General features: G+C 43.0%; 59 protein-coding genes (1 of these 59 cut by a window edge). 26 read left to right on the forward strand and 33 right to left on the reverse strand.

Annotated elements, in window-relative coordinates:
• Nucleotides 1-54: 54 nt before the first annotated feature.
• Nucleotides 55-975, forward strand: coding sequence for a universal stress protein (locus ACVBIK_RS04730; protein WP_447160279.1), 921 nt, complete (start codon nt 55-57; stop codon nt 973-975).
• 50 nt (nt 976-1,025) lie between these two features.
• Here ACVBIK_RS04730 and ACVBIK_RS04735 read toward each other — a convergent pair whose 3' ends face one another.
• A complete protein-coding gene (locus tag ACVBIK_RS04735; RefSeq protein WP_447163224.1) occupies nt 1,026-1,361 on the reverse strand; it encodes a DUF1971 domain-containing protein in 336 nt (111 codons plus the stop codon).
• Nucleotides 1,362-1,496: 135 nt separating this feature from the next.
• Here ACVBIK_RS04735 and ACVBIK_RS04740 point away from each other — a divergent pair, with 135 nt between their 5' ends.
• On the forward strand, nt 1,497-2,006 hold the full coding sequence (locus ACVBIK_RS04740; RefSeq protein WP_447160277.1) for a YcxB family protein: 510 nt from the start codon (nt 1,497-1,499) through the stop codon (nt 2,004-2,006).
• Here the strand turns inward: ACVBIK_RS04740 and ACVBIK_RS04745 are convergent.
• Complete coding sequence (locus ACVBIK_RS04745; RefSeq protein ID WP_447163223.1) at nt 2,003-2,539, reverse strand: GNAT family N-acetyltransferase; 537 nt, start codon at nt 2,537-2,539, stop codon at nt 2,003-2,005. The two genes, ACVBIK_RS04740 and ACVBIK_RS04745, sit on opposite strands and share 4 nt — an antisense overlap.
• 250 nt (nt 2,540-2,789) lie before the next feature.
• Here ACVBIK_RS04745 and ACVBIK_RS04750 point away from each other — a divergent pair, with 250 nt between their 5' ends.
• From ACVBIK_RS04750 to ACVBIK_RS04765, 4 genes are read left to right on the forward strand one after another with little or no spacing between them, the layout of a single operon-like run.
• Nucleotides 2,790-3,662: a MipA/OmpV family protein gene (locus tag ACVBIK_RS04750; protein ID WP_447160275.1), complete on the forward strand. Its 873-nt coding sequence runs from the start codon at nt 2,790-2,792 to the stop codon at nt 3,660-3,662.
• A gap of 56 nt (nt 3,663-3,718) precedes the next feature.
• Entirely contained in the window at nt 3,719-4,084 is a 366-nt protein-coding gene (locus ACVBIK_RS04755) for a DUF3019 domain-containing protein (protein WP_447160274.1), read from the forward strand.
• Nucleotides 4,084-4,797, forward strand: coding sequence for a response regulator (locus ACVBIK_RS04760; protein ID WP_447160273.1), 714 nt, complete (start codon nt 4,084-4,086; stop codon nt 4,795-4,797). Before ACVBIK_RS04755 ends, ACVBIK_RS04760 begins: the two co-directional genes overlap by 1 nt.
• 18 nt (nt 4,798-4,815) lie before the next feature.
• Nucleotides 4,816-6,087 (forward strand): ATP-binding protein, encoded by a 1,272-nt coding sequence (locus ACVBIK_RS04765; RefSeq protein ID WP_447169206.1) that lies wholly within the window; start codon nt 4,816-4,818, stop codon nt 6,085-6,087.
• Between the two features lie 37 nt (nt 6,088-6,124).
• On the opposite strand, the gene ACVBIK_RS04770 is transcribed toward ACVBIK_RS04765, so the two are convergent.
• Nucleotides 6,125-6,397 carry a DUF1289 domain-containing protein gene (locus ACVBIK_RS04770; RefSeq protein WP_447163222.1) on the reverse strand — a complete coding sequence of 91 codons (273 nt, stop codon included), beginning with the start codon at nt 6,395-6,397 and terminating at the stop codon, nt 6,125-6,127.
• A gap of 129 nt (nt 6,398-6,526) precedes the next feature.
• Between ACVBIK_RS04770 and ACVBIK_RS04775 the strand changes: the two genes are divergently transcribed.
• The gene (locus ACVBIK_RS04775; RefSeq protein ID WP_447160270.1) at nt 6,527-7,081 is read left to right on the forward strand and encodes a DUF4136 domain-containing protein; all 555 of its coding nucleotides are present in this window, start codon (nt 6,527-6,529) and stop codon (nt 7,079-7,081) included.
• Between the two features lie 83 nt (nt 7,082-7,164).
• On the opposite strand, the gene ACVBIK_RS04780 is transcribed toward ACVBIK_RS04775, so the two are convergent.
• The 3 genes from ACVBIK_RS04780 to ACVBIK_RS04790 all read right to left on the reverse strand — a co-directional run bounded on the left by ACVBIK_RS04780 (nt 7,165) and on the right by ACVBIK_RS04790 (nt 10,328).
• Nucleotides 7,165-8,634, reverse strand: a complete 1,470-nt coding sequence (locus ACVBIK_RS04780) for an AAA family ATPase (protein WP_447160269.1) — start codon at nt 8,632-8,634, stop codon at nt 7,165-7,167.
• A 121-nt stretch (nt 8,635-8,755) separates the two neighbouring features.
• Nucleotides 8,756-9,892 (reverse strand): HlyD family secretion protein, encoded by a 1,137-nt coding sequence (locus tag ACVBIK_RS04785; RefSeq protein ID WP_447160268.1) that lies wholly within the window; start codon nt 9,890-9,892, stop codon nt 8,756-8,758.
• A 1-nt stretch (nt 9,893) separates the two neighbouring features.
• Complete coding sequence (locus ACVBIK_RS04790) at nt 9,894-10,328, reverse strand: DUF3302 domain-containing protein (protein ID WP_447160267.1); 435 nt, start codon at nt 10,326-10,328, stop codon at nt 9,894-9,896.
• 311 nt (nt 10,329-10,639) lie between these two features.
• On the opposite strand from ACVBIK_RS04790, the gene purT reads away from it, so the two are divergent.
• A complete protein-coding gene (purT, locus tag ACVBIK_RS04795) occupies nt 10,640-11,815 on the forward strand; it encodes a formate-dependent phosphoribosylglycinamide formyltransferase (protein ID WP_447163220.1) in 1,176 nt (391 codons plus the stop codon).
• Nucleotides 11,816-12,046: 231 nt separating this feature from the next.
• On the opposite strand, the gene ACVBIK_RS04800 is transcribed toward purT, so the two are convergent.
• From ACVBIK_RS04800 to ACVBIK_RS04820, 5 genes are all read right to left on the reverse strand, one after another.
• Nucleotides 12,047-13,000 (reverse strand): D-2-hydroxyacid dehydrogenase, encoded by a 954-nt coding sequence (locus ACVBIK_RS04800; protein WP_447160265.1) that lies wholly within the window; start codon nt 12,998-13,000, stop codon nt 12,047-12,049.
• 98 nt (nt 13,001-13,098) lie between these two features.
• The gene (locus ACVBIK_RS04805; RefSeq protein WP_447169207.1) at nt 13,099-13,710 is read right to left on the reverse strand and encodes an outer membrane beta-barrel protein; all 612 of its coding nucleotides are present in this window, start codon (nt 13,708-13,710) and stop codon (nt 13,099-13,101) included.
• A 33-nt stretch (nt 13,711-13,743) separates the two neighbouring features.
• Nucleotides 13,744-14,523, reverse strand: a complete 780-nt coding sequence (djlA, locus tag ACVBIK_RS04810; RefSeq protein WP_447160263.1) for a co-chaperone DjlA — start codon at nt 14,521-14,523, stop codon at nt 13,744-13,746.
• On the reverse strand, nt 14,523-15,191 hold the full coding sequence (murU, locus tag ACVBIK_RS04815) for an N-acetylmuramate alpha-1-phosphate uridylyltransferase MurU (protein WP_447169208.1): 669 nt from the start codon (nt 15,189-15,191) through the stop codon (nt 14,523-14,525). Before murU ends, djlA begins: the two co-directional genes overlap by 1 nt.
• A 25-nt stretch (nt 15,192-15,216) precedes the next feature.
• Nucleotides 15,217-16,218 (reverse strand): aminoglycoside phosphotransferase family protein, encoded by a 1,002-nt coding sequence (locus ACVBIK_RS04820; RefSeq protein ID WP_447169209.1) that lies wholly within the window; start codon nt 16,216-16,218, stop codon nt 15,217-15,219.
• 156 nt (nt 16,219-16,374) lie between these two features.
• On the opposite strand from ACVBIK_RS04820, the gene lptD reads away from it, so the two are divergent.
• The 7 genes from lptD (at nt 16,375) to ACVBIK_RS04855 (ending at nt 25,474) form a co-directional block, all read left to right on the forward strand.
• Complete coding sequence (gene lptD, locus ACVBIK_RS04825; protein ID WP_447169210.1) at nt 16,375-18,699, forward strand: LPS assembly protein LptD; 2,325 nt, start codon at nt 16,375-16,377, stop codon at nt 18,697-18,699.
• Nucleotides 18,700-18,826: 127 nt separating this feature from the next.
• On the forward strand, nt 18,827-20,131 hold the full coding sequence (gene surA, locus ACVBIK_RS04830) for a peptidylprolyl isomerase SurA (RefSeq protein WP_447169211.1): 1,305 nt from the start codon (nt 18,827-18,829) through the stop codon (nt 20,129-20,131).
• Between the two features lie 5 nt (nt 20,132-20,136).
• Nucleotides 20,137-21,120 (forward strand): 4-hydroxythreonine-4-phosphate dehydrogenase PdxA, encoded by a 984-nt coding sequence (gene pdxA / locus ACVBIK_RS04835; RefSeq protein ID WP_447160258.1) that lies wholly within the window; start codon nt 20,137-20,139, stop codon nt 21,118-21,120.
• 16 nt (nt 21,121-21,136) lie between these two features.
• Nucleotides 21,137-21,940: a 16S rRNA (adenine(1518)-N(6)/adenine(1519)-N(6))-dimethyltransferase RsmA gene (gene rsmA / locus ACVBIK_RS04840; protein ID WP_447160257.1), complete on the forward strand. Its 804-nt coding sequence runs from the start codon at nt 21,137-21,139 to the stop codon at nt 21,938-21,940.
• 153 nt (nt 21,941-22,093) lie between these two features.
• Nucleotides 22,094-22,474 (forward strand): Co2+/Mg2+ efflux protein ApaG, encoded by a 381-nt coding sequence (gene apaG, locus ACVBIK_RS04845; RefSeq protein ID WP_447160256.1) that lies wholly within the window; start codon nt 22,094-22,096, stop codon nt 22,472-22,474.
• Between the two features lie 44 nt (nt 22,475-22,518).
• Complete coding sequence (locus tag ACVBIK_RS04850) at nt 22,519-23,352, forward strand: symmetrical bis(5'-nucleosyl)-tetraphosphatase (RefSeq protein WP_447160255.1); 834 nt, start codon at nt 22,519-22,521, stop codon at nt 23,350-23,352.
• Nucleotides 23,353-23,452: 100 nt separating this feature from the next.
• Nucleotides 23,453-25,474, forward strand: coding sequence for a methyl-accepting chemotaxis protein (locus tag ACVBIK_RS04855; RefSeq protein WP_447160254.1), 2,022 nt, complete (start codon nt 23,453-23,455; stop codon nt 25,472-25,474).
• Nucleotides 25,475-25,705: 231 nt separating this feature from the next.
• Here the strand turns inward: ACVBIK_RS04855 and ACVBIK_RS04860 are convergent, their stop codons facing one another.
• The 7 genes from ACVBIK_RS04860 to rplU all read right to left on the reverse strand — a co-directional run bounded on the left by ACVBIK_RS04860 (nt 25,706) and on the right by rplU (nt 29,942).
• Entirely contained in the window at nt 25,706-26,101 is a 396-nt protein-coding gene (locus ACVBIK_RS04860; RefSeq protein ID WP_447160253.1) for a DUF3718 domain-containing protein, read from the reverse strand.
• 101 nt (nt 26,102-26,202) lie between these two features.
• Nucleotides 26,203-26,685: a type 3 dihydrofolate reductase gene (folA, locus tag ACVBIK_RS04865; RefSeq protein WP_447169212.1), complete on the reverse strand. Its 483-nt coding sequence runs from the start codon at nt 26,683-26,685 to the stop codon at nt 26,203-26,205.
• 113 nt (nt 26,686-26,798) lie between these two features.
• On the reverse strand, nt 26,799-27,272 hold the full coding sequence (locus ACVBIK_RS04870; protein ID WP_447160251.1) for a threonine/serine exporter family protein: 474 nt from the start codon (nt 27,270-27,272) through the stop codon (nt 26,799-26,801).
• Nucleotides 27,269-28,030, reverse strand: coding sequence for a threonine/serine exporter family protein (locus tag ACVBIK_RS04875; RefSeq protein ID WP_447160250.1), 762 nt, complete (start codon nt 28,028-28,030; stop codon nt 27,269-27,271). Before ACVBIK_RS04875 ends, ACVBIK_RS04870 begins: the two co-directional genes overlap by 4 nt.
• Nucleotides 28,031-28,059: 29 nt before the next feature.
• Nucleotides 28,060-29,223: an Obg family GTPase CgtA gene (gene cgtA / locus ACVBIK_RS04880; RefSeq protein ID WP_447160249.1), complete on the reverse strand. Its 1,164-nt coding sequence runs from the start codon at nt 29,221-29,223 to the stop codon at nt 28,060-28,062.
• A gap of 137 nt (nt 29,224-29,360) precedes the next feature.
• A complete protein-coding gene (rpmA, locus tag ACVBIK_RS04885; RefSeq protein ID WP_012154114.1) occupies nt 29,361-29,615 on the reverse strand; it encodes a 50S ribosomal protein L27 in 255 nt (84 codons plus the stop codon).
• 15 nt (nt 29,616-29,630) lie between these two features.
• Entirely contained in the window at nt 29,631-29,942 is a 312-nt protein-coding gene (gene rplU, locus ACVBIK_RS04890; RefSeq protein WP_028765847.1) for a 50S ribosomal protein L21, read from the reverse strand.
• A gap of 282 nt (nt 29,943-30,224) precedes the next feature.
• On the opposite strand from rplU, the gene ispB reads away from it, so the two are divergent.
• A complete protein-coding gene (gene ispB, locus ACVBIK_RS04895; RefSeq protein ID WP_447160248.1) occupies nt 30,225-31,196 on the forward strand; it encodes an octaprenyl diphosphate synthase in 972 nt (323 codons plus the stop codon).
• A 111-nt stretch (nt 31,197-31,307) separates the two neighbouring features.
• On the opposite strand, the gene mdh is transcribed toward ispB, so the two are convergent.
• Nucleotides 31,308-32,243, reverse strand: coding sequence for a malate dehydrogenase (gene mdh, locus ACVBIK_RS04900; RefSeq protein WP_447163214.1), 936 nt, complete (start codon nt 32,241-32,243; stop codon nt 31,308-31,310).
• A gap of 352 nt (nt 32,244-32,595) precedes the next feature.
• Here mdh and argR point away from each other — a divergent pair, with 352 nt between their 5' ends.
• Together argR and ACVBIK_RS04910 are read left to right on the forward strand one after the other, a co-directional pair.
• The gene (gene argR, locus ACVBIK_RS04905; RefSeq protein WP_439267726.1) at nt 32,596-33,066 is read left to right on the forward strand and encodes a transcriptional regulator ArgR; all 471 of its coding nucleotides are present in this window, start codon (nt 32,596-32,598) and stop codon (nt 33,064-33,066) included.
• A 253-nt stretch (nt 33,067-33,319) separates the two neighbouring features.
• Entirely contained in the window at nt 33,320-33,781 is a 462-nt protein-coding gene (locus tag ACVBIK_RS04910) for a cupin domain-containing protein (RefSeq protein WP_447160246.1), read from the forward strand.
• 80 nt (nt 33,782-33,861) lie between these two features.
• Here the strand turns inward: ACVBIK_RS04910 and ACVBIK_RS04915 are convergent, their stop codons facing one another.
• The 5 genes from ACVBIK_RS04915 to ACVBIK_RS04935 all read right to left on the reverse strand — a co-directional run bounded on the left by ACVBIK_RS04915 (nt 33,862) and on the right by ACVBIK_RS04935 (nt 39,993).
• Nucleotides 33,862-34,794 (reverse strand): Dyp-type peroxidase, encoded by a 933-nt coding sequence (locus tag ACVBIK_RS04915; RefSeq protein ID WP_447160245.1) that lies wholly within the window; start codon nt 34,792-34,794, stop codon nt 33,862-33,864.
• Nucleotides 34,795-35,040: 246 nt separating this feature from the next.
• Nucleotides 35,041-36,069, reverse strand: coding sequence for an ABC transporter ATP-binding protein (locus tag ACVBIK_RS04920; RefSeq protein ID WP_447160244.1), 1,029 nt, complete (start codon nt 36,067-36,069; stop codon nt 35,041-35,043).
• A gap of 1 nt (nt 36,070) precedes the next feature.
• Nucleotides 36,071-37,702, reverse strand: coding sequence for an ABC transporter permease (locus ACVBIK_RS04925; RefSeq protein WP_447160243.1), 1,632 nt, complete (start codon nt 37,700-37,702; stop codon nt 36,071-36,073).
• A gap of 307 nt (nt 37,703-38,009) precedes the next feature.
• The gene (locus tag ACVBIK_RS04930) at nt 38,010-39,017 is read right to left on the reverse strand and encodes a Fe(3+) ABC transporter substrate-binding protein (protein WP_447160242.1); all 1,008 of its coding nucleotides are present in this window, start codon (nt 39,015-39,017) and stop codon (nt 38,010-38,012) included.
• 226 nt (nt 39,018-39,243) lie between these two features.
• Nucleotides 39,244-39,993, reverse strand: coding sequence for a ferredoxin--NADP reductase (locus tag ACVBIK_RS04935; RefSeq protein WP_447160241.1), 750 nt, complete (start codon nt 39,991-39,993; stop codon nt 39,244-39,246).
• Nucleotides 39,994-40,163: 170 nt separating this feature from the next.
• On the opposite strand from ACVBIK_RS04935, the gene ACVBIK_RS04940 reads away from it, so the two are divergent.
• Nucleotides 40,164-40,730 (forward strand): histidine phosphatase family protein, encoded by a 567-nt coding sequence (locus ACVBIK_RS04940; protein ID WP_447169213.1) that lies wholly within the window; start codon nt 40,164-40,166, stop codon nt 40,728-40,730.
• 669 nt (nt 40,731-41,399) lie between these two features.
• Here ACVBIK_RS04940 and ACVBIK_RS04945 read toward each other — a convergent pair.
• Nucleotides 41,400-41,663, reverse strand: coding sequence for a hypothetical protein (locus ACVBIK_RS04945; protein ID WP_447160239.1), 264 nt, complete (start codon nt 41,661-41,663; stop codon nt 41,400-41,402).
• A 103-nt stretch (nt 41,664-41,766) separates the two neighbouring features.
• Nucleotides 41,767-43,548, reverse strand: a complete 1,782-nt coding sequence (locus ACVBIK_RS04950) for an ABCB family ABC transporter ATP-binding protein/permease (protein WP_447169214.1) — start codon at nt 43,546-43,548, stop codon at nt 41,767-41,769.
• A gap of 343 nt (nt 43,549-43,891) precedes the next feature.
• On the opposite strand from ACVBIK_RS04950, the gene ACVBIK_RS04955 reads away from it, so the two are divergent.
• Nucleotides 43,892-44,068, forward strand: a complete 177-nt coding sequence (locus ACVBIK_RS04955) for a hypothetical protein (protein ID WP_447160237.1) — start codon at nt 43,892-43,894, stop codon at nt 44,066-44,068.
• 73 nt (nt 44,069-44,141) lie between these two features.
• Here the strand turns inward: ACVBIK_RS04955 and aroG are convergent, their stop codons facing one another.
• The 4 genes from aroG to ACVBIK_RS04975 all read right to left on the reverse strand — a co-directional run bounded on the left by aroG (nt 44,142) and on the right by ACVBIK_RS04975 (nt 47,863).
• Nucleotides 44,142-45,197, reverse strand: coding sequence for a 3-deoxy-7-phosphoheptulonate synthase AroG (gene aroG / locus ACVBIK_RS04960; protein ID WP_447160236.1), 1,056 nt, complete (start codon nt 45,195-45,197; stop codon nt 44,142-44,144).
• Between the two features lie 564 nt (nt 45,198-45,761).
• A complete protein-coding gene (locus tag ACVBIK_RS04965; protein WP_447169215.1) occupies nt 45,762-46,100 on the reverse strand; it encodes a hypothetical protein in 339 nt (112 codons plus the stop codon).
• Between the two features lie 162 nt (nt 46,101-46,262).
• Nucleotides 46,263-47,513 (reverse strand): ammonium transporter, encoded by a 1,251-nt coding sequence (locus tag ACVBIK_RS04970; protein WP_447160234.1) that lies wholly within the window; start codon nt 47,511-47,513, stop codon nt 46,263-46,265.
• 11 nt (nt 47,514-47,524) lie between these two features.
• Entirely contained in the window at nt 47,525-47,863 is a 339-nt protein-coding gene (locus ACVBIK_RS04975) for a P-II family nitrogen regulator (RefSeq protein WP_447160233.1), read from the reverse strand.
• Between the two features lie 266 nt (nt 47,864-48,129).
• On the opposite strand from ACVBIK_RS04975, the gene ACVBIK_RS04980 reads away from it, so the two are divergent.
• Nucleotides 48,130-48,672 carry an isochorismatase family protein gene (locus ACVBIK_RS04980; RefSeq protein WP_447169216.1) on the forward strand — a complete coding sequence of 181 codons (543 nt, stop codon included), beginning with the start codon at nt 48,130-48,132 and terminating at the stop codon, nt 48,670-48,672.
• A 95-nt stretch (nt 48,673-48,767) separates the two neighbouring features.
• On the opposite strand, the gene nrfA is transcribed toward ACVBIK_RS04980, so the two are convergent.
• Nucleotides 48,768-50,171 carry an ammonia-forming nitrite reductase cytochrome c552 subunit gene (gene nrfA / locus ACVBIK_RS04985; protein WP_447160231.1) on the reverse strand — a complete coding sequence of 468 codons (1,404 nt, stop codon included), beginning with the start codon at nt 50,169-50,171 and terminating at the stop codon, nt 48,768-48,770.
• 243 nt (nt 50,172-50,414) lie between these two features.
• Here nrfA and narQ point away from each other — a divergent pair, with 243 nt between their 5' ends.
• Both narQ and ACVBIK_RS04995 read left to right on the forward strand, forming a co-directional pair.
• Nucleotides 50,415-52,127, forward strand: coding sequence for a nitrate/nitrite two-component system sensor histidine kinase NarQ (narQ, locus tag ACVBIK_RS04990; protein WP_447163209.1), 1,713 nt, complete (start codon nt 50,415-50,417; stop codon nt 52,125-52,127).
• A 95-nt stretch (nt 52,128-52,222) separates the two neighbouring features.
• Nucleotides 52,223-52,852: a response regulator gene (locus tag ACVBIK_RS04995; protein ID WP_447160229.1), complete on the forward strand. Its 630-nt coding sequence runs from the start codon at nt 52,223-52,225 to the stop codon at nt 52,850-52,852.
• Between the two features lie 111 nt (nt 52,853-52,963).
• Here ACVBIK_RS04995 and ACVBIK_RS05000 read toward each other — a convergent pair whose 3' ends face one another.
• Both ACVBIK_RS05000 and fkpA read right to left on the reverse strand, forming a co-directional pair.
• Nucleotides 52,964-53,335: a YacL family protein gene (locus tag ACVBIK_RS05000; RefSeq protein ID WP_447160228.1), complete on the reverse strand. Its 372-nt coding sequence runs from the start codon at nt 53,333-53,335 to the stop codon at nt 52,964-52,966.
• Nucleotides 53,336-53,602: 267 nt separating this feature from the next.
• Nucleotides 53,603-54,358 carry an FKBP-type peptidyl-prolyl cis-trans isomerase gene (fkpA, locus tag ACVBIK_RS05005; RefSeq protein ID WP_447160227.1) on the reverse strand — a complete coding sequence of 252 codons (756 nt, stop codon included), beginning with the start codon at nt 54,356-54,358 and terminating at the stop codon, nt 53,603-53,605.
• Between the two features lie 424 nt (nt 54,359-54,782).
• On the opposite strand from fkpA, the gene ACVBIK_RS05010 reads away from it, so the two are divergent.
• The 3 genes from ACVBIK_RS05010 to lpoB all read left to right on the forward strand — a co-directional run.
• Nucleotides 54,783-55,025, forward strand: a complete 243-nt coding sequence (locus ACVBIK_RS05010) for a SlyX family protein (RefSeq protein WP_447169217.1) — start codon at nt 54,783-54,785, stop codon at nt 55,023-55,025.
• Between the two features lie 298 nt (nt 55,026-55,323).
• Nucleotides 55,324-56,691 carry a COG3014 family protein gene (locus ACVBIK_RS05015; protein ID WP_447160225.1) on the forward strand — a complete coding sequence of 456 codons (1,368 nt, stop codon included), beginning with the start codon at nt 55,324-55,326 and terminating at the stop codon, nt 56,689-56,691.
• 23 nt (nt 56,692-56,714) lie between these two features.
• On the forward strand, nt 56,715-57,294 hold the 5' portion of the coding sequence (gene lpoB / locus ACVBIK_RS05020) for a penicillin-binding protein activator LpoB (protein WP_174208590.1). The gene runs 14 nt beyond the window's last position; only the first 580 of its 594 coding nucleotides appear in the window; it begins with the start codon at nt 56,715-56,717; its stop codon lies off the right edge, out of view.

Below are 57,294 nucleotides of genomic sequence, written 5' to 3' on the forward strand. Positions count from 1 at the left end.
CCCGTGTGTTTACTGGGTTATCGACTAGATTTACAGAATTATGGACCTGTGTTAATGGCAAGGGAATGCAAGGCTGACGGAGTATTTGCCATGATTTCCTACCACCATACATTAACGGTAATCGATAATGATTCGCCGGTACAACTTGCACTCAACAAGGCGTTACAACTCGCTAAAAAAACTCATGCGAAAGTCACTGTATTGAAGATTGAGCGCCCCTACAATAATGTATTAAGTCGCCTTGGATTACTCTCCAAGCAAGCACTCGACCCCATGCTAGTTGTCAAAAAGCTATTGGCTAAGTATCAACGGCTGGGGGTTGAAGTTGAGATAAAAGCCATTAAGAACCTCCAAGACCATGTTGCGATATTGAACGAAGCCAATAAGGGTAACTACGATTTAATCGTGGTCAATAACAAACACCACAACCCAGTTATCAACGAGTTCATCCCTAGCTGTGAAGCTCACCTACTTAGAGAGTGTGAGCAACCCGTCATGATAGTGGGTAATAAGACTTGGCAGCAACATGGGCATATCCTCACCGCGCTTGAAACCGCAGACCCAGATATTGAACACAGTAAGTTAAATCAATGCTTACTCGATGATACTTTGCAACTGGCGACACTGTTAGACAGCGATATTCATCTGCTTAACTGTTATCAAACAGAAAATTGGAGCATGTCTGTTGAAAAAGAAACTAACCACCTTTCAGATAAGGAGCAAAAACAGCAGCATTGGGCACGCTTACTCAGTAACGCTAAAAACTACCATATAACAAACGAACATTTACACCTTGAGCAAGGCCTACCGGATCATATTATTCCCACTATCGCTCACCAATGTAACGCTAACTTGTTGGTCATTGGCGCAGGTGAGCACCATGGCTTAATAAGTGAACTCAAGGGGCACACCTCTTCTGTGATCGTCAATCAACTCAAATGCGATATCTTGGCTATCAAGCCGCAAATCCACTAAGTCACTAATGCCCCTAATATGAGTCATTATCATGAATGACCATATGAACGCTAATCTCGTTCCGACTGGGTCTGCGCCACTATGTCAGAATCTGCTTGTGCCCAAAAGTCGACTCTAAAACAGGTATCATCCGAAAGAAGCTCAACTTTATGCCAATACTGAGGCGGCGATACCCCGACCTCACCGACTTTAATCACGATCTCTTGCTCCACCTCGCCCCGTCTATCAGTAAAACCATAGAACTTGAGTTCGCCGCTCAACACATGAATTTGTCCATAGACGCCCGCCTTAGTATTGTGCAGGTGTAAAAACATCTTTGGCACGGTCTGCTTGTCAAATACCGGACTCGATTTATAGTTCACATAATCAGTTGGGATCGTGGGCATATTCGTAGAACCTCATTTTATAACGTGTTATTAATGCCAATTAAGCTCAAGTTAAGCGACGATAAGCAAACTACGCACTATAATCGCAACATCCCCATACCAGCTAGCATGCACTTGCTGTAATAATGAGACAAAATGAACAATCAATATAGCTACACTACACAATACACGCTAGATAAAAGCCACTTTAGCGAGTGTTATGACGAATCAGTCATTGTCGATACTTCTGTGCGTGCATATCGTAAGGCCATCATTTTTGGCTTAGTGGGTACCGCCCTAATGCTAACCAATATTAATGGTTACGCTTCATGGTTTTTAATCGCCTTAGGCGCACTTGAAGCATTGAGTGTACGATTTAGAAAACCTTGGTGGCTAATGCGTCAAATGATGAGTAAAGCCGCCAATAATGAAGTGACCTTAACGGTAGATGAATCTGGGATCACTAATGACTCTTTCTACGTGCAGGGCACTATTTTATGGCAAGATGTCACCGAGATAACGGAAACTACTCAGGGCTTTCTATTAAAGCATCTAAAAGGCACCAGCTACCTCTCAAAGCGCAGCCTAGATCAACAGGCCACGCAATTTGTTGTGAGTAAAGCGGCTGAAAAAAGTCAAAAGCTGCAACAAAGCGAAGCGGATTAATCTCTCACATTCGCCATTAGAAATGCGTCAATATACTCGCCACTGCGAAAAGCATATTCACGCATTTCCCCCTCTATCACAAAGCCATGTTTTTTATATAAGCTAATGGCTAAGTGGTTATCAGTGTAGACCTCAAGCTCAATTCTCCTCACTGCAAGCCAATTTTGTGCAAGTGATACCATGGCGTCAAGCAACGCAGAGCCAATACCCATCCCTCGAAATGCCTCATCTACCGCCATACCAATATTTGCTACATGTTTACGCCTAGGGTTACTAAACACTTCCATACCTATTTGACCAACGACCTCGCCATCTCTTATTGCCACTAAGCTATAACAGTTATCAGGCAGTTCCATAAGACGTTTTTGCCAAGTATGTAATGACGGGAAAGGATGTTGTAACGTGCCTGCATAACAGCTTTGCTGACTATAAAGCCGACAGATACCATCAATATCAGCATCAAGGCTGTGACGAATATCTATATCTACCAAAATTGTTTTCTCCCTTTCTAAGGGGATACGCTCTCCAGTCACCACATTCTCCTTTTATTACACAGCACAGTTTAAACACTAACTTTCGCTAAAACAGCTTATATGTCAATACCTAAGCCAGTCTTATCCGTTGCCTGTACTTTTGAATCAAGATAAACACGCGCCTAAAACTGACTACTTTTCAAACTGTATCAGTTTGCAACAAATATCTTAACCTTCATGCTGTATATGGCAATAGATGATACCCTATAGCTTCATTTGTTAATTTTGTAATCAAGAGTTAATGTATTAGATGCCATACTTATTAGCACTTATGCTTACTATCAGCTTATATTCGGGAGCTGCTTTCGCAACCGCTTCAACGGGCTGCGATAACAATACCGACTGTATCGAAGTCGGTCGTTGGGACTTAGGCTTTGCCTTAGGCTATGGTAATAAATCTAATCCTCTTAAAGACTATAAAGACATCCCCCTGTATGTCGTCCCGACCATTGCGTATTATGGTGATAACTGGTTTTTCGATAACGGTAATATCGGCTATACCTTAACGGAGGGCGAAAACTACACCATCAATTTGATCACCACTTTTAGCAGTGATAGCGCCTTCTTCTATCGCTGGGATCCGTCGAATATTTTCCTGCTTTCAGCTGGCGGCAGTAGTCAACGTGCAACCTCCCCGCTCTCAACCTTTGGCAGAGTAAATCCAGAGCCTGCCATTGGTGAGCTAGAAAATCGAAACTTTACATATCTTGGCGGAGCCGAGGCTTTTGTTTACACCCGATTTGGTATAGTGCACGCAACGCTCGCCCATGACATACTTGATGTCCATGGCGGCCTTGAGTCTAAATTGAGGTGGTTTTACAATATTCCCCTAGATAGGTGGAATTTTGAATTTGCTGCGGTATTAGACTGGAAGAGTAAAGAGGTGGTTGACTATTACTATGGTGTCAGACCGAGTGAAAGCCTCTACTGGAGCCAAGAATATCAAGCGGAGTCTGCATTGAATAAGAGTATCGAATTTACTGGGCAGTACGTTTTAACTGAAAACTGGAACTTACTCTTAGTGGCACGTTATACCGATATCAGCGATGAAATCGTCGATAGTCCTCTTTTAGAAAAAGATTACACCACCACCTATTTTGTTGGCGCAGCGTATAGGTTCTGATTAGAGTGTCTTCAAAATTCAAACTTGTATTCTTGTGTCTGTTGTTGAGCTCGTTAATGAGTACAACGGCTATTGCAAAAAATAGTACAAAACAGCCAACAACTAACCTAAAACTGTCCCCTGAGTTTTGTATCACTTCAGCTAATGAAGAGTCTTGCGATATAGAAGTCACATTAGAATGGGATATGTTAAAAAACAAAACAGTCTGTATTATTTCAGACTACAAAGATCTAAAGAAATGGTGCAGTCCTTCACCAGACATTCACTCTTTGACCGTCAATATCAGTGCTGACCGTGATATTCAGTTTGTGATGATAGACAAAGATACCCACGAAACAATTGCAGGTGTAAAATTGAAAGTCACACCCGCTTCTTCGCCTCAAGTTAGGCGACGATATCGAAACCCATGGAGTTTATTCTAATGACCAGCTCTCAATCTACGCATAGAGTATTATTAGTCGAAGATGATATTCGTTTAGCCAACTTGATTGTCGACTTCCTAAAGTCACATGGCATGCATGTTGAAGTAGAGCGTAGAGGCGACACTGTCCTTACTCGCCTAATAAACTATAAACCTGACATTATTTTACTCGATATTATGCTGCCTGGGATGGATGGCTTAACCTTATGCGAAAAATTGCCAGATTACTTTGCAGGCCCTATTTTACTGATGAGTGCCCTAGGCTCAAATGAAGATCAAATTAAAGGCTTAGAGTTAGGTGCTGACGATTACGTGGTTAAACCTGTTGATCCAGCATTATTAGTCGCGCGCATTAACAATTTACTACGTCGCCAAGCTAAACCAGCGCAAGTAGAATCTCACTGCCTAAGCTTTGGTAAGTTAAGTATCGACCCGCATACTCAAGCGATTCGTTTGGGTGAGACCGAAGTGGATCTGACCAGTCATGAATTTGAACTACTTTGGTTACTGGCATCACAAGCAGGCCAAGTAATGAGCCGCCAATATATCTATCAATACCTGCTCAATATTGATTTTGACGGTAAAGACAGAAAGATTGATGTACGTATATCACGCCTAAGAAAGAAACTTGGCGATAATATTGAAACCCCTTTTAGGATTAAAACAGTTTGGGGGCAAGGTTACCTCTTCGCGCCAGAAGCGTGGAACAACTAAGTCTGCTAATTTATTAAGATGAAACGGCTTTTCATTAGCCTTTATCTTCTGCTCAGCCTAGGTTTTTTAGGCATAGGATGGGCACTGGATAATTTATGGCAAAATAACGTTGACGAAAAAGGTGCACTCGATGCACCTTTAGTTGCTTTGGCGCAAGTGTTAGCTAAGCTGCCTCAAGATGAACGTCAAGCCATGCTAGAGAGTATTCAAGCTAGGCCTAACTTTCCACTCACCCTGCTTAATGCTGAACAGGTTGCTTTTTCTGGCGAACAATTAGTTCGGGCCGACAAAGTGATTGCCACCCCTTATGACATTAACCATGAGCTGCAATTTGTGGCTGTTGGCGAACAAGTCCTAATGGCAGGTCCGATTGAACTCGACCCAGAAGCCAGCCTAAGAAATATCTATAATATTTTCTTCTATTTTCTATTAGCCTTTATTGCACTCATTTGGGTATGGCCGCTATCGAAAGACTTAAAAATCTTGGGGAAAGCCACTAAAGAGTTTGGACAGGCAAAATGGAATACCCGAATTAAACTCACTAAGCGCTCACAGGTACTGCCTCTAGCCAACACCTTTAACGATATGGCCGCCCATATCAGTGCCCTTATTGAAAACCAAAAACATCTCTCTAATGCCGTCTCTCACGAAATAAGAACGCCACTTGCAAGGCTCAAGTTCGCCCTTGCCCTGTTGCCTCAATACTGCCAACCAGAATCGGATCCCGCTAGGCGCGAACACTTTCTTGACGAGATGAAGCTTGATATCAAAGAGATGGAAAATCTTCTACAAGAACTGCTCACTTATGCCAGTTTGGAAACCCAGCGAGAATCACTCAATTTTGAGCGCTGTGACCTAAACAGCTTAGTCACGCAAACCATCCGACGATTACAAAGCCACCACCCAACCCCGATACTTTTCGATGCCCCCGAAGAGACGATTTACTTGGTCGCAGAACCATCACTGGTTGAGCGCGCTCTGCAAAACCTCATCACCAATGCTCAGCGTTTCTCAATCGATGACATTAAGGTCAACATCGCGATAGACAGTAAAGCCGTCACCTTGTCTGTGACTGACGATGGCGAAGGGATTTTAGAGGAAGACCAAGGTAAGATTTTTGAGCCTTTCTACCGCAGTGCAAGCAGTAAAAATGGTAATAAGGGACACGGCTTAGGCTTAGCTATAATAAAGAGAATCATGGAAAGACACCACGGCGAAGTCACGCTTCTAAGTCAACAAGGCTTTACCCAGTTCACCTTAGTTTGGCCGTTAAACACCACACAGCACTAGTCCAATCCGATCAGCCTCTAGGCTTATAAAACGCCTTTTAAGAGCCATCAGAACCAAAGTCTAGAGTGGAATTCACTTTCGCCCTTTCATCAAGTAACTGCGCTTTTCTCGCTTTAAATAATGCAAGCTGACGCCTCCGTTTACGCTGCTGACATAAACGGATCACATCATATTTTTGCGCATCAGAAAACTCGAGCCAGTTAAAACGCTCATTTCTATTACGTAAGCACCCTTTGCAATAGCCTCTAGCATCACTCTGACATACGCCAATACAAGGGCTGGGGATCTCAAAAAACTCTAACTGCTCCATACCTTAAACATATACTATCTTGACAATGAAAGGCTAAAATAAATACAGTGAGATGACTAATACCAATCACTCTCCCCATGTTTGGCGAGATTAAAGTCGCCGAGAATTGAGCACTAAGAAGGTAACAATATGAAACAACAGCAACGAAGCCTCTTTGTCACACTACTCGCGTTACCGCTATTATTCTTATCGGCCTGTAGCTCTACGCCTAAGAATGATTATGACCTTGATTATAACTTTGCTAACTTAAAGAGCTTTTCACAGCTCCCCCCGCCAGCAAATAGCGACCCTCTGAGCGCTAACAGAATTAAACAAGCCATAAGCAGCTCACTGACCAGTCAAGGTTTTATCCCCAATGACCTGGCCGCTGATTTTTATGTGGGTTATGGTTTTAGAATTGATGACAAACCCAAAGACTCGGGCTTTTCAATCGGATTAGGTACGGGGACATGGGGCAGTTCTGGTGGCGCAAGTATCGGCACTAGCGTCGATGTCCCCGTTGGCAGTAATACCGCCAAAATACAAACCATACAGATTGATATTCTCGACCCTAAAACCAATCAATTAATCTGGCGCGGTACAGACAAGTTCACCTTTGATGAGGGCGGTGAAGCAAAAGCACAAGAAACTAATGCTACCGTTGCAAAAATCCTAGCGCAGTTCCCCCCTAAGCAACAAAAGTAGATTGATATACAATGAACCGCCCACAGCCCGTGTTCGGTTCATAACGAGTCACTGATAATAGGAGCACAACAAAAAGTCACTCGCTATTGGTGCGCATTGACCGTGCGTCCTTCAGCCCACTGCCTTAATGATTGCAGTTTTTCACGCATCACTACCGACAATGGGCGCGTTTTCATCAGCTCTTCTTGCAGCAGAGCTTGATCAACATCTCGCTCCGATGCTTTAGCCGTATAGATAGCAGAAATAACCGCTTGCTCAATCTCCGCCCCTGAAAAACCTTGGCTAATCTTAGCCAGCTGACTTAAGTTAAAGTGAGTAGGCTCAAGCTGACGTCGCTTGATATGAATAAGAAAAATAGCTTTACGGATCTCTGCATCGGGCAGATCCACAAAGAATATCTCATCCATACGCCCCTTACGCATCAACTCGGGGGGTAAGGCGCTAATATCATTAGCCGTAGCGACTAAGAACACATCTGATTTTCGCTCTGACATCCAGGTTAGAATTGTGCCAAGAATTCGCTTTGAAGTGCCATCATCACTACTACCACTGCTTAAGCCCTTTTCTATTTCATCAATCCACAACACACAAGGTGCCATTAAATCCGCAAGTTCTAACGCCTTTCGCAAGTTCTTCTCTGTCTCACCAATGTACTTATTATAAAGTGCTGACATATCCATCTTAAGTAATGGCCTTTGCCACAAGCCCGCGACAGCCTTAGCAGCCAAGCTTTTACCACTGCCTTGCACGCCCAGTAGCAATATACCTTTGGGTTTATCCTCCAGTATCTGCGTCTTTAATGACGGCGTTCTATAGCTCAACCATTGTTTAAGGTTATGCAATCCTGCAACTTGCGAAAAGTCACTGGTATCATATTCAAATTGAAGTACACCTTGCATATCGAGCAATTCAAACTTGCCTCGGTTAATACTGTCGATATCGGAATGGGTGATTGCGCCATCATCGACAATCGCTTTGTGCGCGAGTCGCCTGGCATCATCAAAGGTCACGCCACGTAGGTTTTCTGCAAGCTTAGCGACCGCACTATCATCGACATTGAGCCTGATCCCTTCACTGCGCACCTTATCTATTTGCTCATAAATTAGATTCAATAACTGAGCGCTATTAGGAAGTGATAGCCTAAAATGAGCACAATAGTGTTTGATTTCGGGAGGGATAGTGAAGGCATGGCTGACCAGCACCAGCGTATGTTTAAGTGACTCATACTCCAGCGCGATCTCTTTTAGCAAACGTACGTTTCTAGGCGCATCGTCAACAAAAGGGTGAAAATCACATAAAACATATATCCCTTGCTGCGTTGTCGACTTGATCTGCCCAAGAATATCGCCAGGTTCACAGTTAAATTTTTGTCTTCCCATGCCGCTATCGACTCGCATCAAGCCTTGGGTAATGCTCCAGCTAAACAGGGGTTGATACAGAATATTCGAAACTTTTCTAAGTAACTCTATCACCCGGTGCTCTTCATAGGTTTCTATGATAACTATCGGTGTATTCGATCGCAGTACTGCGGTGAGATCTTGAATATCTTGCATGTCATCTATTGCCTACACAGATTTAAATAGAAAAGGGGCCTATAGCCCCTTTATAGCCACTGTGGTTCTGTAAGTACCAGTAGTTAGTACCTGCAAATTCCACAGTGTTAAGATATATAAATTAATGGAACAGGTAATTGAGCCAGCCTTGCATTCTCAACAATACTTTTCGCATAATCGATACATGGGCAAAATGGTCAGTATAAATAGCTGCATGCCCAGAAACACCAGCTGGAAACTCAGTTTTCGCCTCATGATCTTCAAGCTTAATCAGTACTAATGCGCGGCCACGACTCATCACTCGCTGAGATGATATCAGTGAACCCGATGACTGAATTTCACCTTCAGCCATAGCAGGCAAGACTTTAGCCACTTTACCTTTAAATACTTGGCCCGGCGCAGCATCTAGAATGATTTCAGCTTCATCACCCTCTTTTAATCTGAGCAATGAGTTTTGCCAAAACGCGCCGACAAACATACGATCTTCATTTGGAATAAAGCTAATTAACGGCCTTAACGGCATAGGAACAGCAATAATACCTGGGCGCAATGCCATCTGAGTCACCATGCCATCGGCAGGCGCTTTGACTACCGTCTGATCTAGGTCAAACTGTGCTTTTTCAAGTTCGCCCTGGATCCCTGCGACCTTGGTATTCACTCCATCAACGTTTGACTCATAGGCTAAACGTACTCTTAGCTCTTCAGCATTAGCAGCAGTTAATAGTGCTTCTGATGCAAAATAAAGCTGACGCCTATTATCGAGTTCGAGCTCTGTAAAGGGTGAGTTAGCACCGCCACGCTTACGGCCTTTCTCATAACGGTCGAACGCAGACTTGGTTCTATCTCTGTCAGCGGTTGCTCGCGTCACTGCAGCTTTTGTCGCTTCCCATGCCGCTTCTAATTGTGGTACTTCAAGCTCCGCCGCCACTAATGCCGCACGTTTTTGCTTTACAATAGCCTGAAAAGGAGTGGGATCGATTTTAAATAATACATCACCTTTTTTAATCGGCGTATTGGGCTCCACCTCGACAGATACAACCATGCCCCTAACCGCTGGGTTGATGGGCGTTGTTACAAAATACTCTTTAGCATAAGGTGTATACGGATGGTTATAGTTCATCAATAAGATCAAGGCACCAACAATAAATATGCCGCCTAATATCGCCGTTGGAACGGTCCACTTAGTTAATGGGATCTTAAATATTTTAAAAATGGCAATACAGATTGCGGTGTAAGTCAGTACAAGTAGTAAATCCATATTACACCTCTGCTCTGTCTGTTGAACTATCGTCGATTTGAGTATCAACTTTAGTACCGGACTGATGATTACCAGAGCCTCTTACTTGTTTAGGCTGTTGTTTTGATAATTCCATCTCAGTGATTCTTTGTTCTAATTTTCTCACAGTTTCAGTCAAGCCTTGCACTTCACTCTCTAACAGTTGTTCTTTCTCGACGACCTCTTGGAATCCCCAACCACGGTCTTCACGATAAAGGGTTGCCCAGATCCATAAGAATGGCCAAATAGCATGTAAGGTAAATAGGCTCACCCACCCCGCAATATGCAGTGCATCTTGCTGTGGGTGATTGCGCTTCTTGGCTATCTCATAGGGGATATCATGAATGGCAATGACCCCATAGAAAATAAAAATCGCAACGAAAAAAATAATTCCTAACGCAAAATAATCTAAAAACACATCGCTCTCCTTGTGAAACCTTGAGTTACAACGATAGACACTAAAAACATCATAGCAACATTAAAGCAATATTAACCCTACAACTGCATTTTTTCGACTTAAATCTGCATATTAGCGATCCCATATGTAGCATAACAAAGTGATCTTTCGCACACTTGCCACTAAATCTAACCTAGAGAAATACACGTCACGTTACACTAATCACAAATAAAATGGGGCACTAGAATGCCTCAGTAAAGTGTTGCTAGCTTGAGTGCCATACAGGCTCTGTAACCAATAACTACTCCCTACAATCTCAAAAGGTAATCATAATGATAGGTACTGCATTATCAGCTAATGCTAAACGCGCCATGTTGCTAGGCTGCGGCGAACTCGGGAAAGAGGTCGCCATTGAACTTCAGCGCTATGGTATCGAAGTGATCGGCGTAGACCGCTACCCCAACGCCCCTGCAATGCAAATTGCTCACCGCTCTCACGTTATTAATATGCTTGATAGTGTGGCATTAAAGGCGGTTATTGAACTTGAAAAGCCTGATTTGGTGATCCCTGAGCTAGAAGCGATTGCAACTCAAACCTTGGTAGAAATGGAAGCTAAAGGTGTCAACATCGTGCCAACAGCTAAAGCCACTCAACTAACGATGGACCGAGAAGGCATACGTCGCTTAGCAGCCGAAACCCTATCAATCCCAACATCACCTTTCTTTTTCTGCGATACCGAGCAAGAGTTTACCGATGCTGTCGCCACTATTGGGCTCCCTTGCGTCATCAAACCAGTGATGAGCTCCTCAGGTAAAGGCCAAAGCGTTATACGCACCCAAGATCAAATTGAGTCGGCTTGGCAATATGCACAAGAAGGTGGCCGTGCGGGCAAAGGACGTGTCATTGTTGAGGGGTTCATTGCCTTTGACTATGAGATCACCTTGTTGACCATCAGCGCGGTGAACGGCGTGCATTTCTGTGATGCTATTGGCCATCGTCAGGAAGATGGGGATTACCGTGAGTCTTGGCAGCCGCAAGCGATGTCAAATATCGTATTAGCTAAATCACAAGCCATAGGTAAAAAGGTAGTTGAAGCCTTAGGTGGTTATGGCCTATTTGGTGTTGAGTTATTTATCAAGGGCGATGAAGTTTACTTTTCTGAAGTGTCCCCTCGACCACACGATACCGGTATGGTGACCCTTATTAGCCAAGACTTATCGGAGTTTGCTCTGCATGTTCGTGCTATCTTAGGTTTGCCAATTAGTAACATCACTCAGCACGGTCCAAGTGCATCGGCGGTGATCCTTGCCCAAGGCAGCTCAAACAACATCCAGTTCTCAGGTTTAGCTGATGCATTAGTTGAGCCCGATACACAGGTTCGATTATTTGCCAAACCTGAGATTGACGGTAAGAGACGTTTAGGTGTGGCATTAGCCAGAGATACTGATATCGATAAAGCCGTTGCAAAGGCGCTAACTGCGGCAAGTAAGGTTAAGGTTACTTTTTAACTCTACATTAGAGTGACTGATAGATAATTTCAAAATTAAAAAGCCTCAGCCTTGATTAAAAGGTTGAGGCTTTTTTAAAGTATTTATTATTCTCTTAGTGCCTGCATAATGCGCTAACGTTTAATACATTAGCTTTTAATGTACTAGCCATTAATGTATTAGACTTTGACGCACCAGACTTTGATGCACCAGACTTTAATGCGTCAGCCTTTAATCGCCAACTCCTATGTGCTAGTTAACCCGATTGTTCGCATTATCTGTTCTAAAGCTCACTAGATTTTCAATCGCAATATTAAGCAAATTCTGCCGTGCCTCTCGCGTTGCCCAGGCGTTATGGGGAGAGATGCTGATATTGTTAGCGCTAAGAAGCGGATTATCAGCCTTAGGAGGTTCAGTTGACAATACATCAACGCCTGCAAATGCCAGTTGCCCTTGATTTAACGCTGCCGCTAATGCCGCTTCGTCAACAAGCCCTCCACGAGCGGTATTAATTAATATGCTGTTAGATTTCATGGTACTTAATACATCTGCATTAATCAGCTTATCTGTCTTTACGGTAAGCGGGCAGTGCAAAGAAACAATATCTGCCTGCTTAAATAACTCCGCTTGTTCTACCCAACTACAGTTTTCAGGTAGTGGAACTTGCGAGTTTCGAGTATTGACTATGACCTTCATGCCAAAAGCCAGTGCAATCTGAGCCACAGTTTGCCCGATATCACCAAAACCAACTAACCCTATTGTTTTATCTTTAAGTGATTGTAGTGGCGTAAGAGTAAAACAAAAATCTGCCGACTCAGCCCACATACCACGCTTTACTGCATCGGAGTGCAGACTCACTTGCTGAGTGGCATGAAGAATATGAGCAAATACCATTTGAGCAACCGCATCTGGGCCATATCCAGGCACGTTTGTGACCACAATGCCGAGCGTTTTGGCCGCTGCGAGGTCGACCACATTAGTGCCGGTTGCGAGAATGCCGATATATTTAAGCTTTGTTAACTGCTTAAGTATCGTTTCATCAAGCACGGTTTTATTGGTCAGGATAAACTCAGCATCAAGGCTACGCGCTATCACGTCATTCGGTGCGCTGCGATCATAACAAGTGAGCTCGCCGAACTGCGCTAGAGCTTGCCAGCTTAGATCTCCAGGATTGAGTGTGTATCCGTCCAATACTACTATTTTCATCTAACACAGCCCTTGTTTATAAAATGATCGTCAGTCTCGTGGCTCTTGAAAGAAAGACTGCAAGCCGCACACTTGAGCTAAGAACTAAGAACTTAAAGCTAGAACTTAAAACTGGCCCCCAGATTGGCTTGCCCTTGCCACATAATATCTGACTGAATATTCCATATACAGCCGTCATTACCACAGAACAAAGCGTTATCAGCATTGATAAACGTCGCGTAGCCCTTTACTTCAGCAAACAATGAAAAGGCTTCACTGACCTGGTATTCAATACCACCACCAAGAGCCACTGAAAAACGCGTTTCATTAGAGTAAGCGCCGCTTGGTCGCATATGGGTAAAGCCAAGGCTAGTGGTGACATAAGGTTTAACGCTTTGCATAGGGAAATATAAACTGCCACCAAAATGAAAGTAATCCACATCCATAGAGGTAATCACATTAGGGCTAAAGTTATCACCTGTTTTTAAATCGGTTGATTGGTGGCTATAAAGAAGATAGACGTTACCAGGGTCTTTTGTGGTAAAGCCCAGCATGACACCATAGTTTTGCGCCTCAGCTATTTTAACCTTTCCCGCTTCGTCGGTTTCTGTGCTAGCAATATCAAACTCACTAGCACCAAAGCTATAGCCACCAAAAGGGGTCACATATACTTCAGACACTGCAGGAAATGCACACAAAAAAACCAGTAATATTGCTAAGCTTCTTTTCATCATATATCCCTATTATTTTCTGATTATTAGTATTTAGCGCATGCCTCTATCAGCCTTAACTCTATCATAAGCAGCTTGAATATCTTGGGCTTTTGTTTTAGCAAGCTCCATCATCTCAGCAGGTAACCCCTTAGCGACTAGCTTATCGGGGTGATGCTCATTCATCAACTTTCTATAAGCTCTTTTGATCTCTTGATCAGACATCGACTCTGTCACCCCCAGCACACTGTAAGCATCTTCAATCGATGTTTGATGTCCAGCCCCACCACTACGATGAAAATTAAACTCTGCCTGCCAACGGGCTAATAAGTCATTGAGTTGCTGTTGGCTAAATCCGAGCTCTTTGGCAACCACGGACAGAATTGATAACTCTTTTTGATCTAACTGAGCATCGGCAAGCGCGGTCTGAATTTGGATCTCCAAAAACATCTGTAGCACTTCTTTACGACCCATAGAGATGAGTCTAAAGGTTTTTAGGCAAGCATTAAGATCAAAGTCAGGCTCCCTGCCTTCACGAAATGCCGCCTGTGCATCTGCTCTGGCTTGGCCACTTAAGTTAAGCTGATCCATTAACGAGCTCGCCATGCGAATATCGTTTTCAGTCACTTGTCCCGACGCTTTTGCTACATGCCCCATCACCGAAAAGGTGGTATTAAAAAACAGTGCCTGACGTTTTCCGCCGCCCGCGAGCCCCGCTTTTTGGCTCTGCCTGCGGTCATACATATGCCCTAGCCAAAGCCCAAAGATGGCGCCACCAAGACGACCCGCCATATAACCAATAATAAAACCGAAAACCTTACCCCAAATACGCATTATCTAACCTTTTTTGTTTCACGTTCTGTTATTTGTGCGAGTCGCTCAATCGTACCAACATCACACCAATACATATTAAAATGCTCACCACTAACCTGACTATGACTCATGCCTTTACGGAGCAAAGGAGCCAGTGCAAACGCACCTTCTGGTGTCTCTTTAAATAAAGCCGGATGGTAAATGCCCATACCAGAGAAAGTCAGTTTTTCTGCGCCACTATCACTCACCTTGCCACCTTGCAAAGCAAAGTCTCCTTGGGGGTGTTGCGATGGATTATCCACTAACCATAGATGCGCCAGCACTCCGGTATCAAGCGCCTTGATTCTCGGTAACTCATCAATAAAAATATCACCGTTTATCACTAAAAATGGCTCGTCACCTAACAGGCCTAACGCTTGTTTGATGCCTCCACCCGTCTCCAGTGCCGAGGTTTCTTCGCTATAACGAATCTTAACTTGCCACTGACTACCATCACCTAACGTCTCGACTAACTTATGGCCAAGCCAAGCATGATTAATGATGATTTCTGAAATCCCAGCCGCAGCGAGCTTTTCGATGTGATAAACAATTAGCGGCTTGCCCGCCACCTCAACAAGAGGCTTAGGCACTGAATCTGTTAAGGGGCGCAGTCGTTCTCCACGCCCCGCCGCAAGGATCATTGCTTTCATTGTTCAGCCTTTTTGATATGAATCATTATTTATGAGCATTGAATGTTGGGATGATGACTTCACCAATCCATTGAGCAAATGGTTGCAGCTCGATATAACGACCTGCAATATCGCGAATATACTCAAGAGTCAGTGGAATATCGGCCATATAGGCCGGTTTATTATCGCGATAATTAAGCCTTGCGAAAATGCCCGCAGCTTTAATGTGTCTTTGAATCCCCATCAAATCAAACCAGCGTCGATACAGCTCAAATGTGACTGCCACATCAATCAGCCCAGCGCTAACACACTGGCTGTAATGTTGATGCATTAAGGCTTCCACATCGCTATCTGGCCAACGAATGTAGCAGTCTCGCAATAGTGAAACCGCATCATAGGTTACAGGTCCAAGCACTGCATCCTGAAAGTCGATAACCTTTAACTTGCCATCTTGCAGCATAATATTACGGCTATGGTAATCACGGTGCATGCCAACTTGTGGCTGAGCCAGTGCATTATCTACTAACAGTTTAAATGCACTACTGGTGTGCGCTTTAACGTCATCAGTATCCAGCCCAAGATGATGCACGGCTAACCATTCAATAAAAATATCCAGTTCTCGTACCACAAAATCGGCATCATATTGAGGCAATGGAGCTGTTTGCGTCTCTGTCACATTGGCAATATCGTTAAGTAACACTAATGCTTGAGAATAATATTGCTGTAAGTTATCGCTTTTTAACACCGATAATAATTGCACGTCACCAAGGTCGCTAAGCAGCATAATGCCCTGTTCTTTATCGCTAGCGATCACCTTAGGCACAGCAATACCTTGACGCGCATAACTGTCCGCTAATTGAATAAACGGGGTGATATCGATAAGCTTAGGAGGGGAATCGACTACAATATAAGACAAGTTGTCGACAACAACTCTGAAGTAACGCCTAAAACTTGCGTCGCCTGAAATCAGCTGTGGCGAAACTTTTACATTAAAATACTGGTTTAGCCATGCATTTAACTGAAGAAATCTAGGATCTGACAAGGGCACCTCATGGCTCTTAAGAAGAAATTGCTTTATTATAACGACAAAATGGAATCAGCTAAGCAATTGAAAAGAATTATTTTGGCTGAGTTGCCCAAGAAAGGGTCAACTTTTCTCCTCTTTCACCGTCCAGACTAAGAAATCATAATTAATTGACCTAAGATGCAGATCCGTTATTTTCTGGCCTTGAGCCTGCTTCCCCAATTAGTCTTAGCAGACGAACCCGAAACTGTGACAGCCCCTGCGTCGCAGTGCGTAGTTGAACCTCCGGTAAAGCCGTACGTTCCGCTTTACGACATCAATAATCCAGCCGAATTAGCGCGGATCTATATTAGTTCTGATAGTTCTTCAGCCCAAATGGGTAAAGAAGCAACTTTTATTGGCGATGTAAGCTTCAGCCAGGGCGGTCGCAACATTGCAGCCGATGAAGCAATTTTAAATCAACAAACTGAAGAACTTCATGCCAATGGCAACTTAGTGTTTCAAGACGCTATGTTTACCGTTACAGCTGACTCTTTAGTTGCCAAAATGCGCAGTAACAGTGCGATCTTAAGTGGCGCTCAATATTGGTTACACGGTCAACAAATCCATGGTGATGCCGAAAGACTGGAGATCACTAAAGATAATAATCTATTGTTGTCTGGCACGAACTTCAGCACTTGTCCTGATAAAGATCCAGCTTGGCTATTAGAAGCTGACCGAATCAAGATTGATAGCTCCGAAGAGTGGGGAGAGATTTGGGACGCTAAAATTAAGATTGCTGGCGTACCTGTAATGTATGTGCCTTATATGACCATTCCGGTATCAGATAAGCGTAAATCTGGCTTTTTATTCCCAACATTTAGCACTAGTACCACCAACGGTGTTGAAGTTGCGACGCCATATTACTGGAATATTGCACCAGAATACGATTTAACCTTTACGCCAAACTATATGTCGGCTCGTGGACTATTCACCAAGACAGAGTTTAGATACCTAGCTGGCGAGAAGCAGAGTGGCCAGTTAAATTTTGAATATCTAGCCAACGATAACAAGCTAGAAAATAGTCCAGATAGATACCTGTATCACTGGGAGCATACTGGCGCATTTAATCAAAACTGGCGCGTTCATGCAAACTACACTGATGTGTCAGATAACAACTATTTCAATGACTTGAATTCAGATGTTCAACGCGCGACAGATAATCAATTAAACCGAATTGGTGAAATATCTTACTTTGAGCAGAACTGGGATTTAAGTGCACGAGTACAAGATATTAAAGTACTTGGTGAAGAGGAAAAGCCTTACCAAGTGATGCCGCAGTTTACGTTTAACTACCGTGCGCCAAGCTATTGGCACGGCTTAGACTTTAACCTATATAGTCAAGCGACTAACTTTGAACATCAAGATAGTGAATACTCGGCTGCCACTCGTGTGCATATAGAGCCAAGTATCTCCTATCCCATTCATGGTCCAGCAGGCTCGCTGACCAGTGAAGTCAAATTGCTGCAAACTAACTATTGGCAAGATGATAAGGGCAACCTCTCTGATTCAGAGCTTCGCGATCGCGTCAACCGAACGCTGCCAGAGGTACGCATTCATGGTCAAATTAACTTTGAGCGCTTTACGGATTACTTCGACACCAACTACCGCCAAACATTAGAGCCACAGTTCCAATATCTTTATGTCGGTTACCAGGACCAATCTGATATTGGTATTTACGATACTGCGCCGTTACAAGAAGATTACAACGGTCTGTTTAGAGATCGACGTTTCTCAGGCCTAGATCGCATAGCCGATGCAAATCAGTTCACGCTCGGTTTAACCACTAAGCTATTTAACGAACAAAACCGCGAAGTATTTAAATTCAGCTTGGGGCAAATTATTTACCTCGAAGACAGTCGTGTTGGTATTAACGATGTCATGGGGAGTAACGATACTTTCACCCAAGAGAACACCTCGAACTCTGCAATTGCAGCCGAATTAAGTACTCAACTCTACGCAGATTGGTTTTTAAGTGGCTCGATTCAGTATGATGCTAAAGAGAGTGAAAATAAGAAGAGCGAAGTCACCGTTGACTATCGTCCGGGTACTAATAAGCTACTGCAAGCTAGCTACCGCTACGTACCGGATCTACTGAACACCAATACCAATGAGTCTGTCGATATTAAGCAGCTTGGTTTCCGGGGAGCCTGGCCGATTAACGACAGCCTCTACTTAGTGGGTAACTGGTATTACGATCTCAATGAAAGCCGAGCAGTTGAAACCTATACAGGTTTTCAATATGAATCATGTTGCTGGGCAGTCCGTTTGAGTTATCATTACCGCATCAAGACCAATTATATTGACGAAGATAATCCGGTACAGGATACTCGAGAACTATTTGAAAGCGGGATCTACCTAAACTTTATCCTCAAAGGACTCGGTGGTTCAGGCCCATTAGGGGTATCAGATATGTTAGATGACGGCCTATTTAATTATCGTAAACCGCTTTATTTGAAGAATTAGCAGATAAATAACGTAAATAAATGCTGAACCTAGCTGACGACATGCAGTCAAAGCAGAACTAAAGAATCATTAACCCGGTGAGTAATCACCGTAAATGACACTCAATAAATGCCAAGGATTTTAGTGGATGAAACGCTGTAACCAATTGATTTTTGCCCTTATAACATTGGCAATGAGCCAGACAATTCACGCTGCGCCAGAACCTCTAGACCGTGTAACAGTGCAAATAAATGAAGGGATCATTTTAGAAAGTGAAGTGACCGGAATGGTAAAGACCATCCAGGCAAATGCTGCTAATGCAGGTCAGAAGCTGCCGTCAGACACTGCACTGCGGACTCAGGTTATTGAACGTTTAATCCTAACTCGTCTGCAGTTACAGATGGCCGATAGAATTGGTCTACACATTGGTGACTTACAGTTAGACCAGACTATCGAAAATATTGCTAAAGAGCAGAAGATGACGGTTGCGCAAATGAAAGCGCAAATTGAAAGTGAAGGTACAACTTTTGCTCAATACCGCGAGCAACTACGTGAAGAGATCACCTTAGGTGAAATTCAACGTATTCAAGTTCAACGTCGCATTCAAGTCTCTACGCAAGAAATCAATAACCTTGTAAAGCTAATCAATGAGCAAGGTCTGAAAGAAGTTGAGTTTCAAATTGGTCATATCCTTATTGATGTACCAAGCGACGCTAACAGTCAGCAGCTAGAAGCTGCAAGTAAGCGCGCCGCAGTCGTGATGAAACGATTACAAGATGGTGATGACTTTAGAAGTATCGCAATTGCAGCCTCTTCAGGCCCTAAAGCACTAGAAGGTGGTATTTGGGACTACATGAACATCAACGAGATGCCAACCTTATTTGCAGAAGTGGTCACTGATGCGAAGACTGGTGATATCATAGGTCCAATTAAGAGTGCATCGGGCTTCCATATCATCAAGGTGATGGATGCTCGCGGTCTAGAAACCAAAGAAGTTAAAGAAGTTAAGTCTCGCCACATTCTACTTAAGCCGTCTCCAATTCTTTCGGAAGAACGCGCTAAGAGCATGATGGACAGATTCCTAGCTCAAGTTAAATCAGGTGAAGTTAAGTTTGAAGATTTAGCACGTCAGTATTCAGAAGATCCAGGTTCTGCTGCTAAAGGTGGTGAACTGGGTTGGGCCGATCCGAACATCTATGTTCCAGCATTTGCCAAAGAGTTAAATAGCCTTGAAATTGGTGGCTATAGCGAACCATTCCGTTCGACTCACGGCTGGCATATTGTTCAACTAGAAGAAAGACGTACAACAGATGCAACCGATAAATTTAATACGAACCGAGCTCACCAGCTGATCTATCGTCGTAAATTTAATGAAGAGTTACAAAACTGGCTAGATGAAATGCGCGCTGAAGCATTTATCGATATTTTCGAGCCAGAAACGAATCGAGGTTAATACTATTGTCAACTAAACGAATTGCCATCACGCCGGGTGAACCGGCGGGTGTAGGTCCCGATTTAGTGATACAACTAGCTCAGCAGGCTTGGCCTGCTGAGCTAGTTGTTTGTGCTGATCCCGAACTACTAAAGTCTCGCGCTAAGAAGCTTGGGCTGTCGATTACGCTACGCCCATACCAACCGAACCAGCCGCCTAAAGCACAGGAAGCTGGAACATTGACTATTGTGCCATTTACCCTTGAAGCCGACGCGGTGTGCGGGAAACTAAATGAAAACAATAGTGCCTATGTTGTTGAAACACTGAGATTTGCTGGTGAAAAGAACATGGTTGGTGAATTTGATGCTGTTGTAACGGGCCCAGTCCATAAAGGCATCATTAACCAGGCTGGCATTCCGTTTAGTGGTCATACTGAGTTTTTCGCAAACCAAGCAAATTGCCAGGATGTGGTGATGATGCTTGCAGCCCCAGGTTTGCAGGTTGCACTGGTAACAACTCATATACCATTGGCTTATGTGTCTAAAGCCATTACCCGTGATCGCTTGCATCAGATTGTCAAAATTTTACATACCGATTTAGTCGAGAAGTTTGCAATTGAGTCGCCGCGGATCTATGTCTGCGGTTTAAATCCTCATGCAGGTGAAGACGGCCATTTAGGCAGAGAAGAGATCGATATCATCATCCCTGCCCTTAATGAATTAAGAGAACTCGACATGGATATCGTTGGCCCATTACCAGCTGATACCCTGTTTCAACCTAAATACTTAGAAGATGCTGACGTTGTACTCGCTATGTACCACGATCAAGGGCTTCCAGTACTAAAATCTAGAGGATTTGGCAGTTCAGTCAATATCACTCTAGGATTACCCTATATAAGAACGTCGGTCGACCATGGTACGGCCCTAGAGCTTGCAGGCACGGGTACTGCTGATATTGGCAGTTTTGTCTGCGCATTAAATAAAGCCATTGATTTGGCTGCAAAGAATTAGTGATAAAAGTTACCTCATGAGCAATAAAGTACATTTAGGCCACACGGCCAGAAAACGTTTTGGACAAAACTTCTTAACTGACGAGAATGTGATTAATCGCATTGTTGGTGCTATTTCACCTGATAATGATCATGTGATGGTAGAAATTGGTCCCGGTTTAGCGGCATTAACAGAGCCTGTTGCAAGCGGTATCGACAAGCTTATTGTTGTCGAACTCGATAAAGACTTGGTTGAGCGTTTACAAACGCACCCGGTCCTTAAAGATAAGCTTGAAATTCACCAAGGTGATGCACTTAAGTTTGATTTCAATCAACTCGTGCGTGAAGACAAGCAGATGAAAGTGTTTGGTAACTTACCATATAACATTTCAACTCCGCTTATGTTCCATCTGTTTGAGTTTGCTCAGCATATTGAGAACATGCACTTTATGCTGCAAAAAGAGGTCGTATTAAGACTCTCTGCAAGCCCGGGTACTAAAGCTTATGGCCGCCTTACCGTAATGGCTCAATACCATTGCCAAGTCATGCCTGTGCTTGAAGTCCCACCAGGATGCTTTACACCACCACCTAAAGTGGACTCAGCTGTTGTGCGTTTAGTGCCATACAAAACTAAACCTTGGCCATGTAAAGATGTCGACCTGCTTAGAAACTTAACCACGACAGCATTTAACATGCGCCGTAAGACGCTTAGAAATAACCTTAAGCAGCTATTATCTGATGAAGACTTCGCCGCGTTAGGTATTGATGCAACGTTGAGGCCTGAACAGATCCGTGTTGACCAATACGTCGCTATGGCTAACCACGTTTTCGATAGGAAGTAGATTTATTCTCTGAATAATATACTGACCAACAAAAGGGCAATAACTGCCCTTTTTTTATACCTGCTCATAAATAATTACCTGTTAATTCAGATACTCTCCATTTAATATGGAAGCTCGTTAAAAATCAGATAACTCCATCTTTTAGAGGTCTATATGAGTCAATTAACAACGCCTGTTAGCGTCGACGTAAAAACAGAGTATATTGAAAATCAATCCTCCCCTGATGAAGAGAAATATCTATTTAGCTACACTATTACCATCAGTAATCTCGGTGATGATGACGTCACACTAAAAAGTCGCCATTGGTGTATTACAGACTCCAATGGGCAAAAAAGTGAAGTTCACGGTGCGGGCGTGGTAGGCCAAACTCCGACAATCAAGCCCAATAGCTCATATGAATATACCAGCGGCACCGTATTAGAAACCCCATTGGGTGTGATGGAAGGCAGTTATACCATGGTCGACAGCAGTGGCAATGAATTTACAGCCCCCATATCCGCCTTTCGTTTAGCCGTCCCAGGTTTACTTCATTAATCACAAAACATAATTAACAAAACATAAATAATGCATAGGTAAAAATGGCGAACTATTTTGTAGGTGATATCCAAGGCTGCTTTGACGAGTTAACGTTGCTACTCGAAAAGGTAGCCTTTAATCCATCAAAGGACTGCTTATGGACCGTAGGTGATCTCGTTGCTAGGGGGCCAGGTTCCCTTGAGACACTGCGTTTTTTTAAGTCCTTGTCTGGTTCAGCTAAAATTGTCCTCGGTAATCATGATCTTCATCTGCTGGCTATTCACGGAAAGTTAAAACGTGCTAACCCAAAAGATCATTTAACCGCTCTACTAGCAGCAGATGATATCGCTAATATTATCGACTGGCTGAGACTGCAGCCACTCTATCAAGACTGGCCTGAAAAGAACCTTATTATGACCCATGCGGGTGTGCCGCCTAACTGGGATCTGCACACCTTACGCACTCAAGCAGATCGAGTCAGCCTAACATTGCAATCTCCCAACTATCTAAATGATTTGATTAGTGAGATGTATACCAATTCAGTCGATGAGTTTAATTCAAATTTAACAGCGCTTGAACAACAGATCTATTGCATTAATGCACTCACCCGTATGCGTTACTTAAAAGCCGATGGCCGCTTAGATTTTGACTGTAAGTCACCACTACAAGATTGTAATCATGACTCCTTAGTCCCTTGGTTTAACCAACCAAGTCAGCTACCCACCGACTACACTGTGATTTTTGGCCACTGGGCTGCCATTATGGGGCAAACTCACCTCGCTAATAGGCAGGCACTAGATACTGGCTGTTGCTGGGGGGAGCACATGACACTTTGGCATATGGAGTCAAACCAGAAAATTACTCAAAACAAAATAAAAGCCGTTAAAAGAAGTTAAAAAAGAGTTAAACTATTGCAACATTTGGCCGATACAGTATACGAAATAGATGTCGGCCAGATGCTGAGACTTAGATAAAAATAATAATAATGGAGCTCATATGAAGTTAAATGTAGCCACTAGAGTGATAGGTGGGTTTACGGTAGTCACTTTACTGCTAATTGTACTTGGCGCAGCTTCTTGGTTTACTAACAACCAGTTAAAGACCAGTACTCAAGTCTTACAGGAGCTAAGTCTTCCTGCATTAAAAACCAGCAATCAGCTTTCTCAGACTCTTTCTCAACAAGAAAAACAAGTTTTGATGGCCTACCACAGCCAAAGTGCAGCGATGATCCCTACAATCAACGCTCAATTTACTACTGCCAGCCAGACCTTTGAGCGTGAGCTTAAAAAACTAACCGGCCTAGTCAGTAGCAATTCAGAATTAAATTCTGTTATTCGAAATCTTGATAATCAATACGCTAAATTCAATAGCATTAGTCATGAAATGATTACGACTCATGAAACTGCTTTAGTCACTACAAATAAAATTATCAGTAAATACGATGATATTGAGATAGCCGTCGATGATAGCGCCTCTTTATTACTCGACTTAATTGACCTAGAGATGAGTGAAGATGTTGTTGAGCAAGAGATAGCAGCCACAGCAAGTTCGCTCGAACTCAGTTTTAGCAGCATCGCCAGCACCAGTTTTGACTTGATGGGCAGCACTGAAAAAGCAAAATTCGACATCATTTCAAAAGAACTCGATTATATTGTTAGCGATACAAAGAGCAAAGTTGATTATGTTACTAACCACTGGGACGGCGTTGTCGATGCCGAACTTATTGACGAGCTTAATGCTGAAGCCAGTAACGTATTTAGCATGGTTAAAGGCAATAACTCCCTCACAGCGTTAAAGCAAAAAGAACTTGAGCTTAATCGTAATACAAGCCGTTTGCTTGCTGATGTTGAACAAGCAGCAGCTAACGTCAACAAGCAGATGAAAACCTTAACGGCTAACATCGAGACCATCTCTGCCGAGATCAGTCACGATGTCATTGCTAATATCGATAGCGCGAGTATGCGCACCGTTTTATTGATGCTAGTCGCTATTATCGTTGCAGTCGTTGTTAGTATCGCAGTCGTTCGCCCACTGACTCGCTCATTAGAGAAAGTCAATCATGCTCTAAATGTACTAGCATCAGGTGATTTAACCCACAAACTTGATGAATCAGGCCATGATGAATTCGCAAAACTGTCAGCCAACTGCAATAAACTCGTCGATAGCCTAAGAGAGCTGATCCAAGGCATTTTAGAGCGCTCAGATCAGCTTGCCGCTGCAGCAGAAGAGACTTCAGCAATTACTGCCCAAACCACTGTTGGCATTCAAGAACAGAAGAGCCAAGTTGATCAAGTTGCAACAGCAACGACTCAGCTAAGCTCAAGTGCTCAGCAGGTGACGGCCAGTGCTGATGAGGCGCTAAGCCAAATCAAAGCCGCCGATGATGAAAGCCAACATATGCGCCTGATTGCTGATGAAAATAAGCGTACCATTCTAGCGCTAGCCGATGAAGTGTCTAAAGCCAGCGTCGTCATCAACAAGGTGCATGCAGATAGTGCCTCTATTGGATCTATTCTCGATGTTATTCGAGGCATTGCAGAGCAAACAAACTTACTCGCGCTAAACGCTGCAATTGAAGCCGCTCGAGCCGGAGAGCAAGGTCGAGGCTTTGCCGTTGTTGCCGATGAGGTGCGTAGCCTTGCATCAAGAACTCAGGATTCTACCCAAGAGATCCAACAGATGATTGAGGTCCTGCAACAAGGAACCCAAGAAGCGGTAGCCGTAATGGATTTGGGGCGCACACAGGCTAACTCTTGCGTTGATAAGACTGAACAGGCTAATAATGCACTTGAAAGTATTAGCGATGCTGTACATCGCGCTCACGACTCAGGAACACATATTGCTCATGCTGCGCAAGAGCAAAACTTAGTGAGTCAGCAAGTATCCGAGAAACTAGAGCATATTGCGGCGATTTCAGAGGAAACGTCGACTGGAGCCGACCAAACAGCCCAGTCAAGCCATCAAGTGGCCCAACTCGCAGAAGAACTGCAGGCTTCTGTTAAAGAGTTCAGAGTCTAATTTATACCCATTGCATTAAGTATCTGTTCATTCAGTGGGAAGCGCTATATTTGCAGCGCAATATTGACCGAGCTTAAGCAACAGATATAAATAAGCTCAATCAAGCTTAAAAATAAAAAGAGGCGCTAAGTTTAGCGCCTCTTTTTTGTTTTCTACCTGGTAAGTTCACTCGCTACAGACAAAAAAATACTGGGATAAGCCCAGTATTTTTTATTACATTGATTTCACGGTTTAACCACCTGCGATACGCTCTTTAATCGCTGCGGTTATCTCACTGCCACTGTGACCGTTACTTTCTGCCCAAGCAACAATTGTACTTCCATCACTTTCAGCAGAGCCTAAGTCAGCTGCAGGTAAGCGCTTTGCCACAAAGGTACCCACTTTATTTGAACCACTTTTCAGCGCTACTCTTAGCAGGCTATCACCATTACAAGATACGCCACTATAAATGTTGCGAAGCTTAACACGACTCTCTTTAAGCTTTTTACGTAGGCGATTTTTATCATCAGCCTGAACATAATTACAGATATTCGCGGTCAACTGGTCTTGGTTAGCAAGTGCAGTTGAAGGTACAGAAATTAAAGATGCAGCAATCAGTGTAGCGAGGCTCAGAGGCAACAAGCGCATCGGACACTCCTTATTTTTAGTTTTTATTTATTATTAGTAAAGTAGCGCTAACTAGTAGGCTTTCTTTATCGTTATACAGGGCACTAAACAACCCCTTAAATTTAACATTTTTTTACCAACTTGATAAAGCTATATTCAAGCTGTTTATCATTTTTCGCTACATCTCGAGAGACTTCTTGCCAGCTACCATCATACCACTCAGGAAAGAAGGTATCACCCTCGACAGTTAATGCAATTTCAGTGAGATACAAGATATCTGCTTGAGCCAGTAACATTTCATATAGCTGGCCTCCCCCTATCACAACAAGCTCCGCACAGTCTCCTGCGGCAAGTTTAGCCTGCTCAAAACTCGTGACGGTTGTCACCCCTTCAATAACGAGATCTGCTTGACGGCTAATGACAATATTATGTCGTCCGGGCAATGGGCGCCCTATCGACTCATACGTCTTTCGCCCCATGACGACAGGCTTGCCCAAGGTCATGGCCTTAAAGTGGCGTAAATCTTCAGGAAGGTGCCATGGCATTTGGTTATCTTTACCAATGACGCGATTATTTGCCATTGCGGCAATCATAGCTATTTTCATGAAACTTCCTTTTATTTTTATATTGTCAGATACAGTATGTTTAGCTTACCTAAGCGTTAATGATTGAACACGTATTAGCTAAGAACGAATAACTATCGAATGAAAGATTCTAGTTACTTAATGACTGGACGCGAACGGAAATAGAGCAGACTCGGCATCGCAAGCCCCACAGAGAGTGCGCCTAAGATAAACACCGTTTTAAGGCCGTTACTGACAACTTGGTAAATCAGCTCAGGGCTCATATCGGCTTGCGCTGTTAGCTGCACCAAACCTATTACGGTATTAAATGCATAGGTGCCTGGGATCATAGGAATAATTGCAGCTACAGCATACATTAATGGCGGCGCTAAATGCTTTCTAGCAAACGCTATCGTTATAACGCCGACCAAAGCTGCGGCTAAAAATGTCGCCCACTCGATAGGCAAACCAAAGCTTAACCACATGGTACGGCTACCATGTCCCATTGCTGCCGCGATTGCACAGTAAGGCAAAAATCGACGCGGTACATTAAATACCATAGCAAAACCAATGGCTGGAATAGCAGAAAAAATGGCGTCATTGAGCATGGTTAATAATAATGAGATCACAGGAATAATCCTCCAATCTGCATTGCGATAGTAATGCCTATAACCGACGCTACCGTAAGCAAAGTGGCCTGTCCCCAGCGAGAGATCCCCACATTGAGGTGACCTTTAACCATATCCGATATGGCGTTAATCATTGGGAAACCAGGCACGAGCATTAATACACTTGCCGCCATAGGCAACTTAGGGGTATCAGTCAGGTCAAATTGATATCCAGTTTGTGCTATTAGCGTCGTCACGAAGGCTGTCACACTAAAGTTAAGCAGTAAATTATAATGACGTTTAGCAATTGATAATCTGACAAACATACCCGCTGCCGAGGCGAAAAAGGTAATCAAACAGGCCGTTAAATCACCACCAAATAAGTGGCAAAAACTTGCACATGATAAACCAATCATGGGCACGACATATTTAGCGGGGTAGGTTTTTGGTTGGATCCGGCCAACACGCTTACGTACTTCCGTTAGGCCATAAATGCCTTTTTCGGTGAGTAAACAGATACGTTGGAGTTCGCAAACTACGGTCATATTAATGCCATGTTCGCGAATGCGCCGCGTCGTTGTGATACAACGGCCGACGGCCAAGCTGGTAAGTACTAACGAGTTGGAAGAGATGGATATCTCAACGCTTTCTAAACCTAAGGCGTGGCCTAAGCGCTGAGTGATCTCTTCAACAAGTTCAGATTCAGCGCCATAAGCTAGCAGAAGTTGAGCAACCCTAACGACTTGACGAGTAATGTCATTTTGCGTTGTAGCGTACACCTTTTCTCAACTTCCTCTTATGCGAATAATTATCTTTGGTAGATAATCTCTACATCGTAGTCATCTTCATCAAAGTCGTCATCGAAATCATCGTCAAAATCTTCATTGACTGATTCGTTAGCGTTCTGATGATAGTTATCCCACTTGAACTCGACTTCGGCATCGGCATCAACTTCTTCTTCAGGAGGAAGTGAAGCAATAAAGTCTAGTAGTTTAAGGGCTAACTCAGCAGTACCTTCACGGTTATAAGCTGAAATCGTATAGATATCGCCATCCCACTCAAGTTCTTTAACGATATGGTCGATTCGCTCTTGTAGCTCTTCTTCCAACATCAAATCTGCTTTGTTAATCACTAACCAGCGCGGCTTACCCGCAAGCTTTGGAGAGTGCTTTTCAAGCTCACCTACGATAGCACGAGCCGATTCAACTGGATCGCTACCATCAATTGGCTCGACATCTAGAATATGCAGCAATACACGACAACGCTCTAAGTGCTTCAAGAATTGAACACCAAGACCTGCGCCATCAGCAGCACCTTCAATAAGACCTGGAATATCGGCGATTACAAAGCTTTGACCCGGTCTAGGGTTAACAACACCTAAGTTAGGAACCAAAGTTGTAAACGGATAGTCAGCCACTTTCGGCTTAGCCTTAGACACTGAGCGAATAAAGGTCGACTTACCTGCGTTAGGCATACCTAACAAGCCTACGTCTGCTAACAATAACAGCTCCAGCTTAAGGCTACGCACTTCACCGTCGGTACCTAACGTCTTCTGCCTTGGCGCACGGTTAGTACTACTCTTGAAACGAGTATTACCTAGACCATGGAAACCACCTTTAGCCACAAGCAATTTTTGCCCGTGAGTGGTTAAGTCACCCAGTGACTCCTCAGTATCGTTATCGATAGCGCGAGTACCTACAGGCACTTTAAGGATCAAGTCTTCACCGCCGTGACCGGTACAATCACGTCCACGACCATTCTTACCGCGCTCGGCAATATGGAAGCGTTCAAACTGAAAAGTGATCAGTGTGTTAAGGTTCTCATCGGCTTGTAGATAAACACTACCACCGTCGCCACCATCACCACCATCAGGACCACCATCAGGAACATATTTTTCACGTCTAAAGCTAACGCAACCACTGCCACCATTTCCGGCTTCTACACGGATAATAGCTTCATCGACAAACTTCATACCAACTCCTGGCACCACAGAATGAAAGAATTATACTCTTAACGATTCTAGTCGCCAAAACACAATTTACTTAATTTTGAAAAAACAAAGCCCCACCAATGGCGGGGCTTAATATTAATTATTAGCTGAGCTAAGAATTAATCTTCGATGCTGATGAACTTACGGTTCTGTGGACCTTTAACTTCAAACTTCACTTTACCATCGGTAAGTGCGAATAAAGTGTGGTCACGACCGATACCAACATTAACACCAGCGTGGAATTTAGTACCACGTTGACGAACGATGATGTTACCAGCTAGAACTGATTCACCGCCGAAGCGCTTTACACCAAGACGTTTACTTTCTGAATCGCGGCCGTTACGAGTAGAACCGCCAGCTTTTTTATGTGCCATGAGTTATTCTCCTAATTAAGCGTTGATAGCTGTAATTTTAACTTCGGTGAACCATTGACGATGGCCCATCTTCTTATCGTGGTGCTTACGACGACGGAACTTAACAATAGTTACCTTCTCCGCACGGCCGTGGCTGATAACTTCAGCAACAACCTTTCCACCTTCAACTAAAGGTGCACCTACGTGTACAGTTTCACCATCAGCAACCAAAAGAACTTGGTCAAATTCGATAGTTTCGCCTGTAGCGACTTCTAATTTCTCTAAACGAACTGTATGGCCGGCTTCAACGCGATGTTGCTTGCCGCCACTTTGAAAAACAGCGTACATAGCTATTTTACTCCGATATTTCTAACACGCCGCTCAAAACATATTTGTTTGATGCAGGGGTGCTATAAAAGCTTTAATGACAATGGTCGCGGAGTTTACGCTAAGAACAGGCTGCTGACAAGCCTTAATTAACTTAGAATAAAAAAAGACCCAAATAACTCTCACATTCATCTACAACTACTGTCTTGTACCGTAAATTTAGGTAGAATCCAATTATTATAACATTAAGCCTTAATTGAGCTGCAATGTTACTCAGCAGCCAACAAGAACTAGAGCCTACTTATGGATTTAAACGCCATTCGTCAATTGACTGATAGCGATATGCAAGCTGTCAATCAACTGATCTATAAACAACTAGAGTCAGATGTTGCCCTAATTAATCAACTTGGGTTCTACATTATTAACGGTGGCGGTAAACGCTTGCGACCTCTGCTATCTATTCTAGCAGCTCGCGCCATTGACTATAAAGGTGAATCTCACCTTAAATTAGCAGCCATTATCGAATTCATTCACACCGCGTCACTTTTACATGATGATGTTGTTGACGAGTCGATGTTGCGACGCGGCAGAAAAACTGCCAACGCCCTATTCGGTAATAGCGCTAGTGTATTAGTCGGTGACTTCTTATATACCCGCTCGTTCCAAATGATGACGGAACTCAAGTGCCTAGACGTGCTAGAGATCCTCGCTGACGCAACAAACGTGCTCGCGGAAGGTGAAGTCCTACAATTGATGAATTGTAATGACCCTGACACCACAGAAGACAGCTACATGCGCGTCATCTATTGCAAGACAGCCAAGCTATTTGAAGCCGCTACTCGCCTTGCAGGTTTGCTCGCAGACAGCCCTATTGAGGTGCAAACCGCACTGGCTGAATACGGTAAGTATTTAGGTACAGCATTCCAGTTAACCGACGATCTTCTCGATTACACAGCAGAAACAGAAGAGCTAGGTAAAAACATCGGTGACGACTTAGCTGAGGGTAAGCCTACACTGCCGCTTATTTTTGCTATGGCAAATGGTAACGACACTGAAAAGACGCTTATCCGTGAAGCTATCGAGAAAGGTGACGGAACTGAGCATATCGAGGTGATCCTTGCCGCACTTAAAAACTGTGGTGCATTGGAGTACACAGAGAAGCGCGCTATCGAGGAGTCTGACAAGGCCATTGCAGCACTGGCCATCATTCCAGAGTCCGATTATAAAGAAGCGCTCATCTCGCTTGCGAGAATAGCAACTCAACGCAGTAACTAAGATCGAAGTAACTAATTATTCTCTTTAAATTAGCACCTTGATGCCATTGAGAAACAAAAAAGGAGCCTAAGGCTCCTTTTTTATTATGACCCACAAGAGGTCAGTCATCGTTTATTTAACGAATTCGATACCCAGCACAATATCAGCCTTTAGTGTATCTAGCATAGCGTCACGAGCATTCGCTTCAAATGCGCTTACATCGCCATAAGCAAGGACTTGCTCAACACCGTTCTTACCAAGTACAACAGGTTGTGCAAAGAACTCAGTATGCTCACTGCCGCCATCAACATAGGCGCATTCAATCACATTTGCTTCACCTTGAAGACCACGAACAAGTGATAAGCCGAAACGACATGCAGCTTGCCCCATAGATAGAGTTGCGCTACCGCCACCCGCTTTAGCTTCAACAACTTCCGTACCCGCATTCTGGATACGTGTCGTTAATGCTGCAACTTCTGCATCGGTAAAGCTTACGCCTTCAATTTGTGACAGCAGCGGAAGAATCGTCACTCCACTGTGCCCACCGATAACATTAACTTTAACGTCTGCAACGTTTAATCCTTTTGCTTCAGCAACGAACGTTTCTGAACGGATAACATCCAACGTTGTAACACCGAACAAACGGTTCTTGTCGTAAACACCCGCTTTTTTCAATACTTCAGCAGCAATGGCTACGGTTGTATTTACAGGGTTTGTAATGATACCGATTAATGCCGTAGGGCAAGTCGCGGCACATTTTTCAACTAGATTACGAACTATACCTGCATTGATGTTAAATAGATCTGAACGATCCATACCCGGCTTACGAGCAACACCCGCAGAGATAAGTACAACATCAGCACCTTCTAGTGCAGCAGTAGGATCTTCACCAGCGAAACCTTTTACTTCTACCGCAGTAGGGATGTGGCTTAAGTCAACCGCAACACCTGGCGTAACAGGGGCAATATCATAAAGCGACAATTTTGAACCCGCAGGTAATTGAGTTTTTAACAGTAGGGCAAGCGCCTGGCCAATACCACCAGCAGCACCAAGTACAGCAACTTTCATAATGATCTCCGTCAATTCTCAGATTTTTGTGATTTAGATCCACCTTTCCAATGCCGCAACAGTACTGGATTCACAAAAAAAATTCAATTATCCCTTAGTCGTGTTGAATATAATCTAGAACGCTAATGTAAGATGGTAAATGAGTAAAGTGAGTGTACATCAGCGATACAGAGCTAAAACCATAATAAATTAGCATAACAAAATTTAGAATAATCATTCTAACTTAAGTTGAATCATTGAGTCTAACTGGGTTTATTAATGAATTTTTATTCAAAAAAACGAATACCAATTGACAAAAACGGCGAAAATATTCATGATAAAGCAGATTTTTTTGAATAAAGAATAATAATATATGCAAGCTAGTAAAAGCCCAGATGATTTAGTTAAGACGTTCAAATCTATTTTAAAAGAGGAGCGTTTTGGCTCTCAAAGTGAAATTGTTATCGCCCTTCAAGCAGAAGGCTTTAGCAATATAAACCAATCTAAAGTTTCTCGTATGCTAAGTAAGTTTGGCGCGGTTAGAACCCGTAACGCAAAGCAAGAGATGGTATACTGCCTTCCTGCAGAGCTTGGCGTTCCTACTGCCGGAAGCCCGCTTAAAAACCTGGTACTGGATGTTGACCATAACCAAGCCATGATTGTTGTCAGAACTAGCCCTGGTGCAGCGCAATTAATCGCGCGTCTGCTCGACTCAATAGGTAAGCCTGAGGGTATTTTGGGGACTATTGCTGGTGATGATACGATTTTCATCTGTCCATCTAGTATCCATAGCATTGAAGACACGCTAGAGACAGTTAAGTCACTGTTTAATTATGCTGATTAATTACGCCGACTAAACATAAAGCGACGATTTTTTTAAATGCTGTACCCTCAGGGCTACAGCATTTTTTGTTTGTTGCATAATCAGCCTCCATCACTCGACCGTTTACCTAGGCTCTGCACCGTAACCCAATCATTTAGCTTAATGCCCCCTGTATGAAACACTATGTTTTATACAATATATTGAATAGCAGCTTCTCTCTCGAGCAATAATCGTTATAATCCTCAATGACAGTACTGTTAGTCGAGGGCAAATAATGAATAAAAGTAAAATAATAAATATCAACGATATATGCTGGGAATCTTGGCAGCATGAAGATCAGTATGCCAGCGAGCAAAAGCACATTGGCGATACCGCCGGTGGAGAAAAAATTGGCGTGACCATGGAACGCTTAGCGCCAGGTAAGTCCTCAGCTGTTGCCCATTACCATACAAAAGAAGAAGAGCATATCTACGCGATGCATGGCGAAGCGACGCTATACATTGACGGCGAGCCTCACCCTTTTAGTCAGGGAGAATATATCTGCTTTAACGCTGACACGGGTGTGTCTCATAAACTCGTCAATCATAGTGAGCAAGAGTTTGTTTTTCTGGTCGTTGGTAACCGAGACATACATGACGTAGTTGTATACCCAGAAAATAACAAGGTGCTAGTAAAATCTGTCAACGAAGTTTACGCCAAACGCCCCACCAATTATTGGGATAAAGACGAAGCTTAGCGCGAATAATTCACTTTGTTACGCCCAATAAAAAACGCACTTTACTGTGCGTTTTTTATGAGTCAGTAAAACCTTGCGAATTAGCCCGCTGTAATCATAAAGTCTAATGATGGCGCAAAGAATGACGAACCAGTTAATGCTTGAGTAAAATGCATTAAATGGTCATGGTTGCCTTCACTATCGCCATGCACCATGCTCTCTAGCATCTTTTCGAAATTAACTGAATTGCGGCAAGTAGAGATAAACATCAAGCCTTGCTCTTTAACTGAACCATAAGGCATGCTTTGCCTTAAGATCTCCATAGACTTACCTTCACTGTCTTTCAGGTTAACACGCTTAATGTGGCTCGTAAGCGGTTTATCAGCCGATGCATACTCGATATTGTCCGCTTTAGTACGCCCAATAACATCTTCTTGCTTCTTGACTGGCAGACGGTTCCACTTACTTAAGTTATGGGCAAACTTTTGTACATGAATATAACTTCCGCCTTTAAAACGGCTGTCTTCCTCGCCGATTAATGCAACTTCCTGACGACTACGTCCTTTAGGGTTCTCGGTGCCATCAACAAAGCCGCTCAAATCACGAGAGTCCATGAATCTAAAGCCACGCTCTTCATCAATGAGTTCAACTAAGCCTTCAAACATTTGATTAACTTCGTTAGCCACCAAGTGCAGAATATCAAAACGATCACAACGGATATGCACAAATAAATCATACTCGATAGCCGGTGCATCTCGATTACCTCGATTCATCGCAGGGAAAGGTTTTAGCTCTTCTGGTCGAGCATGGGGGTATAAGGTGTCCCAATAATTAGCACCAATGGCAACAAAACCATTAAAGGCACTATCAGAATATTGATCTGCTAATTCATAAATATACTGAGCCACATTCGCCACACAAGGGCGCATGTCAGACTCAACACTATCATTAGCATTAAACATTAAGTAGACACTGTGCAAGTTTCCTTCTGCACAAACTCCAAGCTGTTCACGAGGCATAACCTGACTATCCATTATTATAAGTAACCCTTAGCATAATTAATTTTCGGCAACATTATGGACAACTTTAGTGATTAATATCATTAACTGACGCACAATAACTAAAATCAATAGTCAATTCCTTGAACTAACTACAACTTAAGCAAGCAAGAAAATCTACTTTGCTCACATTATCTCACATGTAAAATAACTAAAACGCGTCTGTAAGCGGTGATGGCTTAACGATTAAGCGACTAGGACTGAGTGATTAAACTCTTTTAACTAGAACAAAACCAAACTATGGTTCTGACACGCTATAGCGACCCGCTGGCCAAGTACTAAGTCTCGCTGCGGACTGTGGATCTCTATGACAGTTTCATCGACCTGAACTTGATATTGGCAGATATTTCCTAAAAAGCGTCGCTCAATCACTTCGCCAACACCGTTAGCATCCGCTTTCAATAATAAGTGCTGAGGCCTTAGCAGCACTTCAGCCGTGGAACCGACTGGCAGCTTAAGTAAACTTTCACTCACGATTTCACCAATGCTAGTGGCAATGCAATAGTCACTAATGACTTCAGCCTTAAGGTAATTCCCCGCTCCTAGAAAATCTGCGACATATTTATCTGATGGCGCTAAATATAAGCCTTCGGCATCACCACACTGCACGATTTCACCGTGATTAAATAGCGCTAGCTTATCTGCAAATACAAACGCTTCATCTTTACTGTGTGTCACGAAAACCGCACTAACATTATGCTTTTTCAAAATATCGCGGATCTCGAGCATCATTTCACGGCGTACTTTGGCATCAATATTTGAAAACGGTTCATCGAGCAATAACACTTCAGGCTTATAAGCCAGCGCTCTTGCGATTGAGACCCTTTGTTGTTGACCACCCGATAACTCATGGGGGTAACGTTTCGCCAATCCTTCGAGTTTGACTAACGCTAACATCTCTTCTAAACGTGATCGCCTGACTGCTTTATCACGAGTTCGTAAACCAAAAAGAATATTATCAGCCACAGTTAAATGAGGAAAAAGCGCATAATCCTGAAAAATCATCCCAACGCCTCGCTGCTCGCTAGGAATAAAACAATCATCGGATGCCACGACTTTATTATTAATGATTATCTGGCCATGAGTAATCGCCTGAAGCCCCGCAATTGCGCGCAACAAAGTGGTTTTACCACAGCCGCTTGGACCAAGTAACGCGACAATCTCACCTTTCTCAACGGTTAAATCTAGGCCCTTTAAAACGACTTGCCCCTGGTAGTCGCTAACAACCTGTTGTACTTGTAATGTGGCCATATTAATTATCATGCTCCAAGGAACGATTTAGGTAGATAAGCGGAATAAGACCGACTAATACAATGACAATCGCAGCCAGTGCCCCGTGCTCTAGCTGCTCATCAGATACAAACTGAAAAACATAGGTGGCTAAGTTTTCAAAACCTATCGGCCTTAGCAATAACGCTGCAGGCAACTCCTTCATACATTCGATAAATACCAGCAATAAGCCAGCAAAAATACCTTTTCTCAGAAGAGGAATATGCACCTGTCGTAAAAGTCCTAATGGCTTAAGGCCCATAGTGATCCCCGCCATATCCAGTGAGGGGGAGATCCGTTTATAACTGTTTTCTATACTGCCGATAGCAATTGCGGCAAAGCGAATACAAAAAGCGCACACAATAATAAAGCTGCTGCCCGTTAAGATGAGCCCTGGGCCCTCAAAGCCAAAGTATTCGGCTATATCATTGATTGCAAAATCGAGTTGGGTAAAAGGTACTAAGATCCCAATGGCTAACACGGTACCTGGCAGAGCATAGCCCGTTGATGCTAAGCGAGAAGGAAGAATATCGGCCCGCCTAGGGCTAACCCTACGAATGAACATCAACACAATACCAATAGCCACACAGATGCAGCTCACCACCACCGCTATCCATAAGCTATTAAAGCTATATTCAAAGAACTCTTGATTCCAGCTTTCGGCAAAATAGCCATAGGCATACTGCACTAATATAATAAAAGGCAGTAAAAAAGCGACAAAGAGTAAGGCTGCGCAGTAACTCATTGCAGCCAGAGCTTTCAGCCCGGTCAGAGGATAGATATCGAGTTCGCCTGGCGTTGATTGTTTCTGAAACAACTTTTGTTTTCGCCTCGCGAAACGCTCAAAACCCACCATGGCAAAAATCACTAATAACATAATGGTTGAAAGCTTTGCAGCCGCTGCTAAGCTGCCATATTCAAACCAGGTATCGTAAACAGCCGTAGTCAATGTTGGCACGGCAAAATAGCTTACGGTGGCAAAATCTGCCGCTGTTTCCATAGCAACCAATGCCGCACCAACAGCCAATGCTGGACGCGTCATAGGTAAACTTAAACGCCAGAAGCTTTTCCAAGGCCCACAGCCCATCACTCTTGTTGCTTGACTTAAACTAGCGGATTGCTCCATAAAAGCCGTTCGTGCCAGTAAGTAGATATACGGAAACAACACGAGCGACAACATAATGGCAGCGCCGCCCAATGAGCGTACCTCTGGAAAGTAATAGTCTTGAGGTGTTTGCCAACCAAAAAATGTGCGCAAGCCGCGCTGCACAGGGCCAGCATAATCAAATAAGTCGGTATAAACATAGGCCACGACATAAGCTGGCATGGCTAAAGGCAGCAGTAACGCCCACTGAAAAATTCGACGCCCAGGGAAATGACATTTAGCCACCAGCCATGCGGCTGGGACCGCGATGATAAGTGAGCCAATAACGACCCAAAACATCAGCCACAGGCTATTACTGATGTAGGTGGGTAATACAGTATCAAATAGATGGGTAAATACAGAACCATCAGGCAAGAATGATTGACCGATAAGTGCAATAAGTGGCATAACAATCAATAGTGCCAAGGTATAACTTGCTACAGACCAGCCCTTGGCTAAGCCTAAAACCATAATCTTTACTACCTACATATAACGTGAAAAATTTTAGCCAAAAATAAGAAAACCTATCTCGATAGATAGGTTCAATGGTATTTCAATTGTTGGAACTAACACACTGCGAATATGACTATATACACACTTAGCAGGCTTTTCTAGAAGACTTAATCTAGAGGCTTGATCTAGAGGCTTAATCCAGAGAGCTTAATCAAGTAGAGTTGCTCTAGAGAGTTAGCCTAGAGGCTTTAACCTATCTGATTAACCTCAATAATTGAGTTTACGCCGAATATGTTAGCCCAACCTTAAATATTTTTACCATCAATTACAGATCGAACTTCACTTCATCAAGCAACTTAATCGCTGCACCATGATATTCAGCTAATTTGTAGATAGGTAAATCATCAGCTTTAAACGTTCCCCAAGAAGCTACTATCTTAGATGGTGCGACGTTGGCTTTAACTGGATATTCAAAGTTCACTTCAGCGTAAGTGTGCTGGGCTTTATCACCAGATAAGAACTCCATCAACTTAAGTGCAGTTTGTTTATTTTTGGAATATTTCGCCAGCGCCATACCCGAAACGTTAATGTGGGAGCCATAATTGTCTTGATTAGGGAAGTTAATCTCTATGGCATCAGCCCAAGCTTTTTGCTTAGGATCTTGTAACATCTTACCTAAGTAGTAACTGTTACCAATCGCGAGATCACACATACCTTCGCTTACCGCTTTAACTTGTGCGCGATCATTTCCCTGTGGCTTTCTGGCTAAATTGGCCTTCCACCCCTCTAACCAGGTTTTTGTTTCTTGCTCACCGTGATGTGCAATCATTGAAGCCACAAGAGAAACGTTATATGGGTGTTTACCACTACGCGTACAAATTTTACCTTTATATTTAGGATCCGCTAAATCTTCGTAGTTGATATCAAGTTTGCCGAGCCTGTCTTTAGAGCTATAAATATTACGCACTCGCATTGTGAGCGCATACCACTCATCATCTGGTGAACGGTATTTTGCAGGGATATTCTGTTTTAAGGTATCGCTGTTTGCTGGAGCAACTAAATCTTTTTCTACTAACTCCATCAAACGGTAAAAGTCAGATGTCAGCACTATGTCGGCTTTAGATAAACGCCCTTCACGCATCATACGTTCAGCAATACCCTTCTTTGAGAAAACCACGTCAACTTTAACGCCAGTCTCTTTAGTAAAGTCAGCCAATATGGGGTCAATAAGAAAAGCTTGGCGATAGGAATATACCGTCAGTCTTTCAGATGCATTTGCTATTGATGCAATACATGCAAGCCCCATAACAGCAAGACTCTTTACTATTTTCATTACGCTTCTCCCTTCAAGTGCTACCCTGCGACCACCAACTGATAGTGATAACAATTCTCAATTGCGTTAAGGGTAATCAAATTGGTAAGAAACAGCAAGTCATTGTGAGCGATTTAAACAAACAAAACTAAAATTGATAAAAATCAGTAAACACTTAACTTACATGCATTTAAATTAACAAATACTGATTAAACGATCCTTGTGGCCGAGATGCTAACAGTGCCGCTTACCAATATTTCTCAACCGTTATCTGCCCAGGTGCACGGCGTAGGTTTTTAGTGAGTCCTTTGTCTTTCAGCGCCTGCTGCGCCTCTGTAATCATTCCTGGATTACCACAGATCATCACCTGGGATTCAGTAGCACTTAGGGATAAGCCTGCTTTAGCTTCAAGTTCACCGCTTACAATGACATCTGGGATCCGCTTAGTTAATGCGCCATCAAATGGTTCACGAGTTACCGACAATATTAACTGAAACCGTTCAGGATAAGTTTGTTCAAATCGCTTTAAGTGCTCAAGATAGGCCAAATCTTTCCCTTCTCGTACACCATATACCAGCACCAGTTTTTCATAGTTAAGCCATGGCTCTGGGGTATCCATTATGGAGATAAAAGGTCCGACTGCTGTGCCAGTCGCTAAAAACCACAAATGCTTGCCCTGCTCTTCATCTTTAGGCAACTCATCTAAGGTCATAAAGCCGGTCGCTTTAGTAGCGACATCAATAACATCACCGACTTCTAATGCCTGTAAGTTTGGAGAGAGTTGACCATCATCGACAGCAACGGCTAACACCTCGATATAATCGCAACCTGGTGGATTAACTAACGAGTAGGCTCGTCCAATCCTTTTATCGTCAACAATGCGACTAAGCTTAATGAACTGCCCAGCAATAAAGTCACCAATATCAACTTTAATTTTGAGCGAAAACAGTTTATCGCTCCAATCTAATCTTTCAATAACTTGCCCTTCTATCCACATAAGACACTCCCCTTTCGTTTAATTGAGCATAAGCTTTTATTCTAACTTCAGAAAGATTAATCTAAAGACTGTTGTTATTTCATACAAGCAGACCCTCTATACCTTTGCTCCTCCTAGGGGAAAGTGATTTTTTAATTCGAAATTTTAGACGTTAATTCAGTAGGTAGTCGATGATTCAGGCCAAGAAAGCCCTCGCAATAACGCTAACCACCTTAGCGATTATCACTACAAGTTTTAGTTGCTACGCCCAAGAAAAGCTTGAACCTAAAGCAGACCATCAGGCAAAAGTCATCGTATTGGTTAGGCATGCAGAAAAGCGTGATGATGGTTCTCGCGATCCCGAACTCAGTCAACAGGGCAGTATCAGAGCCAAGGCGCTAACAGAGGCTTTAGCTGATGTAGACTTGTCACAACTCATCGCGTCAAACTACCAAAGAACGCAGTTAACTCTGGCTCCTATAGCGCTTCAAAGAGGCTTGGATGTCGAAATCGTTCAAGTAAAATCAGGGATTAAAACCCACATAAATGACATCGTATCCTTAGTGCGTAGCTCACCGGGCAATAGCCTTATCGCTGGTCATTCCAATACTGTGCCCCTAATCATTAACGCGTTAGGCGGCCCTTTAGTGCAGCAGATAGATGAGGATAATTATGGTGAGTTATATCAATTACGCATTTCAACAACGGGGAAGGTCAGTTTGTTAAAGACCCGCTTTGGCCAACCTTTTATAGATTAAAGGGCTAGCTTACTCAGCAATAAAACCGATGAGCCCCTATTCAAAGTGAAAACAAAATAAAGACAGAATGAGGGTAAAACAAAGACAATATGAAGACAACATGAAGACAATATGAAGACAATATGAAGACGAAATGAAGACGAAATGAAATATAACAAATTAGGCTTGGTATATTTGTATTTAAGTGATTAAATACCTTCCTCACAAAAGCACTAAAAATACAATCTTGGTCACACAAATAAAGTCTTGTTTATGCAAAATCTTGTGACCATCAGGAAGAGTAAGCGCTGAAAGAATACTCACAACAAACAACGCAAAACTTAACCCACTACTTTTAAAAGTGAACCAAAGCAGATCAGCGATTGCTTTATCATACGCCATTGCTGCTTGCTTTAACCAATGACAATGTTCAAATACGGCTTTAGCTTAATAAAAGATGAGCTAAAGACAAGCTAGCGCTTACTGGAGATCAGATATGGGCAACTTAAATACACAGCCAAACAATAGATCACTTTCATCTAGCTGTAGCAGTTGTGAGCGAATGACTGTGATAGAAGGAGAGTACATCTGCTTTATAGAGGGAAAAATCATAGGGTTAACCCAGATATCCGATCTCTCTCCAAAACCTAAACTCATTTGTGATGGTTGGAAAATTGGTAAGTTACACTTTTAGGCGCTCAGCATGCCTGCATAATCTCGAGCCGAGAATTTAGGCTCATGCAATAAGCCCGGTAACGAAGCGACAGGCGCAGCCTTCGCGAGACTTAGGCCACGGGTTGTCACTCGCATTCCAGCACATAATTCAAAATACGCTACTTCAAGTTCATCATTTTCTAGCCCGCGCTTTTTTAGCGTTGCCATAATCGCAAGCCAGTCAGTATTTACTTTACTCTCTTGCCCTTCAATCTGGGCCAGTATAGGTATATTTTTCATTGTGACCTTCTGCATTAGCTTCCCGTTAAATTATGTTCAATTATAGACATATGAAACTGAACCTATGCTGAACCCGAAACAGGCTTTTCTTAATCAATCAACTCTATCGACCTGATTCTTGCTGTACTCGCCATAAATTAGCATAAAGACCGTTAGCCGCAAGTAAATCACTATGGTTACCGGTTTCGACAACCTTGCCCTTACTCAATACTATGATTCTATCCGCATCAACCACAGTTGAAAGTCTATGGGCAATGACTAAACTCGTGTGGCCTTTTGCCACCTCCTTCAGTGCCGTTAAGATTGCCTGCTCCGAATGACTATCTAATGAGGAAGTCGCTTCATCAAACACTAAAATGGGCGACTTTTTCAATATGGCTCTGGCTATTGCGACGCGCTGCTTTTCCCCACCCGACAATTTTAAGCCTCGCTCACCGACTAGAGTTTGACCACCCTCGGGTAAGCTTTCGATAAATTGACTGAGATGCGCCATCTTTATCGCGCTGTTGACCTCTTCCATAGTGGCACTTGGTCGACCATAACGCACATTTTCAATCAAGGTATCATTAAATAACACCGTATCTTGAGGGACTATAGCAATAGCCTGCCGCAAACTGTCTTGAGTAACGCTGCGAATATCCTGCCCATCAATACAGACTCGCCCACCAACCACATCGTAAAAACGAAATAGCAATTTAACTAAGGTCGACTTACCCGCGCCACTATCACCAACTATGGCCACTTTTTGGCCCGCTTCAATGGTAAAACTGACATCATCTAAAATAGTCCGAGAGTCATATTGAAAGCTTACATTTTCAAATGATACTCGCCCTTGCGTTAGTGCTTGAGCTTTGGCATTCGCGGCATCGTTAATCATAGGAGCCCTGTCCAATAGAGCAAACATACGCTCAATATTGGCAAATGCGCCTCTGATCTCTCGATACACAAATCCTAAAAAGTTAAGCGGAATAAATAACTGCATCATAAAAGCGTTAACCAACACAAAGTCACCTATGGTCATATCGCCTTGAACAACATCGAAGGCCGCCATGCCCAGCATCAATGTCATCGCAACTGAGATGATACAAGCTTGCCCCGCATTTAACGCAAACAGGGATAAGCGATTCTTGCGCTTAGCCTGTTCCCATTGCGCCAATGCAGCATCATATTGGTTAGCTTCGTATTGCTCATTATTAAAATACTTCACTGTTTCATAGTTAAGTAAACTATCGATCGCCCGTGTACTAGAGATTGAATCTGCTTTTGCTGCGTCACGAACGTAGCCAGTACGCCACTCGGTAGCCACGATAGAATAGGCGCCATAGGCGATAACCGACAGTAATGTCACGCCAGCAAATGCATAGCCATAGTTATAAAATAAAATCCCTACAACCAAAATGATCTCTAAAATCGTCGGTACAATATTGAACACCATAAATCGCATCAAGAAACTCATGCCGCTGGTGCCTCGTTCAATATCTCGAGATAAGCCCCCGGTCCTACGCTCTAAATGAAACGCCATATCTAAACGATGTAGGTGCTCAAAGACTGCCATGCCTAATCGCCTAATTGCACGCTCGGTTACCCGTCCAAATAGGGTGTCTCTTACTTCCGAAATAATGGTATTGAGTAATCGAATACCGCCATAGGCGATAACTAATGAGATAGGGACTGCCACAAGCTCTTTCGGTGACGTACTTGATAACCCATCCACCAGCGCCTTAAGTAAAAAAGGCAGCCCAACACTGGCAAGTTTTGCTACGACTAAACACAGTAATGCCAGGCCAACCCTTTGTTTAAATTCTATTAAATATGGCCATAGCATACGCAGAACATGCCAATTTATGTTGCCAATCGGTTCATCAAAATACAGAGAGGGGCGCATTTTTTATCCCAAAGAAAATTTACAATTGACCCACTGACCACGACTCATTTAAATGACAATCAGCGAGTGATCTTAAGTACTATTAAAAAGCCACCAATGTAGCAAAAAAGTTAACAGACTATGACGACTGTCTATGTTATCGTGCAACTTTAGCCTTACTAGGCTAAAGGAGTGGCTTTCTAAATGGGTTAGTTTGCACGTTTTTCGACAAACTTGTACGAATTAACGCAAATTCTGTTAACCCAAAGAAAAGAATTTGCTACTCTCTGCGCAATAAAACGAAGAGTGACAGGTTAAGAGCCAACTACAGCTCTTTCAAGTTAACTAGATAAAGGATGCAAACATGCTTGACTCATCCCAGCCAAAATATCCCCCCTTACCACTCATCCAAACATGGATATGGATGATGACTCAATCAGGAAATCCGGAAATTCAGGAAAAGGGTCAAAACAATCTAATTACTTCGTTTGGCAGCTTAGCTAAAGCCAATGAGTACTTACTTGAGCAAGGTAAGAAGTAATGCTAATCGAAGCTAATTGAATAAATTACTCGATCAAAAAAGGAGGCCTATGCCTCCTTTTTTGTATTGTAAATTAAGCGACTCTGCGCTTAACAACACTATCATTCAATGTTGCCAGCAGCTTTTCACTATCTTGCCACCCAATGCAAGCGTCTGTCACACTCTGACCATAGCAAAGAGACTGCCCTTCAATATGATCCTGACGCCCTTCAACCAAGTTACTTTCAACCATCACACCAAAGATAGACGTATCACCATTAGCCATTTGCGCTCCAACATCATCGCCAACCAACATCTGGCGCTCGAACTGTTTGCTACTGTTTGCATGGCTAAAATCAATCATGATGTTATTCGCTAAACCTGCCTTGTCTAATTGCTTATTAATCGCAGCAACATGCTCAGCGCTATAGTTTGGCTCTTTGCCACCACGCAAAATAATATGACAGTCAGGATTTCCTTTGGTCTCAACAATAGCCGAATGGCCAAACTTAGTCACAGATAAGAAATGATGCGGCGCGCTTGCAGCACCAATAGCGTCAATCGCCACCTTAATTGTGCCATCTGTGCCATTTTTGAAACCCACTGGACTTGATAGACCCGATGCTAATTCGCGATGTACTTGAGACTCGGTAGTACGTGCACCAATTGCCCCCCAGCACATGAGATCGGCAACATACTGCGGCGTGATCATATCTAAAAACTCACCCGCGGTAGGTAAGCCCATGTTGTTTAAGTCTAACAAAAGCTTACGTGCGGTACGTAAACCATCATTTAGCTTGAAGCTATTATCCATATCGGGGTCGTTGATCAAACCTTTCCACCCCACCGTGGTGCGTGGCTTTTCAAAGTAGACTCGCATCACGATTTCTAGCTGGTCTTTATAACGCTCTCTAAGTTCAACTAAACGCTTACCGTATTCAAGTGCTGCGACAGGATCATGAATAGAGCACGGCCCAATAACCACTAATAGGCGGTCATCTTTCTTCGCTAAAATATTATGTATGCTTTCGCGGGCATTAAATACGGTCGCTGATGCGTTCTGTGTTGCGGGAAATCGCTCCAAAATAGCAATTGGAGGTAACAACTCTTTTATCTTATTAATTCGAACATCATCATTTTGGTAATACATGGTAATACTTAGCTCCGTCTAGCCTATGAATACAGATCTCTCAATTGCGATACTGCATTCAATTTATCCAGTATGAACTTAGATTGCAATCAAGTTATGATTATTTCATATAATTATTTTTAACTATTTGTTTAAAAAGAAATTAGAAATTAAAAATTTATATAAAGTGTCAAAGTAAGCTGCAAATAAGCCCACTAAACTGTTAATTATTCCTAAAGATTACAATTTAAAAGCTAAAGCCTGCTGTACGCAAAAAATAATAAAATTTATCCATAAAATAAGCCTGTACGGCTTGCCCACGAGCCAATTTAAAGCGCAGTAGGCTCAGCAGTAAGTTCACCCTGTCAGTGAAACAAATGGACTCAATTAAGCTGCTTGGCGAGATAGAGCGAGACTATTAAGCGAAGCAGTTAAAGCGAAGCGAAAAATAGTCTAGCAATATATGTGCGCTGACACTTGGCAGGACTCAAGATGAATCCCGAGTAACTCCTAAACTGCCGCGATGCATATACTAACAATACCTAAATCGAACGATTAGCGCAGTTGCTCTCAAGGCCTCAAGCTCTAATCGAGCGGTACCTTAGCGCCCTGCTCTTTAGGAGAGTCGATTTGAATAAAAAGCTCCTTATTTTGGTAAGCATAAGGTCTGTAAAATAAACCTTGGCAGGAAAAGTATCGATAAGGCATTGCGAAAGGCACACAACCAAAAGGTAAGCTTTGCAATATTTGGATCTGTTGCTGATAACGCAGCGCTTCACGCCATGCATGCTGCCTTTGCACTTCATCCCTAACCGCAAATGCATCAAACGGCTCACTGGACTTTCGCACTATAACTTGGCCAGCGCTGGCACTTGTCGCCAGCGTCATAAGCAATATAGTGCTCAGTAGTTTCAATGCTTTCATAAAAGATCCATGCTCAACCCGCTGATAACTTACTTTAGCCTAATTCTGTTGAGCCTTAAACTCTCTGATCACATAACAATACATGAAACAAAAGAGCTTATACCCATAGGCATAAGCTCTTTATTTATATCACGGCTTGTAACTGTTGGTTACTCTGAAAGCCTAACTACCACTCTTAACCGATACAAACTCTGGATAAGCATCAATTCCGCAATCAGAAGCATCCATTCCATTATATTCTTCTTCTTCTGTAACACGGATCCCCATGGTCACCTTCAGTGCAAACCAAACCACAGTCGACGCTAAAAATACCCAGCCAAAAATTACGGCCGCGCCATATAACTGGGTCAAGAGTGACGCATCAGCATTTGATACTGGCACTAATACCAGTCCAAGCAATCCTGCAACACCGTGAACAGAAATCGCACCAACTGGATCATCAATCTTGATCCTATCGAAGGCAACAATCGAGAACACCACTAAGCCACCCGCGACAGTACCAATCACACCAGCCATGACTAATGAGGGTGACAATGGATCCGCTGTAATCGCTACCAGCCCAGCTAAGGCACCATTTAAGATCATGGTCAAATCAGCCTTCCCCCAAATCAGTCGACATACAATCAGCGCAGCAATCGCGCCAAATGCTGCCGCCGAATTGGTGTTAACAAATATTTTAGCCACAGCGCTGGCATTCTCAGCATCCGATATCAAAAGCTGCGAGCCACCATTAAAGCCAAACCAGCCCATCCATAAAATAAACATACCCAGCGTTGCCATAGGTAAATTTGAACCCGGAATAGGGTTCACTTGACCGTTAGCGCCATACTTACCTTTACGCGCACCGAGCAGTAATACACCTGAAAGCGCTGCTGCAGCCCCCGCCATATGTACAATGCCACTGCCTGCAAAATCAACAAAACCAGCTTCAGACAGAAAACCGCCGCCCCATGTCCAATAGCCTTCAACAGGGTAAATTACCGCCGTCATAAATACTGAGAAACACAAAAATGCCCATAATTTCATACGCTCGGCAACCGCGCCAGATACAATAGACATTGCCGTAGCCACAAACACGACTTGGAAAAAGAAGTCTGACTCCAATGCATGATCAGCCCCTTCCCCTTGAGAGCCAATTAATGAGCCGAATGAGGGCAACCATCCCCCTTCGGCATTACCAACATACATGATGTTGTAGCCCACAATCAGGTACATCACACAAGCAATAGAATATAGACACACATTTTTAGTGAGAATTTCAGTGGTATTTTTAGAGCGTACTAACCCAGCTTCTAACATGGCAAATCCTGCAGCCATCCACATGACTAGTGCGCCTGAAATCAAAAAATAAAATGTATCTAGGGCAAAGCGTAACTCTGTTACCGTCAGTCCCAACTTAGTTAAATCATCCATCAGCTTTCCCCTTACAGTGCTTCGTTATCAACTTCGCCAGTTCGAATACGGATAGCTTGCTCAAGATCCGTAACAAAAATTTTGCCATCGCCTATTTTCCCTGTTCTCGCTGCGCCAGTGATCGCTTCGAGTAACAGTTCTAGCCTGTCAGCTTTGATGGCAATTTCTAATTTCACTTTTGGTAGAAAATCCACTTGGTACTCTGCGCCACGATACAGTTCGGTATGGCCTTTTTGACGACCAAAACCTTTTACCTCTGTAACCGTCATCCCCTCAATGCCCACTTCAGCTATCGCTTCTCTAACATCGTCTAATTTAAATGGCTTAATTATCGCGCTTACCAATTTCATGGTTATCTCCCCAATTACATTCCCTATTTGCTTAAACATAATTCAAGCATTAGGCCAAAGTTATTAACCATTTAAATTCAACAAGATAAGATTTTACGCGCAATTAACACTGCATATTAACGCACCAAACAAGTGCAAGCATGCAGGGGCTGCACAAAGATAAAGCAGCAATATCGAGCCAGATTAGACCTATTTCTAATTGGATAAACCAAACAGATCCGCTTTACTGAACAATTAACTCCCCTTGCAAAATAGAGAAGCCTAAGATGCTAAAAGCAGAAGAATGTGTATTGGTTGTGGTCGATGTACAAGGTCAACTCGCACGGGTTATGCACCAAAGTGAGCAACTGCATCGTAAGCTAGAGATATTAATTAAGGGGATACAGCTATTTGATATTCCAATTTTGTGGCTCGAACAAATACCACAGAAGTTAGGACGGACAAGTGAAAACCTAGCCCTGGCGCTGGCAAAAACCACAGAACCTATCGTCAAGGATCATTTTAGTGGTTGGCAAGCTGATACATTTAGAGAAAAGCTCAGCTCGATGGAGCGTAAGCAGGTTATCTTAGCGGGTATTGAAACTCACGTGTGTGTTTACCAGACCTGCAGAGATCTGTTAGATCACGGCTACCATGCTCATCTTGTAACTGATGCGATGTCGTCAAGAGAAGAGAGTAATAAGGTAAGCGGATTAGAGGTGATGTTAAGTTATGGTGCAATGCAGACCAATGTTGAGTCACTACTGTTTGAGTTACAACATCAAGCTAATGGCGATCGTTTTAAAGCCTTGCTTAAACTCATAAAGTAAAAGCCAAAAAAAGCCCTCCGAAGAGGGCTTCTATGCTAAAGACTTATTCTAGACACTTAACTTATAAGCACTATATAGTGTCAGTGTCAGTAGACTTATTTGTAAGTCGCTTCACGCTTTTCAGCTTCTGCATCCCACTTAGGTAGCACAGTCTTCTTGAATTCAGCTTTATCAGCATTCATCTTATCCATATCCATACCTAGAGCCGCTTGCGCCTTAGCTTTAGTAGAGATATCTGGAAGAGCGATAGGCTGTGGTACGCCTTTCTTAGCAAGTAGTTGAGCTAGCTTAACGCGAGCATCAGCAGCTTTGTTTAGTGCAGTACCTAGTACACGTAGCGCTTCATCTGGAGCATGAGATGCTACACCATGAGAGGCGATTGCATAATCCCAGCGCCATTGACCGTGACGGATATCCAATAAGATTGGAGCCATTTCAGCTTCTGTTGCGCCGGCTTCCCAAGCTGCACCAGCTTCGAAGTGAGCTTTAACTAACTGCTCTTCAGCTTGAAGTTGGATCTGCTTAACCTTCGCTTTACGCTCGTTATCTAGGTTAACCATGAACTCTTTGCTTTGATCATGACAAGTACCACACGTTTCTTCGAAACGATCGAACGGGTTACCCACTTTGTGATCGGTAAACTTACGACCTTCAGCATTCTTAACTTTAGGCATGTGACAGTCAGTACAACTTACGTTGTTTTTACCGTGCATACCTAGCTGCCAAGTTTCATAACCTGGGTGCTGTGCTTTTAGCATTGGCGTCTTAGAAATGGCGTGAGTCCAATCTGCGAAATCGATAGCATCATAGTATGCTTCCATATCTTCTACAGTTGTGCCCTTGTCCCATGGGAACTTAACAAAACCTTTCTTATCAGCAGTTTTTTCGAAGTAGTACTCTACGTGACACTGACCACAAACCATTGATTGCTTGTCTTTACGAGAAGCTTCATCGAATGGTGTGCCAATTGCTTCCATACCGCGCTCAGCGAATGGACGAGAGATGCGTAGCTTAGACTTGCCTTTTTCGTGACAATCAGAACAGCCGATAGAGTTAACGATTTCTGGACCGCCTTTAGACCACTTACCTTTAAAGTAACCGTCTTCACCTTGCTCTTCGATCATGCGAGGTACATCTGGGCTCTTACAAGACCAACATGCCATTGGCATTGGACCATCTTCAGCAGTCTTTGGTGCACCAGAACGTAGTGTGTTACGTAAATCTGTCACTGCGTAAACGTGACCACGAGCTTTGTTATAATCTTTAGCAAAACCATAACCCGCCCAAAGAATCACTAGATTTGGATCTTGCTCAAGTGCATCAATAATTTCTACACTTTCAGATGTGTCATGCCAAGTTTTATATTGGTTAGAAAATTTATCTTTATAAACTTCGTTACGCGGCTCAGTTTTATCACTTGCGAATGCACTGCCCGCCATTAGGCTTGCTGCTACGATTGCACTCAGTGCAAAAGACTTTTTAGTTAATGTTTTCACCATCTCATCTCCATGTTACTTTTATAATATTTATATAGTCCCACCTATTTCTAGGTCGAACTTAATCACTTCCAGTTAACAAAGACATACCCCTAAGGGGGTATCCGTGGTGAAGTTTGCGTTAGATCAAATTGTGAACGTGTTGTTGCTCACACTTTTGCATTTTTGTTAATGTAATCAAGTAACCACTAATGTAGAACCGCTACCAATGAATAACTCGAATACCATAACGATGAGATTTTATAAATGAAAAAAGGCAGACTCACTTCAGCGATTTGGGGCTTCATGTTAACGCTAATTTTGCTGTCGAGTGGACTGGCTATTTTTGCGATTATCAACCTGTCTTATAGCCTTGGGGATGCTAGAGCTATAAACGCTTCAGGTTCACTTAGAATGCAGAGTTATCGCTTAATGTTCTACGCCAATTCAGGTAGCGAAGCGGCTAATGAAAAAATTAAAGAGTTTGAAAATACATTAAATTCTCAGGCTCTTAAGCGCTCACTTACCTGGTATACCCCTCAAGATCTTAAAAACAAATACCTTACGGTTATCGATAAATGGCAAGTGATGCGTTACTACATAGAAACAGAAAATTCTCGCCTCTATGCGGAATCGCTTAAAGACTTTGTCGATACGATTGATTTATTTGTACTCGAAACCGAACAATACGCGGCACTCAAGCTCAAAATTTTGGCCATCAGCCAGATAGGTGGATTGGGCTTAATGTTACTGATTGCCTTTATTACGGTCAGAATTGCCAAACGCAAAGTTGTTAAACCGCTGCAACAATTAATGCAAGCCGCCGATACTATTTCACAAGGTGATTTTAATGTAGAGATGCCTAAAACAGAGTACCTAGAATTAAGTGCATTAAGCAGCGCGCTAGACTCAACCGTAAAAAAATTAGCCAGTGTATATCAAGGACTCGAAGAGCAAGTCCAAGAAAAGACCATAGCCTTAACTCGTGCCAACAATGAGCTAACCTTACTTTACGATACGTTAGTGATGCTGCACTCGAGTAAACTCGATAGTTACACTTTGACCCAAGCGCTCAATCAACTTCAGGCGCATGAAAAAGGCATACGCTTACGCCTTGTTCTAGTTCAAGACGCTGATGTAGTCGATATTATTGCAGCTGAAAGCACAACAGATTGGCCACTGCATAGCGAAAACAGCAAACAATTTCCGGTTAAATTTGAAAACAACAACTTAGGTTACCTTGAAGTCGTTTCCTCTAACGCCTTCTCTTTTCCTCTGTTTAATAACTTTGCCATCATGCTTGCGCGTTCAATGGTGATCTACAATGCGGGTGAACAACGTCAGCAACTGGCCTTGATGGAAGAGCGCGGCGTCATTGCCAGAGAGCTACACGACTCTTTGGGTCAATTGTTATCTTTCTTAAAAATTCAAGTGAATCTGCTTTCTAAAGAGCTAGATAAAACTTCAAAAAGCCCACGAGCTGCCGAGCAGTTACAAGAGATAAACGAAGGTGTTAATACCGCATACGTGCAATTACGAGAATTATTGTCTACGTTCCGTCTAACCATTAAAGACCCTAATTTAGGCCATGCTATGGAAGCGATGATAGAACAGCTACGTGGTCAGTCCAATGCCAATATTACGCTAGACTACAAGTTACCCGCACAGCTCTTAGGTGCCCACCAACATATTCATATTTTGCAGCTCACCCGTGAAGCGACATTAAATGCAATAAAACATGCAAGTGCGAAGCACATACATATTAGCTGCCAAACAATTTCCGATAAAAAAGTCGTGATCAGCATCAGTGATGACGGCGTAGGCATTGAAAAATTAAAAGAAAGGGATCAACATTTTGGCTTAGGAATTATGCACGAACGCGCCAGTCGCTTGTCGGGTGTGGTAGAATTTAGCCAGAATAAAAAAGGTGGGGCCACAGTGACCCTTAGCTTCTCTCCCCAACAGGAGCCAGCTGAATAACGATAATCGCTATTCCCGCTTGCTTTTTTAAGGTAATAGCATGATTTTATTAGCTGTTTTACTTAGTCTCACATACCTCAGCAGGAGGCCTAAAGATGGGCAAACCCTATTCAGTTCTAGTTATTGATGATCACCCACTACTACGGCGTGGGATCTGTCAACTTGTCACTTCGGACTCAGACTTTACCTTATTTGGTGAAGCGGGAAGTGGCCTAGATGCATTATCAGCGGTTAGTGATAATGAGCCCGATATTATATTGCTCGATCTTAATATGAAAGGCATGACAGGCTTAGATACACTGAACGCTTTAAGGCAAGAGGGCGTCACTTCACGTATCGTTATTTTAACCGTATCCGATGCAAAACAAGATGTGATCCGTTTAATGCGCGCTGGCGCAGACGGCTATTTATTAAAAGATACCGAGCCAGACTTACTGCTTGATATGCTCAAAAATGCCATGCTTGGCCACCGTGTGATAAGCGATAATGTTCAAGACTATCTATCGGAGTTAAATACTTCGGTCAATGAACAGGAATGGATTGAAAATTTAACACCTAGAGAACTTGAAATTTTGCAGCATCTCGCTGAAGGTCAAAGCAACCGTATCGTTGCCGAACAACTTCATATTAGCGAAGGCACAGTAAAAGTGCATGTGAAAAACTTACTGCGCAAAGCCAATGCGAAATCACGTACAGAAATGGCAGTACGCTATCTCAATCAGTGATCCTGCTTAGACAATACAAATCAGTATTATGATAGAGTTTTAGATCAAAAAAGCAGCCAAAGGCTGCTTTTTTGGATTTATTTGTTCAGAAATAAATCTGAAGATCGGCAATCATTTTTCGTCTAAGAAATGACGCCAGCTGACAAGGACCTCATAAAAGTCCTCTAAACCACAAAACGCTTCGGACTCTCCGTCATAAAATGACATCGACTCATCGAGTTCTTGATCTTCGTTATCTTCAATATCATTAGCAAATATTCTTGCCTGCTCAGTATCAAGCTCAAGCGATAGCGCTTTACCTAGCAAACGCCATTCATTGCCCTGACCGTTTTGCAATCGCTCGATTTGCTGGCAGATCTCAACATACAACGGCCTATTATCGGCAAGCTCTTCCGATAACCAAAAACCTACCGCTTCATGATCCATACTAAAACGGGCAAACACCGTGTCAGTAATAGTATTGCGTAAAAATTCGTATTCCATAACTTGGCTCAAAATTAAAAATCACTCTCAGTGTTCATTTTAACGCACTTATACCAATCAGCATAAGAAACTGATCTACTCAGAGTGAATTTGGCAAACTAATTCAAGGCAAATAGATGACACAATGGTTATCCCCTTGTGAGTCTATTCAACGCAGAAGTAGACAATTGCAGACGTAAAAAAGGACGCATCTGCGTCCTTTTTAAATTTGCTGAGATTAGCGTTACCTCCCCCGATATAAAGGAGTCGATAGCAATAACCTACAAATTAGTGTGCATGTTCAGCAGCTGGAGCCGCCTTTTCGATATCTAGCAGTTCAACTTCAAATACCAGTGTTGAATTTGCAGGGATAGTACCGGTATCACGATCGCCATAAGCAAGATTTGCAGGGATAACAAACTTGTACTTAGAACCCACAGGCATCAACTGAACGCCTTCAGTCCAACCTGGAATAACGCGGTTCAGTGGGAAAGTAGCTGGCTCGCCACGTGCAACAGAGCTATCGAATTCAGTGCCGTCAGTCAATGTGCCCACGTAGTGAACTTTAACAGTATCTTCAGCAACAGGCTTGTCACCCGTACCTTCAGTGATCACTTCGTACTGTAGACCAGAGTCTGTCGTCACAACGCCTTCTTTAGCCTTGTTCGCATCGAGAAAAGCTTGGCTTTCAGCTGACGCTTTCTCAGCCAATACTAGCGCTTGTGCTTGACGCTTTTCATTTAGCTTCTCGTCAAGCGTTTGCAAAATTGTTTGCATCTCTTCTTGAGTCAGCTTTAACTCGTCGTTCAGGCCTTCGCTAAAACCAGTAACGATTAGACTTCTATCCACATTTAGACCAAGCTCTTCTTGCTCTTTAATGTGACCTGCCATGTAAGTACCAATAGACGCACCAACGCTGTAAGCTTCTTTTTGCGCTTCAGTTTTTAATTCTACAGGAGCTGTCGCAGCTGCTTGCTCTTGATTACAAGCAGTTAGACCAACTACGGCCAAAGCCACTAGTGAATATTTATAAATCGATTTCATGAAAGCTTCCTCAGCATTTACACGTGGTTACACAAACCTAATACTTTTATTTAGGCGAACCACTTTATACTAGTTAAATAGGTTATTCCAATCTGATTAATCAAATGCTTATCAACTGAAATTAAACGTACTTTTTCAATACATATTATGACAGTAGCGATGATTACGGTTTTGACCTACTAACTTAGCAATGATTATCTTATTAGTCATCTAACAGACAACAGAAATCAGCGTGAGTTCATTCACTTTGCCATACTAAACACGCTTTTATCAGCTTTCATTCAGCTTGCTGACTATTATTGACTTTGCGCCTAGTGCTTTTAAAAAGCGAGTTTCCATAAACCTAGGCAGGCGTTGTATACTCATACTCACCAATAGGATCGCCCATTGATCCTTATGTTCCATTAAGCGGTGCACTCACATAATGAGCTCACCCTATCCATCAGAGGTCAATTTGGATAATTTAGAAAGCCGTGTCGAAGAATTAGAAATGAAGATTGCGTTTCAAGATGGCACCATTGAAGAGCTAGATCAGCAAGTTATCAAACTGAACCAAGCACTTGCCATACAACAAGAGCAACTTAAGCTCTTAATCAGCAAATTTCAGTCGGTTGAGCCGAGCAATATGGCAAGTCAAGCAGACGAAACACCACCACCTCACTATTAACCGCCACACCTTTATAATGAGTCGTGTTAATCAAAGCGTAAATAGTACAAGATATCGAGTACTATTTACGCATAGGTTTACAGTATTCATGTTACGTTCAGCTTTCAAACGCTATAAAAGCCTTGATATAACCATGAAATATTGTAAGTTTTTATAGATACACTCTTGAGTAAACTTTTATCAACCTATAATGAATTGAAACACTCGGCTGATCCAATAAGGCTAAGAGCCTGTCGGCCTAACACTGTTAGCACTCAAGGAAGGCGATGCAACTAACGCAAATCAAAGAGAACCGAGAATGAGACGTTTGCTACTGCTGGCTACAATAATGCTCAGTCTAAGTGGCTGCGCGTTTAACAGTATCTTTATTAATTACCCTTCTCAAATTGCCCCAGTTAAGGCTCAGCTAAACTCGCCGACGCCGCAAAATGCAGCCAAAATAGTCGAATCTGAAACTAATGGTGCCGATGGACTCCTCTATGCGCAGGAGGCTGGACGAAGTGCACAGATTGCAGGCAACTTTGAGGCCAGTAAAAAATACTACCAGCAAGCCGTATCGGCCTATAAAGCTTTCGATGATAAAGCCAAACTCAGCCTTAGTGACGCAGGCGCCACTGCCAGCAGCCTACTAATCAACGATAACGTTATCCCGTACCGCGGCCCCGGATACGAACGTATCATGCTGCATCAGTATCAGGCCCTTAATTATCTATTTGCTGGCGATCCACAAGGCGCATTAGTCGAAGTTCGCCGCAGTAACGAGCTACAAAGCCAAGAGCAAAAGCGCTACCAAAAATCGAATAAGTCAGTGCAAGCTATGGCCAACGGCACCATTGACGCTGAAATGGACAAGCTCAGCAAGGCCGCAGGCACAACCACCAGCTCATTCTTAAATGCCTACAGCTACTACACAACGGGCATGTTACATGAGATTTTAGGTGAGCCGAATGACGCCTATATCGATTACCGCAAAGCTGCGCAGATCTCGCCTAACAATCCATACCTGCAAAAAGACTTAGTCAGGCTAGCCAAACAGTTATCAATGCCGCAGTACGAAGAGTTTAAGAAGCGTTGGGGTGATGCTATAGAGCCTAAGAAAGGCGAAGGCCAGGTCATCATCATGCTAGAGCGTGGTTTCGTCCCTGAAAAGCAAAGCTTCACCGTGCCTTTTACCATTAACGGTAATTGGCAAACCGCGTCGTTGGCAACCTATTACCCCAATAGACAACATGTCAGACCGGGGCAGATCCAAGGCTTAGGCACAGTACTTAAAACGGCACCGATTGCCAATATCGATGCCCTGGCCATCAATGCATTAAAAGAAGAGTTACCGGCAGCCCTCGTTAGGCAAGCGGCACGTATCTATGCTAAATCAGAGATGGCGCAGAGCGTTGAAAGTAAAACAAAAAAACGAAACAATGATATCGATTATGCCTCTATCGCCATGCAGATTTTTAACGTGGTTTCAGAGCAAGCCGATAGACGCAGTTGGCTTACGCTACCTCAGCAGGCACAAATAGCTCGTGCATACGTAAAACCAGGAAAATATTCATTAATGCTGGACAATGATCCGGCTGATCCCATTGAAGTTAAGAGCGGACGTACTACCTTAGTCTGGATAATTGACACTGGTAATTACACCCGTTTTTATTCAATAATCATTTAGCAATCACTTGTATGGAACTTACTATGAAACATTTAAAAGTCGTTTTTATTCTTGCAGCAGTAATAGGTTTATCAGCCTGCCAATCAAAAGTTGAATACGGTGATGCCACAGAAGTGGAAACCGTTAACGAAAACTTTGGCTCTACCGATCTACAGGCTATCGCCGCTAAGATGGTCGATAGCATGCTGACCTTCCCACCCGTTGTTGCCATGACAGCCAATGACCGCCCAATCATCTTCGTCGATAAAATTAAAAATAAAACCTCTGAGCACATCGATACCGAATCTGTTACCGATTCAATCAGCAATAAGCTACTTCGTTCTGGTAAGTTCCGCTTTATCGACATGACAAAAGTGGACTCAGTACGTAAGCAGCTAGACTACCAAAACAATTCAGGCATGGTTGATCCATCGACTGCGATTAACTTCGGTCGTCAAATTGGTGCTCAGTACATGCTATACGGCAACCTATCTAGCATCGTGAAGCAAGATGGTAGCACTAAAGATGTTTACTACAAGATGACCATGCGTTTAATGGACTTGGAAACGGGTCTTATCGAATGGTCTGACGAAAAAGAAATTCGTAAGGTTAAGTCTAAGTCTT

It is taken from the genome of Shewanella sp. 125m-1 (assembly GCF_052977065.1).

What these genes read in the sequence shown, in the direction of transcription:
- ACVBIK_RS04730 (WP_447160279.1), top strand. Translation starts at nt 55, where the DNA reads ATGGCAAGGGAATGCAAGGCTGACGGAGTATTTGCCATGATTTCCTAC.
- ACVBIK_RS04735 (WP_447163224.1), bottom strand. Translation starts at nt 1,361, where the DNA reads ATGCCCACGATCCCAACTGATTATGTGAACTATAAATCGAGTCCGGTA.
- ACVBIK_RS04740 (WP_447160277.1), top strand. Translation starts at nt 1,497, where the DNA reads ATGAACAATCAATATAGCTACACTACACAATACACGCTAGATAAAAGC.
- ACVBIK_RS04750 (WP_447160275.1), top strand. Translation starts at nt 2,790, where the DNA reads ATGCCATACTTATTAGCACTTATGCTTACTATCAGCTTATATTCGGGA.
- ACVBIK_RS04755 (WP_447160274.1), top strand. Translation starts at nt 3,719, where the DNA reads ATGAGTACAACGGCTATTGCAAAAAATAGTACAAAACAGCCAACAACT.
- ACVBIK_RS04760 (WP_447160273.1), top strand. Translation starts at nt 4,084, where the DNA reads ATGACCAGCTCTCAATCTACGCATAGAGTATTATTAGTCGAAGATGAT.
- ACVBIK_RS04765 (WP_447169206.1), top strand. Translation starts at nt 4,816, where the DNA reads ATGAAACGGCTTTTCATTAGCCTTTATCTTCTGCTCAGCCTAGGTTTT.
- ACVBIK_RS04770 (WP_447163222.1), bottom strand. Translation starts at nt 6,397, where the DNA reads ATGGAGCAGTTAGAGTTTTTTGAGATCCCCAGCCCTTGTATTGGCGTA.
- ACVBIK_RS04775 (WP_447160270.1), top strand. Translation starts at nt 6,527, where the DNA reads ATGAAACAACAGCAACGAAGCCTCTTTGTCACACTACTCGCGTTACCG.
- ACVBIK_RS04780 (WP_447160269.1), bottom strand. Translation starts at nt 8,634, where the DNA reads ATGCAAGATATTCAAGATCTCACCGCAGTACTGCGATCGAATACACCG.
- ACVBIK_RS04785 (WP_447160268.1), bottom strand. Translation starts at nt 9,892, where the DNA reads ATGGATTTACTACTTGTACTGACTTACACCGCAATCTGTATTGCCATT.
- purT (WP_447163220.1), top strand. Translation starts at nt 10,640, where the DNA reads ATGATAGGTACTGCATTATCAGCTAATGCTAAACGCGCCATGTTGCTA.
- ACVBIK_RS04800 (WP_447160265.1), bottom strand. Translation starts at nt 13,000, where the DNA reads ATGAAAATAGTAGTATTGGACGGATACACACTCAATCCTGGAGATCTA.
- ACVBIK_RS04805 (WP_447169207.1), bottom strand. Translation starts at nt 13,710, where the DNA reads ATGAAAAGAAGCTTAGCAATATTACTGGTTTTTTTGTGTGCATTTCCT.
- djlA (WP_447160263.1), bottom strand. Translation starts at nt 14,523, where the DNA reads ATGCGTATTTGGGGTAAGGTTTTCGGTTTTATTATTGGTTATATGGCG.
- murU (WP_447169208.1), bottom strand. Translation starts at nt 15,191, where the DNA reads ATGAAAGCAATGATCCTTGCGGCGGGGCGTGGAGAACGACTGCGCCCC.
- lptD (WP_447169210.1), top strand. Translation starts at nt 16,375, where the DNA reads ATGCAGATCCGTTATTTTCTGGCCTTGAGCCTGCTTCCCCAATTAGTC.
- surA (WP_447169211.1), top strand. Translation starts at nt 18,827, where the DNA reads ATGAAACGCTGTAACCAATTGATTTTTGCCCTTATAACATTGGCAATG.
- rsmA (WP_447160257.1), top strand. Translation starts at nt 21,137, where the DNA reads ATGAGCAATAAAGTACATTTAGGCCACACGGCCAGAAAACGTTTTGGA.
- apaG (WP_447160256.1), top strand. Translation starts at nt 22,094, where the DNA reads ATGAGTCAATTAACAACGCCTGTTAGCGTCGACGTAAAAACAGAGTAT.
- ACVBIK_RS04850 (WP_447160255.1), top strand. Translation starts at nt 22,519, where the DNA reads ATGGCGAACTATTTTGTAGGTGATATCCAAGGCTGCTTTGACGAGTTA.
- ACVBIK_RS04855 (WP_447160254.1), top strand. Translation starts at nt 23,453, where the DNA reads ATGAAGTTAAATGTAGCCACTAGAGTGATAGGTGGGTTTACGGTAGTC.
- ACVBIK_RS04860 (WP_447160253.1), bottom strand. Translation starts at nt 26,101, where the DNA reads ATGCGCTTGTTGCCTCTGAGCCTCGCTACACTGATTGCTGCATCTTTA.
- folA (WP_447169212.1), bottom strand. Translation starts at nt 26,685, where the DNA reads ATGAAAATAGCTATGATTGCCGCAATGGCAAATAATCGCGTCATTGGT.
- cgtA (WP_447160249.1), bottom strand. Translation starts at nt 29,223, where the DNA reads ATGAAGTTTGTCGATGAAGCTATTATCCGTGTAGAAGCCGGAAATGGT.
- rpmA (WP_012154114.1), bottom strand. Translation starts at nt 29,615, where the DNA reads ATGGCACATAAAAAAGCTGGCGGTTCTACTCGTAACGGCCGCGATTCA.
- rplU (WP_028765847.1), bottom strand. Translation starts at nt 29,942, where the DNA reads ATGTACGCTGTTTTTCAAAGTGGCGGCAAGCAACATCGCGTTGAAGCC.
- ispB (WP_447160248.1), top strand. Translation starts at nt 30,225, where the DNA reads ATGGATTTAAACGCCATTCGTCAATTGACTGATAGCGATATGCAAGCT.
- mdh (WP_447163214.1), bottom strand. Translation starts at nt 32,243, where the DNA reads ATGAAAGTTGCTGTACTTGGTGCTGCTGGTGGTATTGGCCAGGCGCTT.
- argR (WP_439267726.1), top strand. Translation starts at nt 32,596, where the DNA reads ATGCAAGCTAGTAAAAGCCCAGATGATTTAGTTAAGACGTTCAAATCT.
- ACVBIK_RS04910 (WP_447160246.1), top strand. Translation starts at nt 33,320, where the DNA reads ATGAATAAAAGTAAAATAATAAATATCAACGATATATGCTGGGAATCT.
- ACVBIK_RS04915 (WP_447160245.1), bottom strand. Translation starts at nt 34,794, where the DNA reads ATGGATAGTCAGGTTATGCCTCGTGAACAGCTTGGAGTTTGTGCAGAA.
- ACVBIK_RS04920 (WP_447160244.1), bottom strand. Translation starts at nt 36,069, where the DNA reads ATGGCCACATTACAAGTACAACAGGTTGTTAGCGACTACCAGGGGCAA.
- ACVBIK_RS04925 (WP_447160243.1), bottom strand. Translation starts at nt 37,702, where the DNA reads ATGGTTTTAGGCTTAGCCAAGGGCTGGTCTGTAGCAAGTTATACCTTG.
- ACVBIK_RS04930 (WP_447160242.1), bottom strand. Translation starts at nt 39,017, where the DNA reads ATGAAAATAGTAAAGAGTCTTGCTGTTATGGGGCTTGCATGTATTGCA.
- ACVBIK_RS04935 (WP_447160241.1), bottom strand. Translation starts at nt 39,993, where the DNA reads ATGTGGATAGAAGGGCAAGTTATTGAAAGATTAGATTGGAGCGATAAA.
- ACVBIK_RS04940 (WP_447169213.1), top strand. Translation starts at nt 40,164, where the DNA reads ATGATTCAGGCCAAGAAAGCCCTCGCAATAACGCTAACCACCTTAGCG.
- ACVBIK_RS04945 (WP_447160239.1), bottom strand. Translation starts at nt 41,663, where the DNA reads ATGAAAAATATACCTATACTGGCCCAGATTGAAGGGCAAGAGAGTAAA.
- ACVBIK_RS04950 (WP_447169214.1), bottom strand. Translation starts at nt 43,548, where the DNA reads ATGCGCCCCTCTCTGTATTTTGATGAACCGATTGGCAACATAAATTGG.
- ACVBIK_RS04955 (WP_447160237.1), top strand. Translation starts at nt 43,892, where the DNA reads ATGCTTGACTCATCCCAGCCAAAATATCCCCCCTTACCACTCATCCAA.
- aroG (WP_447160236.1), bottom strand. Translation starts at nt 45,197, where the DNA reads ATGTATTACCAAAATGATGATGTTCGAATTAATAAGATAAAAGAGTTG.
- ACVBIK_RS04965 (WP_447169215.1), bottom strand. Translation starts at nt 46,100, where the DNA reads ATGAAAGCATTGAAACTACTGAGCACTATATTGCTTATGACGCTGGCG.
- ACVBIK_RS04970 (WP_447160234.1), bottom strand. Translation starts at nt 47,513, where the DNA reads ATGGATGATTTAACTAAGTTGGGACTGACGGTAACAGAGTTACGCTTT.
- ACVBIK_RS04975 (WP_447160233.1), bottom strand. Translation starts at nt 47,863, where the DNA reads ATGAAATTGGTAAGCGCGATAATTAAGCCATTTAAATTAGACGATGTT.
- ACVBIK_RS04980 (WP_447169216.1), top strand. Translation starts at nt 48,130, where the DNA reads ATGCTAAAAGCAGAAGAATGTGTATTGGTTGTGGTCGATGTACAAGGT.
- nrfA (WP_447160231.1), bottom strand. Translation starts at nt 50,171, where the DNA reads ATGGTGAAAACATTAACTAAAAAGTCTTTTGCACTGAGTGCAATCGTA.
- narQ (WP_447163209.1), top strand. Translation starts at nt 50,415, where the DNA reads ATGAAAAAAGGCAGACTCACTTCAGCGATTTGGGGCTTCATGTTAACG.
- ACVBIK_RS04995 (WP_447160229.1), top strand. Translation starts at nt 52,223, where the DNA reads ATGGGCAAACCCTATTCAGTTCTAGTTATTGATGATCACCCACTACTA.
- ACVBIK_RS05000 (WP_447160228.1), bottom strand. Translation starts at nt 53,335, where the DNA reads ATGGAATACGAATTTTTACGCAATACTATTACTGACACGGTGTTTGCC.
- fkpA (WP_447160227.1), bottom strand. Translation starts at nt 54,358, where the DNA reads ATGAAATCGATTTATAAATATTCACTAGTGGCTTTGGCCGTAGTTGGT.
- ACVBIK_RS05010 (WP_447169217.1), top strand. Translation starts at nt 54,783, where the DNA reads ATGAGCTCACCCTATCCATCAGAGGTCAATTTGGATAATTTAGAAAGC.
- ACVBIK_RS05015 (WP_447160225.1), top strand. Translation starts at nt 55,324, where the DNA reads ATGAGACGTTTGCTACTGCTGGCTACAATAATGCTCAGTCTAAGTGGC.